The organism is Frankia sp. CcI49 (assembly GCF_001983215.1).
Classification (GTDB): Bacteria; Actinomycetota; Actinomycetes; order Frankiales; family Frankiaceae; genus Parafrankia; species Parafrankia irregularis.
In genome coordinates, this window is record NZ_MOWP01000037.1 from 115,343 (window position 1) to 173,013 (window position 57,671).

Annotated in this window: 46 protein-coding genes and 1 tRNA gene (2 of these 47 running past the window's edge); 21 read left to right on the plus strand and 26 right to left on the minus strand. The window is 72.7% G+C overall.

The genetic code is table 11. The features are described from left to right. On the plus strand, window positions 1-1,622 hold the 3' portion of the coding sequence (locus tag CcI49_RS32410; RefSeq protein ID WP_347280160.1) for an ABC transporter ATP-binding protein. It extends 241 nt beyond the left edge of the window; only the last 1,622 of its 1,863 coding nucleotides appear in the window; the start codon falls outside the window, past its left edge; its stop codon occupies window positions 1,620-1,622. Between the two features lie 46 nt (window positions 1,623-1,668). Here the strand turns inward: CcI49_RS32410 and CcI49_RS32415 are convergent. Continuing rightward, window positions 1,669-1,742: transfer RNA gene (locus tag CcI49_RS32415), tRNA-Met, on the minus strand. A gap of 272 nt (window positions 1,743-2,014) precedes the next feature. Then, window positions 2,015-5,017 carry a UPF0182 family protein gene (locus CcI49_RS32420; RefSeq protein ID WP_054565144.1) on the minus strand — a complete coding sequence of 1,001 codons (3,003 nt, stop codon included), beginning with the start codon at window positions 5,015-5,017 and terminating at the stop codon, window positions 2,015-2,017. A 90-nt stretch (window positions 5,018-5,107) separates the two neighbouring features. On the opposite strand from CcI49_RS32420, the gene CcI49_RS32425 reads away from it, so the two are divergent. Next, window positions 5,108-5,614: a PPA1309 family protein gene (locus tag CcI49_RS32425; protein ID WP_054565145.1), complete on the plus strand. Its 507-nt coding sequence runs from the start codon at window positions 5,108-5,110 to the stop codon at window positions 5,612-5,614. Window positions 5,615-5,765: 151 nt separating this feature from the next. Here CcI49_RS32425 and CcI49_RS32430 read toward each other — a convergent pair whose 3' ends face one another. The 3 genes from CcI49_RS32430 to CcI49_RS32440 form a co-directional block, all read right to left on the minus strand. Continuing rightward, entirely contained in the window at window positions 5,766-6,815 is a 1,050-nt protein-coding gene (locus CcI49_RS32430; RefSeq protein ID WP_054565146.1) for a PDZ domain-containing protein, read from the minus strand. Between the two features lie 253 nt (window positions 6,816-7,068). After that, entirely contained in the window at window positions 7,069-7,365 is a 297-nt protein-coding gene (locus CcI49_RS32435) for a hypothetical protein (protein WP_054565147.1), read from the minus strand. Window positions 7,366-7,424: 59 nt separating this feature from the next. Beyond that, window positions 7,425-7,895: a molybdenum cofactor biosynthesis protein MoaE gene (locus CcI49_RS32440; protein ID WP_054565148.1), complete on the minus strand. Its 471-nt coding sequence runs from the start codon at window positions 7,893-7,895 to the stop codon at window positions 7,425-7,427. 99 nt (window positions 7,896-7,994) lie between these two features. Here CcI49_RS32440 and CcI49_RS32445 point away from each other — a divergent pair, with 99 nt between their 5' ends. The 3 genes from CcI49_RS32445 (at window position 7,995) to CcI49_RS32455 (ending at window position 13,280) form a co-directional block, all read left to right on the plus strand. Further along, window positions 7,995-9,353 carry a zinc-dependent metalloprotease gene (locus CcI49_RS32445; RefSeq protein WP_054565149.1) on the plus strand — a complete coding sequence of 453 codons (1,359 nt, stop codon included), beginning with the start codon at window positions 7,995-7,997 and terminating at the stop codon, window positions 9,351-9,353. A gap of 1,121 nt (window positions 9,354-10,474) precedes the next feature. Further along, window positions 10,475-11,665: a ThiF family adenylyltransferase gene (locus CcI49_RS32450; protein ID WP_076833040.1), complete on the plus strand. Its 1,191-nt coding sequence runs from the start codon at window positions 10,475-10,477 to the stop codon at window positions 11,663-11,665. A gap of 55 nt (window positions 11,666-11,720) precedes the next feature. Then, window positions 11,721-13,280, plus strand: a complete 1,560-nt coding sequence (locus CcI49_RS32455; protein WP_076833043.1) for an AarF/ABC1/UbiB kinase family protein — start codon at window positions 11,721-11,723, stop codon at window positions 13,278-13,280. A 117-nt stretch (window positions 13,281-13,397) separates the two neighbouring features. Here CcI49_RS32455 and CcI49_RS32460 read toward each other — a convergent pair whose 3' ends face one another. Further along, window positions 13,398-13,691: a WhiB family transcriptional regulator gene (locus CcI49_RS32460; RefSeq protein ID WP_035954849.1), complete on the minus strand. Its 294-nt coding sequence runs from the start codon at window positions 13,689-13,691 to the stop codon at window positions 13,398-13,400. 690 nt (window positions 13,692-14,381) lie between these two features. Beyond that, complete coding sequence (locus CcI49_RS32465) at window positions 14,382-16,652, minus strand: ATP-dependent DNA helicase UvrD2 (RefSeq protein ID WP_054565152.1); 2,271 nt, start codon at window positions 16,650-16,652, stop codon at window positions 14,382-14,384. 327 nt (window positions 16,653-16,979) lie between these two features. Here CcI49_RS32465 and CcI49_RS32470 point away from each other — a divergent pair, with 327 nt between their 5' ends. Both CcI49_RS32470 and CcI49_RS43800 read left to right on the plus strand, forming a co-directional pair. Further along, window positions 16,980-17,219 carry a mycoredoxin gene (locus CcI49_RS32470; RefSeq protein ID WP_006544268.1) on the plus strand — a complete coding sequence of 80 codons (240 nt, stop codon included), beginning with the start codon at window positions 16,980-16,982 and terminating at the stop codon, window positions 17,217-17,219. A 311-nt stretch (window positions 17,220-17,530) separates the two neighbouring features. Continuing rightward, window positions 17,531-18,820: an ANTAR domain-containing protein gene (locus tag CcI49_RS43800; protein WP_241840367.1), complete on the plus strand. Its 1,290-nt coding sequence runs from the start codon at window positions 17,531-17,533 to the stop codon at window positions 18,818-18,820. Window positions 18,821-18,844: 24 nt separating this feature from the next. Here the strand turns inward: CcI49_RS43800 and CcI49_RS32480 are convergent, their stop codons facing one another. From CcI49_RS32480 to CcI49_RS32490, 3 genes are all read right to left on the minus strand, one after another. Continuing rightward, a complete protein-coding gene (locus CcI49_RS32480) occupies window positions 18,845-20,260 on the minus strand; it encodes a pitrilysin family protein (protein WP_076833047.1) in 1,416 nt (471 codons plus the stop codon). A 20-nt stretch (window positions 20,261-20,280) separates the two neighbouring features. Further along, complete coding sequence (locus CcI49_RS32485; protein WP_054565155.1) at window positions 20,281-21,579, minus strand: pitrilysin family protein; 1,299 nt, start codon at window positions 21,577-21,579, stop codon at window positions 20,281-20,283. Window positions 21,580-21,870: 291 nt separating this feature from the next. After that, the gene (locus CcI49_RS32490; protein ID WP_054565156.1) at window positions 21,871-22,134 is read right to left on the minus strand and encodes a hypothetical protein; all 264 of its coding nucleotides are present in this window, start codon (window positions 22,132-22,134) and stop codon (window positions 21,871-21,873) included. Between the two features lie 161 nt (window positions 22,135-22,295). On the opposite strand from CcI49_RS32490, the gene CcI49_RS32495 reads away from it, so the two are divergent. Both CcI49_RS32495 and CcI49_RS32500 read left to right on the plus strand, forming a co-directional pair. After that, window positions 22,296-23,543: a PucR family transcriptional regulator gene (locus tag CcI49_RS32495; protein ID WP_054565157.1), complete on the plus strand. Its 1,248-nt coding sequence runs from the start codon at window positions 22,296-22,298 to the stop codon at window positions 23,541-23,543. Window positions 23,544-23,600: 57 nt separating this feature from the next. Next, window positions 23,601-24,380 carry an endonuclease/exonuclease/phosphatase family protein gene (locus tag CcI49_RS32500; RefSeq protein WP_054565476.1) on the plus strand — a complete coding sequence of 260 codons (780 nt, stop codon included), beginning with the start codon at window positions 23,601-23,603 and terminating at the stop codon, window positions 24,378-24,380. Between the two features lie 10 nt (window positions 24,381-24,390). Here CcI49_RS32500 and CcI49_RS32505 read toward each other — a convergent pair whose 3' ends face one another. Then, window positions 24,391-27,822: an ATP-dependent DNA helicase gene (locus CcI49_RS32505; RefSeq protein WP_076833052.1), complete on the minus strand. Its 3,432-nt coding sequence runs from the start codon at window positions 27,820-27,822 to the stop codon at window positions 24,391-24,393. Further along, window positions 27,819-31,313, minus strand: coding sequence for an ATP-dependent DNA helicase (locus tag CcI49_RS32510; RefSeq protein ID WP_076833056.1), 3,495 nt, complete (start codon window positions 31,311-31,313; stop codon window positions 27,819-27,821). The genes CcI49_RS32505 and CcI49_RS32510 overlap by 4 nt, the downstream gene beginning before the upstream one ends. Window positions 31,314-31,500: 187 nt before the next feature. On the opposite strand from CcI49_RS32510, the gene CcI49_RS32515 reads away from it, so the two are divergent. Next, the gene (locus tag CcI49_RS32515; RefSeq protein WP_083473080.1) at window positions 31,501-32,436 is read left to right on the plus strand and encodes an SDR family NAD(P)-dependent oxidoreductase; all 936 of its coding nucleotides are present in this window, start codon (window positions 31,501-31,503) and stop codon (window positions 32,434-32,436) included. Here CcI49_RS32515 and CcI49_RS32520 read toward each other — a convergent pair. The 3 genes from CcI49_RS32520 to CcI49_RS32530 form a co-directional block, all read right to left on the minus strand. Next, complete coding sequence (locus CcI49_RS32520; protein ID WP_054565159.1) at window positions 32,403-32,798, minus strand: MGMT family protein; 396 nt, start codon at window positions 32,796-32,798, stop codon at window positions 32,403-32,405. The genes CcI49_RS32515 and CcI49_RS32520 overlap by 34 nt on opposite strands. A gap of 112 nt (window positions 32,799-32,910) precedes the next feature. After that, complete coding sequence (gene moeZ, locus CcI49_RS32525; protein ID WP_054565160.1) at window positions 32,911-34,083, minus strand: adenylyltransferase/sulfurtransferase MoeZ; 1,173 nt, start codon at window positions 34,081-34,083, stop codon at window positions 32,911-32,913. A gap of 369 nt (window positions 34,084-34,452) precedes the next feature. After that, window positions 34,453-35,514: a Ku protein gene (locus tag CcI49_RS32530; protein WP_076833098.1), complete on the minus strand. Its 1,062-nt coding sequence runs from the start codon at window positions 35,512-35,514 to the stop codon at window positions 34,453-34,455. 262 nt (window positions 35,515-35,776) lie between these two features. Between CcI49_RS32530 and CcI49_RS32535 the strand changes: the two genes are divergently transcribed. The 3 genes from CcI49_RS32535 (at window position 35,777) to CcI49_RS32545 (ending at window position 37,298) form a co-directional block, all read left to right on the plus strand. After that, window positions 35,777-35,977: a hypothetical protein gene (locus CcI49_RS32535; protein ID WP_054565162.1), complete on the plus strand. Its 201-nt coding sequence runs from the start codon at window positions 35,777-35,779 to the stop codon at window positions 35,975-35,977. 154 nt (window positions 35,978-36,131) lie between these two features. Continuing rightward, the gene (locus tag CcI49_RS32540) at window positions 36,132-36,833 is read left to right on the plus strand and encodes a TetR/AcrR family transcriptional regulator (protein WP_054565163.1); all 702 of its coding nucleotides are present in this window, start codon (window positions 36,132-36,134) and stop codon (window positions 36,831-36,833) included. Between the two features lie 237 nt (window positions 36,834-37,070). After that, on the plus strand, window positions 37,071-37,298 hold the full coding sequence (locus CcI49_RS32545; RefSeq protein WP_006543213.1) for a DUF3107 domain-containing protein: 228 nt from the start codon (window positions 37,071-37,073) through the stop codon (window positions 37,296-37,298). Between the two features lie 227 nt (window positions 37,299-37,525). On the opposite strand, the gene CcI49_RS32550 is transcribed toward CcI49_RS32545, so the two are convergent. Next, window positions 37,526-38,149 carry a ferritin-like fold-containing protein gene (locus CcI49_RS32550; RefSeq protein WP_347280162.1) on the minus strand — a complete coding sequence of 208 codons (624 nt, stop codon included), beginning with the start codon at window positions 38,147-38,149 and terminating at the stop codon, window positions 37,526-37,528. Window positions 38,150-38,989: 840 nt separating this feature from the next. Here CcI49_RS32550 and CcI49_RS32555 point away from each other — a divergent pair. After that, complete coding sequence (locus CcI49_RS32555; protein ID WP_347280161.1) at window positions 38,990-40,723, plus strand: DEAD/DEAH box helicase; 1,734 nt, start codon at window positions 38,990-38,992, stop codon at window positions 40,721-40,723. Window positions 40,724-40,945: 222 nt separating this feature from the next. On the opposite strand, the gene CcI49_RS32560 is transcribed toward CcI49_RS32555, so the two are convergent. Then, window positions 40,946-41,386, minus strand: coding sequence for a hypothetical protein (locus CcI49_RS32560; protein ID WP_076833059.1), 441 nt, complete (start codon window positions 41,384-41,386; stop codon window positions 40,946-40,948). Then, on the minus strand, window positions 41,383-42,372 hold the full coding sequence (locus CcI49_RS32565; protein WP_076833063.1) for a ParA family protein: 990 nt from the start codon (window positions 42,370-42,372) through the stop codon (window positions 41,383-41,385). The genes CcI49_RS32560 and CcI49_RS32565 overlap by 4 nt, the downstream gene beginning before the upstream one ends. A 351-nt stretch (window positions 42,373-42,723) precedes the next feature. Here CcI49_RS32565 and CcI49_RS32570 point away from each other — a divergent pair, with 351 nt between their 5' ends. Both CcI49_RS32570 and CcI49_RS32575 read left to right on the plus strand, forming a co-directional pair. Then, window positions 42,724-44,049 (plus strand): hemolysin family protein, encoded by a 1,326-nt coding sequence (locus CcI49_RS32570; RefSeq protein WP_054565166.1) that lies wholly within the window; start codon window positions 42,724-42,726, stop codon window positions 44,047-44,049. Between the two features lie 67 nt (window positions 44,050-44,116). Further along, on the plus strand, window positions 44,117-45,202 hold the full coding sequence (locus tag CcI49_RS32575) for a hemolysin family protein (protein ID WP_054565167.1): 1,086 nt from the start codon (window positions 44,117-44,119) through the stop codon (window positions 45,200-45,202). A gap of 319 nt (window positions 45,203-45,521) precedes the next feature. On the opposite strand, the gene CcI49_RS32580 is transcribed toward CcI49_RS32575, so the two are convergent. Next, on the minus strand, window positions 45,522-45,926 hold the full coding sequence (locus tag CcI49_RS32580; protein WP_054565168.1) for an antibiotic biosynthesis monooxygenase: 405 nt from the start codon (window positions 45,924-45,926) through the stop codon (window positions 45,522-45,524). Between the two features lie 141 nt (window positions 45,927-46,067). Here CcI49_RS32580 and CcI49_RS32585 point away from each other — a divergent pair, with 141 nt between their 5' ends. Further along, the gene (locus tag CcI49_RS32585) at window positions 46,068-46,880 is read left to right on the plus strand and encodes a hypothetical protein (RefSeq protein ID WP_241840368.1); all 813 of its coding nucleotides are present in this window, start codon (window positions 46,068-46,070) and stop codon (window positions 46,878-46,880) included. 210 nt (window positions 46,881-47,090) lie between these two features. On the opposite strand, the gene CcI49_RS41115 is transcribed toward CcI49_RS32585, so the two are convergent. Next, complete coding sequence (locus CcI49_RS41115; protein WP_076833070.1) at window positions 47,091-47,588, minus strand: hypothetical protein; 498 nt, start codon at window positions 47,586-47,588, stop codon at window positions 47,091-47,093. A 397-nt stretch (window positions 47,589-47,985) separates the two neighbouring features. Between CcI49_RS41115 and CcI49_RS32595 the strand changes: the two genes are divergently transcribed. Next, the gene (locus CcI49_RS32595; protein WP_054565170.1) at window positions 47,986-48,858 is read left to right on the plus strand and encodes a helix-turn-helix transcriptional regulator; all 873 of its coding nucleotides are present in this window, start codon (window positions 47,986-47,988) and stop codon (window positions 48,856-48,858) included. Then, complete coding sequence (locus CcI49_RS32600; protein ID WP_006543224.1) at window positions 48,855-49,076, plus strand: DUF397 domain-containing protein; 222 nt, start codon at window positions 48,855-48,857, stop codon at window positions 49,074-49,076. Before CcI49_RS32595 ends, CcI49_RS32600 begins: the two co-directional genes overlap by 4 nt. A gap of 149 nt (window positions 49,077-49,225) precedes the next feature. Here the strand turns inward: CcI49_RS32600 and CcI49_RS32605 are convergent, their stop codons facing one another. Further along, window positions 49,226-49,453, minus strand: coding sequence for a DUF397 domain-containing protein (locus CcI49_RS32605; protein WP_054565171.1), 228 nt, complete (start codon window positions 49,451-49,453; stop codon window positions 49,226-49,228). A gap of 172 nt (window positions 49,454-49,625) precedes the next feature. Then, a complete protein-coding gene (locus tag CcI49_RS32610) occupies window positions 49,626-50,456 on the minus strand; it encodes a PD-(D/E)XK nuclease family protein (protein WP_076833072.1) in 831 nt (276 codons plus the stop codon). Between the two features lie 342 nt (window positions 50,457-50,798). Between CcI49_RS32610 and CcI49_RS32615 the strand changes: the two genes are divergently transcribed. Beyond that, a complete protein-coding gene (locus CcI49_RS32615) occupies window positions 50,799-51,134 on the plus strand; it encodes a chorismate mutase (protein WP_054565173.1) in 336 nt (111 codons plus the stop codon). Between the two features lie 280 nt (window positions 51,135-51,414). Here CcI49_RS32615 and CcI49_RS32620 read toward each other — a convergent pair whose 3' ends face one another. The 3 genes from CcI49_RS32620 to CcI49_RS32630 all read right to left on the minus strand — a co-directional run bounded on the left by CcI49_RS32620 (window position 51,415) and on the right by CcI49_RS32630 (window position 55,238). Further along, window positions 51,415-52,131 carry a DUF1003 domain-containing protein gene (locus tag CcI49_RS32620; RefSeq protein WP_076833076.1) on the minus strand — a complete coding sequence of 239 codons (717 nt, stop codon included), beginning with the start codon at window positions 52,129-52,131 and terminating at the stop codon, window positions 51,415-51,417. Beyond that, a complete protein-coding gene (locus CcI49_RS32625; RefSeq protein ID WP_054565175.1) occupies window positions 52,128-53,507 on the minus strand; it encodes a CBS domain-containing protein in 1,380 nt (459 codons plus the stop codon). Before CcI49_RS32625 ends, CcI49_RS32620 begins: the two co-directional genes overlap by 4 nt. A 243-nt stretch (window positions 53,508-53,750) precedes the next feature. Continuing rightward, a complete protein-coding gene (locus CcI49_RS32630; RefSeq protein ID WP_083749854.1) occupies window positions 53,751-55,238 on the minus strand; it encodes a TerD family protein in 1,488 nt (495 codons plus the stop codon). Between the two features lie 80 nt (window positions 55,239-55,318). Here CcI49_RS32630 and CcI49_RS32635 point away from each other — a divergent pair, with 80 nt between their 5' ends. Then, window positions 55,319-56,002 carry a suppressor of fused domain protein gene (locus tag CcI49_RS32635; RefSeq protein ID WP_083749855.1) on the plus strand — a complete coding sequence of 228 codons (684 nt, stop codon included), beginning with the start codon at window positions 55,319-55,321 and terminating at the stop codon, window positions 56,000-56,002. 19 nt (window positions 56,003-56,021) lie between these two features. Here CcI49_RS32635 and CcI49_RS32640 read toward each other — a convergent pair whose 3' ends face one another. Next, window positions 56,022-57,671, minus strand: partial view of an aldehyde dehydrogenase family protein gene (locus CcI49_RS32640; RefSeq protein ID WP_241840369.1) — the 3' portion only. 15 nt of this gene lie beyond the right edge of the window; the window shows 1,650 of its 1,665 coding nt (coding positions 16-1,665); its start codon lies beyond the right edge, outside the window; it ends in the stop codon at window positions 56,022-56,024.

The window sequence follows — 57,671 nt, forward strand, 5'->3', positions numbered from 1 at the left end:
CGTATCCCTATTTCGTCGGCACGTTCACCGGCAAGATCAGCAGCTATGTCACGACGCTCGGCCGGGAGTACCGCCAGTTCCTGGACGCGGTGTACTGGCAGTACTGCGAGGAGATCGTCCGGGTCCCGGTACTCGTCGCGATCATGTTCACCGTCAACCTCCCCACCGGCTGTGTGTTCGCCGGCGGCCTACTGTTGATGATCTTCCTCGGCCGGGCGATGGTGGCGCAGGTCGCGGCCCGCGAGCGGACGTCCGCCGACACCTCCTCCGACCTCGAGGGCCATGTCATCGACGTCATCGCGAACTTCGTCGCGGTGAAGTCGTTCGGGCGGGAACGCGCCGAGCACCACGGGGTGCGCACCAGACGGCGCGGGGTCGCCCGGGCCGCGGCGTCCTCCTACCGGTGGAACCTCGTCTACTTCGCGTCGATGAGTGTTGTGGTCCGGTATGTGCTCTGGCCTGCGACGGTGCTTTTCAACCTGCACCTGTACCTCGACGGCGAGCTGACCCTCGGCCAGTTCGCGACCTTCCTGGCCGCGCTGATGGCGTTCTCCGACTACATCTGGGCGACGGTCTGGATCGTCTCCCAGATGAACCTGCAGTTCGCCCGGGTCGAGGAGGCCTACCGGTACCTCTTCGGCGACCGCGACATCGTCCGCGAGCGCCGCGAGGATCACGAGGACCCCGCCGGCCGCGCCGGCCGCGAAGACAAGGAAGACAAGGAAGACCTGGAAGACCTGGAAGACCTGGAAGACCTGGGAGACCTGGGAGACCACAAGCACCGGGAAGACCACGACGAGCCACAGCGGCCGGCGGCGCCGGTCGCCACCTACACCCGCGTGCTGCGCCTCGACAACCTGTGCTTCGCCTACCCGGACGACCCCGACCGGCCGGTCCTGCGGGGCATCACCCTCGACATCGCCCGCAACGAGAAGATCGGGGTGGTCGGCCAGAGCGGCAGCGGCAAGTCGACCCTGCTGAAGCTGCTGCTCGGCTACTACCCGCTGCCGACCGGCACCCTGCTCCTGGACGGATCACCGATCGACGACCGCCAGCTCGCCCGGCTCATCTCCTACGTGCCGCAGGACGTCACCCTGTTCCACCGCTCGATCCGGGAGAACATCATCTACGGCACCGCCGCCACGGCGAGCCCCGACGAGGTGATGGCGGCGGCGCGTCGGGCCCACGCCCACGAGTTCATCATCGCCACCAGGGAGGGGTACGAGACCCTGGTGGGCGAACGGGGCATCCGGCTGTCCACCGGGCAGCGACAGCGCATCGCCCTGGCCCGGGCGTTCCTGAACCCGGCGCCGATCCTCGTGCTCGACGAGGCGACCAGCGCGCTGGACAGCGAGAGCGAGCGGCTCGTCCAGGACGCGCTGGAGGACCTGTGGGCCACCCGGACGGTGATCGCCATCGCCCATCGGCTGTCGACCCTGCTGACGATGGACCGGATCGTGGTCCTGGACGGCGGGCGGATCGCGGAGCAGGGCACCCACGACGAGCTGCTGGCGGCGGGCGGGCTGTACAACCACCTGTGGTGCCGGCAGAGCGGCGGGCTGATCGGTTCTCTATCACCTACAGAACCAGTTAGGCAAAACCGGCAAACAACCCACAAATGAAATCTCCCCTCAGAGAACTTTCTCTCTGAGGGGAGATTTCGCTTTGTAGCGGGGGCAGGATTTGAACCTGCGACCTCTGGGTTATGAGCCCAGCGAGCTACCGAGCTGCTCCACCCCGCGTCGGTGTGTCTTTACTATACAGGGACGCTGAGGCCGGATGTCAAATCGGTGGCCCCACCAGTTTTTCCGCCTGCAGCAGAGGAGACTCGGCGCTCCGTACTCCCCCTGTACTCCCCCTGTGTCCGCGGGCCCCGGGCGGTCAGCCGCGGTCGCCGACCCGGACCGCAGCCGGACCGCAGCCGGACGGATCGTCGGCGTGACCACGACGGCGACGGGCTCCACCGACGTCGCCGTGGCCGCGGGGGCCACGGCGACCGAGGGGCCGCGGGGCCCTAGCCGGGCGAGGGTGAGGGCGACACCGCGGCTGGCGGCGACGACGCGGCACCCGCGCCTGGCGAGGCGCTCGCTCCCGGCGTGGCCGCCCCGCCCGTCGCCCCCGCCGACGGTGCCGACGTGGGCGGGGCGGTGGTCGGCGAGGCCACTGCCCGCAGCCGGTCGAGCGCGGCCTGCAGGTCCTGCTGGGCCTTGCCGTAGGCGGCGAAGTCCGGCGGGCTCTTCGCCAGCGCGTCCTCACCGGCCTGGTAGGCGCGTTCGGCGGCGGCGACGGCGCTCGCCAGATCACCGCCGCCGGGCGTGGTCGTCGTGGTTCCCGGCCCGGCCCCGGAACCCGTTCCGGACTCCCCGGTCGTCGGCGGCGCAGCCGAGGTGCCCGCACCCGCGGCAGCGTCGCCGGCACCGGCGCCGAAGAGGTCGTTCAGCGCGTCGGCCAGCGTCGAGCCGAAGCCGATGCCGTCACCGAAGGCCGCCGCCACGCCCTGCAGGGTCGGGTAGCCGGTCGAGCCCCGGGCCTGCACGTAGTAGGGCTCCACATACAGCAGGCCGTTCGCCACCGGCAGCGTCAGCAGGTTGCCTTCGATCGTCTGCGAGCCCTGGCCGCGCCAGAGGGTCAGCTTGCTGGCGACGTCGGCATTGGCCTCGATGGCGTCATGCACCTGCACCGGCCCGTTGATGGTGGCGCCCCGTGGTAGTTGCAGCAACGTGAACTGCCCGTAGTTGTCCGGGTCCATCGACACCGCCATATACGCGGCGAGCTTGGACGACCGGGCCGAGATCAACGGCGAGGTCAGGTTGTACGACGGCTCGGCCCGGCCGGGGAGCTGGCTGTAGACGTAGAACGGCGGCTGCGGCTTGCCGGTGTCGTCCGGGGACTTCGACACCTCCCAGAAGTCCTCCTGGGAGTAGAAGTCCCGCGCGTTGTCCACGTGGTAGGAGCCGATCAGGTCCCGCTGGACCTTGAACAGGTCCTCCGGGTAGCGCAGGTGCTCCTTGAGGGAGTCGGAGATCTCGCTCTTCGGGCGCACCGTGTCGGGGAAGGCCTTCATCCAGGTCCGCAGCACCGGGTCCTGCTCGTCCCAGGCGTACAGGGTGACCGTCCCGTTGTAGGCGTCCACCGTCGCCTTCACCGAGTTCCGGATGTAGTTCACCTTGTTTTCCGGCTGCTGGGTGCGGTTGCGGCTCTGCGCGGTCACCGAGTCGGCCGTCACGTCGCCGAAGGTCACCCGGGCCGAGTAGGGGTAGGCGTCGGACGTCGTGTAGCCGTCGAGGATCCAGGTGACCCGCCCGTCGACGACCGCCGGGTAGGGGTCGCCGTCGAGGGTGAGCCAGGGTGCCACCTTGCTGACCCGGTCCCGCGGGTTGCGCTCGTAGAGGATGCGCGAGTCGCTGGTGATGTCGCTGGAGAGAACGATGTTCGGCTCCCCGAAGCGGAGCGCGAACAGCGCGCGCCGGAAGCTGGAACCGATCGAGACGCCGCCGTCGCCGTCGTAGCTGGTCGTGAGCTGGGTGTCCCCCGGGCCCGGGCCGTCGATCTCCTGCTGGCGGGTGCCGACGATCGAGTATTCCGGCGACATCTCGCCGAAGTAGATCCGGCTCTCCTTGACGCCGAGGTCGCCGGTCTCCGGCAGGTTGGCCTGGTTGAAGGCGGGGCGCCCGTCGTTGGCGGTGTTGGACGGCGCCGTCACGAAGCCCCGGCCATGGGTGTACGTCAGATGCTCGTTGATCCAGTTGCGCTGGTCGTCGCTCAGGCCGTCCTGGTTGAGCTCACGAACCGACACGACGTAGTCCTGGGTCGTGGTCTTCCCGTCCTCCGTCGTCGTGTAGCGGTCGACGTCGAGCGTCTGCGGGAAGCCGTAGTAGCCGCGCATCTGCTGGAGCTGCTGGAAGGTGGGTGACATCTTGCTCGGATCCAGCAGCCGGATGTTCGGCACCGTTCCGGTGTCGGCGGCGATCTCCTTCGCCGTCGCCTTCGTACTGGCCGGGTAGGAGGCCGGTTCGACGTCCTGGATGCCGTAGGCGGATCTGGTCGCGCCGATGTTGCGGGTGATGTACGGCTCCTCGCGGGAGGCCTCGTTCGGCTTGACCTGGAACTGCTGCACGATCGCCGGGTAGATCCCGCCGATGACCACCGAGGAGAGCACGAGGATGCCGGCGCCGAGCAGAGGAAGCGTCCAGCCCCGCTGGAAGATGTTGTAGATGAACAGCACGGCGCAGGCCAGCGAGATGAACAGCAGGATCAGCTTCGCCGGCAGCACCGCGTGAACGTCGGTGTAGGACGCACCGGTGGCCACACCGCGGGACGAGAACACCAGGCCGAACCGGTCCAGGTAGTAGGCCCACGCCTTGAGCAGGGCGAGCAGCCCGAGCAGCACCGAGATGTGCGCCTTCGCCGCCGGGGCGACCCGGTCCCGGGGGGACTGCAGCCGAATGCCACCGAACAGGTAGTGCGTCAGCACCGCGACCAGCAGCGAAAGCAGCACCGCGGTGAGGAGGAAGGCGAGCAGGAAACGCTGGAACGGATAGGTGAACGTGTAGTAGCTGATGTCCCGGTGGAACTGCGCGTCGACCTCGCCGAACGGCTCGCGGTTGATCCACAGCAGCCAGGTTCGCCACCGGCTGGACGCGGACAGCCCGGCGAGGAGGCCGAACACCGCCGAGACCGCCAGCAGAACGGGGAGCATGTACGGCTCGATCGCCACCCGGTAGCGCTCAAGGCTCTGCTGCTCGGCCGACAGGTCACTCGGCGGACGCAACCTGTAGGCGAGTACTATGTTCGTTCCCACGGCAATGGCCATCACCGCGCCGAAGAGCCCGAACAGAAGTATTCGCGTGAATACCACGGTTTTGAAGACGTTACTGAAGTCCACCGAACGGTAGAACAGAAGGTCGGTGTAGAGGCGGGTCGAAACACCGGCCACGATGATCAGGACCAGGACGACCAGTACCGGCACGAGCACGCGCATCCGTGTCAGTGGCGGCCTGCGACTGGTTCCTGCCACGAGCTCCTCCGTCCGTTCCTGGCACTGCTGCCCGGCCTACCAGGGCAACCTACGCCAGCCGTGTTCGGCTAGATCCGAGAGGATGGGTCGGTGACCACTCCGAGCATCACCGAGTTGACCTCCGTCGTCCTGGAGGTCGAACGACACGTCGCCGAGCTGGGGTGGGACCAGCCGAGCCAGGTCTACGCACTCGCGGACACTTCCGAGCTGCTCATGCGTGAACCTGGCCTGGCCCCCCATATCGGCGACGCTCCACCAGGTTCACTAACGCCGGTGGAGCAGGAACCGCTCCCCCAGGGGCGGCTTGACGAAGTCCTGGCTGGCATCGGCTGGCCGCCGGAGGTCCTCGGCTGCGTCCTCGTCACCGAGCTCGTCGTGCTGCCGCCGAGCGCGGAGGCCGAGGTTCCCTACGACGAGCGCGACATCGAGCACTGGGCCGCCAACCACCCGGAGCGCCAAGACGTCCGCCTGGCGGTCGGTGTCACCAGAGCGGGGATGCACGCCTCCTGCCTGCGGGTACGCGGGGACGACGAGCTGGTCATCGACCCCGATCTGGCAGACAACCTCGTCGACGGGCTGCTGGACACCTTCCGGTAGACGACGCGCGCGGGGGCGCGGCCGGAGGGGGCAGCAGGGCGGGTTCGCGCGGCGTTCCCGCCCATCTGCCGGCTCCTCGCGCCCGCCCGCCAGCCTGCCCTCGGCCACTCGGCCACTCGGCCACTCGGTTTCCCGTCCGCCGGCGTCCCGCCTACTGCTCGGCCGGGCAGGAGGCCACCGCGGTCGAGTCGGGGTCCTTCTGCAGGGTCTTCAGCGCGTCGAGCGCGTCGGACAGGCTTGCCACCTGGACGAGCCGCAGGTCCGGCTTCATCCGGACCGCGTCCACACAGTTCTCCTTCGGCACCAGGAAGACGGAGGCTCCTGCCTGCTCGGCACCGAGGATCTTCTGCTGGATGCCGCCGATGGCGCCGACCTCACCGGTGCTCTCGATAGTGCCGGTACCCGCGATCGTCTTCCCGCCGGTCAGCTCGCCCGGCGTGAGCAGGTCCACGATGCCGAGCGCGAACATCAGGCCCGCGCTGGGACCGCCGATGTCGGAGATCCGGATGCGCACCGTGAACGGGTAGGAGAGCTTCAGGTTCGTCGTCACGCCGATCATCGGGCGCGTGGCGTCGTCGGTGGCGGGCCTCGTCGTGATCTTCGCGGTCGCCGTCCGGCCGTCCCGGCGGTAGGTCACCTCGACGACGTCGCCGGGCTTGCTCCGGCCGACCAGCGCCTTCAGGCTCTCCTGGTCGGTGACCTTCTCTCCACCGACAGCGGTGATGACGTCTCCGGAACGGAGCAGGCCGGAGGCCGGCGAGCCGGACGGCACGTCGTTCACCACGACCTCCCGCCCGGTCGGCTTGATGCCGAGCTCACTGAGCGCCGCCGCGGTGGCCTGGTCCTGGGAGTCGAGCATCGCCTGGGTGTTCTCCTGGCGGATCTCCTCCTGGCTGGTACCCGGCGGGCGCACCAGCTCGCTCGGAACGACCGCGCGGTCGGAGGAGACCCAGTCCTGCAGCGCTCCCAGCAGGTTGAGGCGAGGGGTCTCCTCGACGGTCGTCAGGTCGAGGCTCCCCGAGGTCGGGTAGGTCTCCCGGCCGTCGATCTCGATCAACGGAGCGCCGTCGACCTTGCCGAGCGTGTCCGTCACCGGCCCCGGCGCGAAGGTCACGTACGGGACCGGCAGCCACAGGCCGACCACCGCGAGGATCAGCGTCAGCACCGACGCAACGAAGAGTGTCTGCGTGCGTCGGCCCATTCCCGCAGTCTACGTAGATCGCCGGCACCGGTTCGAAATCCGGTCTCCGACCGCCAGGCCACGCCCTCGAGACGGCCGTTCCCGCGGCCCGGCCAGCCGCACCCGCAGGTAGGCCCTTACCCCGGCCGACGGGGACACCCGCGGAGACAGGCACGGGGACACCCGCGGAGACAGGCGAGGGGCGGTCACCCCCGCACACACGGGTGTGACCGCCCCTCAACCACGACGCGCAGAGCCGGCAACCTGCCCGAGCTCAGGCAGTTCCTCCTGTTTCGCCCTCGGCGACGGCCCCGACAGCCTCGGCCGGGCCACGATCCGCGGGACGCGCGGCGGGGACCGGAACCGTGACGGGCAGAGTGGTTACCGAGGACGACCCAGAGGTGGTGGAGATCTCGTGGGCAGCCGGGATGGGACGGGCGAGGGCCGCCAGGCTGCGGCGGTAGCCCTCGATGGTGATCATGGCTTCGGAGGTGCGATCAGGTCGGCTGCGCAGCGTGAACCAGGCCAGAGCCAGGAGCACCGCGACTGGTGGGATCAGCAAGAACCACATGGCGGCCTCGACGTCGAGACGGGGAAGGTAGATGACCTACATCTATCCTAGGTGCCCACTCAGCAGGCGCCCACCCATTCGGACGAGCCGTCCGCGAATCCCTGCCGCTTCCAGATCGGCACCTGTTCCTTCACATCGTCGATGAGGCGCCGGCAGGCGCTGAGGGCCTCCGCCCGGTGCGCGGCGCCCGCCGCGACGACAACGGCGATGTCCCCGATCTCGAGGCGGCCCGTCCGGTGCAGCACCGCGATCGCCCGAACTCCGAGGTCAGCGCCCACCTCGGCGGCGACCCGAGCGAGCTCCCGGGCCGCGGTGGGATGTGCGCTGTACTCCAGGTCACCCACCGAGCGGCCGTGGTCGTGATCTCGCACCGTGCCGATGAACAGCCCGATTCCGCCCACCTCCGGCAGCCGCACCGCGGCGAGACATTCATCCACAGACAGTGGGTTTTCCCGCATCTCGGCGAGAACCACGACGCCGGATGACGCACCGTCGACAACGGGAACTGGATCCGAGAAGGTAACATCCACCCCCCGACGGTAACGTCCCACCGGCTCCGTTTCACCGGGCGGCGGGAAAACGCACTACCGTGGGTTCATGTCCCCACGGAACGTCCACGGGTCCCCGCGATGAGCGGCGGCCTCCCCTTCGGCTTCGGCCCGACGCCGGGCGGTGACCCGAACCGCCCCTCCGGCAGCGGCGCCCCGTTCTTCGCCGAGCTCGAACGCCTTCTTTCGTGGCAGGGCGGTCCGGTCAACTGGGAGCTCGCACGCCAGGTCGCGGTGCGGACCCTGGGCAGCACCGACCGGGCTGTGCGCCCCGCCGAGGTCGGCGAGGTGGAGAACGCTCTGCGTATCGCCGACGTGTGGCTCGACCCGGTGACCACGCTTCCCTCCGGCGCCACCACGGCCGCCGCATGGTCGCGCGAGAAGTGGATCGAGGCAACCATGCCGGTCTGGCAGACGCTGTGCGACCCGGTCGCGAGCAAGGTCGTCGAGGCCATGCGCACCGGGATCTCGTCCGGCCTGAGCCAGCTCGGCGGCGGCGACCTGCCACCCGAGCTCGCGGGCGCGCTGCCGCCCGGCGTCGACCTCGGCCGGCTGATGGGTGCCGGCGGGCCGGTCATGCAGATGATGAACCAGGTTGGCGGAATGCTCTTCGGGGCCCAGGTGGGCCAGGCCATCGGCTCGCTGGCCACCGAGGTGGTCAGCTCCACCGAGGTCGGCCTGCCACTCGGCCCGGCGGGCACGGCGGCGCTGCTGCCGGCGAACGTGGCGGCCTTCGGGCAGGGCCTCGGCGTGTCGGACGAGGAGGTCCGCATCTACCTCGCGCTGCGCGAGGCGGCCTCGAACCGGCTGTACGCGCACGTCCCGTGGCTGCGCTCGCACGTGCTCGGCGCCGTCGAGGAGTACGCGCGCGGTATCGCCGTCGACCCTGAAGCCGTCGGCCGGGTGATGCGGATGATCGACCCGACCACGCTGATGAACCCCGAACGGCTCACCGAGGCACTCGGTGAGGACGTCTTCGCCGACGCCGACACGCCGGAGCAGAAGGCGGCGCTGGCGCGGCTGGAGCTCATCCTCGCGCTCATCGAGGGCTGGGTGGACCACATTGCGGACACCGCCGCGCGGGAGCACCTGCCCTCCGCGGCGAAGCTGCGCGAGATGGTCCGCAGGCGGCGGGCCGAGGGTGGCCCCGGCGAGCAGATCTTCGCCACCCTGGTCGGGCTTTCGCTGCGGCCCCGCCGGCTGCGCGAGGCCGCAGCGCTCTGGGAGGCACTGGGCGAGGCTCGCGGCCACGACGGGCGGGATGCCGTCTGGGCCCACCCGGACCTGCTGCCGAGCGCCGCCGACCTCACCGACCCCGCCGCTTTCGTCGCCGGCACCACGCCCGGGTCCGAGGTCGACATCATGGCCGAAATCGAGAAACTCAACGGAGGATCTCCGGAGGATGGCACACCGCCAACCTCCGACGACGCCGGATCCTGACCCGCCCACCGGACGCCGTGAGCCGCCACGAGGCCACACGAATTGACCTGCATGGCGAATCGGTCGTAGCTTGACGTCGCGGGCCCTCGGGCATGCGGGGCGCCTCCGGAAGGGGAAGCCGGAGGCTCCACGTTCACCCCGGGGGCCCGTTTACGTTCCACGGAGATCTCCTTCGCGTTCAGCCGAAACGCCGTTCGCGCCCGACGGAGTTCCCGTTTCCGCTCCCGTCCGCGGTCGCGCGCCGCGGCCTGTGGGCATCGCCGGGAAAATCCGCTGTTCGGGCCACCGCTACCGCCGAGCAAGACCTGCGGATCCTGGTCTCCACCACTTGTCACGGAATCCCGAGAAGCGGCGCATCCGGGACCGCCGACATTGCCCTGGCGGTCCGTGGCCACCCGCCGCACGCCGACCCACCGGGGATCCCGCGCCGCCACACAGCGCCAGCAACTCGCATCAACAGGGAAAAGGGACATAGCGCCACTTGGTAATCCGCAAGAAGTGAGGATCTCGGTTGCTGCAGGCGCCAGAATCCTCACTTCTTACTCAGCAGCGGCGACGGCAGCGGAAGCCCGGGGCTCGAGATTCCGCGGACGGCGGGGCCGCGGGCGCCTTCGACGAGGACTCCGCGACCGGTCGGGCCGAACGGGCACCCACCATCCGCATGGTCCTCCCAGACTCCGTCACCAACACGCTCCGGGCCGCGGGCTACCGCCACAGTCCCGAAGGGCACGCACCTCGCCCATGTGTCGGCCACCGCCCGCGCCTGACCTCCACGGCGGCCTGGCGCGGCACACCCGCCACGCCGACCAGCCTGCCTGGTCCGACACCTCCAGACCAGACGCGATCATGCAAATGCCCTGGCCACACGCCTGAATGGACGTATGGAAAGGGTCGGGGATGCCGCTGGTCCGGATCGGTGATGGAAAAGGCGCAATTTCTACCAGCATTGAACGCTTATCCGAATCACCCTTTCGGGGCCACGGCCCGCCGGGCGGATCCAAACAAAAACGGTCTGTCCACAACCGCGGCGGACAGGCACTCGGAGCGCGTTCCTCATGTCATCGTGAACGGGTCCCACCAGCCGCCGGCCCGAGCTCGCCGGCTGACGCAAGGAGGATCCCGTGCGCCCGGTCCTCAAAGCCGGTCTCCGTCGGCTCTGGCGAGACAGCACCACCCTGCAGATCGGCGTCGATCCCCAGCGCGCCGTCATTCTCACCGATGTCGGGCCGGCCGACCTGTCCGCGCTGAACACGTTGGGATCGCCGGGCCCGGAGCTGGGGCCGGGCGGCGGCGAGGCCCGCGATCCGACCGCCCGCACGATGATCGAGATACTCGCGCAGGCCGGGCTGATCGACGACGCCGCCGACAGCGGGCCGGCGCCCGTCAGCGATGGTGACCACGACCGGTTCGACCCGGACCTGGCCGCGCTCTCGCTGTCGAGCTTCGGCGTGAGGGTGCCCCGGTCGGCGCTGCACCGACGACGCCGGGCCCGGGTGTGCGTGCGGGGTGCCGGGCGGATCGGAGCACAGATCGCGACCCTGCTCGCGGCCGCGGGAGTCGGCCAGATCCTGGTGGACGATCCCGGTGCCACGTCGGCGGCCGACGTCGCGCCCGGTGGGCTGCGGCTCGACGACATCGGCCGACCCCGCTCACTGGCGGCTGATACGGCGGTGCGGCGGGCCACCAGCCGGCGGGATCCGCCATGCCGCCAGCCGACAGGCCGGCCGATGCGCTCCGCGAAGGTCGAGCCGCTCCGCCCCGATCTGGTTCTCCTGGCCCCGGTGGGGCTTCCGGTCGTCCATCCCGACGAGTGCCTGCGTCTGGAGCGGGCCGGCGTCCCTCATCTGCTGGCGGGTGTCCGCGAGACGACGGGGATCATCGGGCCTCTGATCGTGCCGGGCGTCACCTCCTGCCTGCACTGTCAGCACCTGCACCGCGACGCCCGCGACTCCGACTGGCTCATCCTCGCGATGCAGATGATCCGCCCGCCCGAGCACGGCGCAGACCCCTGCGAGATCTCGCTGGCGACCCTGGTCGCCGCGATCACCGCCATGCAGGCGCTCGACTTCCTCGACCTGACCACGGCAGCCAGCGACCGCCCCCGCCAGCTGCCCACAGCCGCCGACGGCACTCTGGAGATCGCCCGAACCGATCTGCGGATCCGGCGCCGCAGCTGGCCACTCCATCCCGAGTGCCCCTGCCGCACCGCACGCGACGCGGCCGGGTCACCACCACAGGAACAAACCATCTCGCCCGAAGTACTCGAGACCGCCATCGACCGCCAGCAGCTCGCCACGGGCAGCACGCGGTGAGGGCGTCTATCGCGAGGTTGACACAACAGCCCGCGGGAAAGGGCACGATGGAGCGGTGTCCGACATCCCGCGGCGGGCGGTCGTCCGCACCGCCAAGCTCGCGACCCTCCCGATCGGCATGGCCGGCCGGGCGACCCTCGGCGTCGGAAAACGCCTGGGGGGCAGACCCGCCGAAGCTGTGGCCAGCGAGCTGCAGCAGCGTACGGCCGGGCAGATCTTCCGCGTCCTCGGGGAGCTCAAGGGCGGGGCCATGAAGCTGGGCCAGGCGCTGTCCGTCTTCGAGGCGGCGCTGCCGGAGGAGGTCGCCGGTCCCTACCGGGCGGCCCTCACCAAACTCCAGGAGGCCGCGCCGCCGCTGCCCGCGGCAACCGTGCACGGGGTCCTGAGCGCAGAGCTCGGCCCCGACTGGCGGTCGTTGTTCACCAGCTTCGACGACACACCAGCCGCCGCGGCCAGCATCGGGCAGGTGCACCGCGCGGTGTGGGCGGCGGACGGAACCGACGTCGCCGTGAAGATCCAGTATCCGGGGGCCGGGGACGCGCTGCTGTCCGATCTCAACCAGCTCGGTCGCGCCGCCCGCCTGTTCGGGGCGATCACACCGGGCCTGGACATCAAGCCACTGGTCGCCGAGCTGAAGGCACGTATCACCGAAGAGCTTGACTACCGGCTCGAAGCCGCCTGGCAGCGGGCGTTCGCGCAGGCCTACGCGGGYGATTCGGACATCGTCATCCCCCGCCCCATCGCCGGCGCCGACCGGGTTCTGGTCAGCGAATGGATCGACGGTGTGCCGCTGTCCACCGTGATCGAACGGGGCACACCCGAGGAACGGGACCGGGCCGGGCTGTTGCTCGTGCGTTTTCTCTACTCGTGTCCCGGCCGAGCCGGGCTGCTCCACGCCGACCCACACCCGGGGAACTTCCGGTTGCTTCCCGACGGGCGCCTGGGAGTCCTCGACTTCGGAGCGGTCAACCGCCTGCCCGACGGGCTGCCCGAGCCCATCGGCCGACTGGCCCGGATGGCCCTCGCCGGCAATGCGGAGGCCGTCGCCGAAGGGCTGCTCGTCGAGGGTTTCATCCCGGCCAGTGCCAGCATTCCCGCCGACGACCTGCTGGGCTATCTGGCCCCCATGCTCGCCCCGATCGCGGCGGAGGAGTTCACCTTCTCCCGGGAATGGCTGCGTGGTGAGGCCCTGCGGCTCGGGGACTGGCGGTCCTCGGCGGCCCAGCTCGGCCGCCAGCTCAACCTGCCGCCGCCCTATCTGCTGATCCACCGGGTCACCCTCGGTGCAATCGGCATTCTTTGCCAGCTCGGCAGCACCGGTCCGTTCCGGGCCGAGATGGAGCGCTGGCAGCCGGGCTTCGCACCGCCGCGCACCGCGGCGGCCCGGCACGCCGCGGCTGCCAACCGTCCAGGTCGCCGCCTGCCCAGGCTCGACGTCGAGGACGAGGCGGGTGTCATCCGGGCCCGGCCCGGCCCGGTCGTGCTCGCCCCGGCACAGCGTGGAAGCCGCTCGCGGAGCCGGATCCGCCCACCCGAGCAGGCCGGGTCCGTCGAGCCGAGCCGGCCCCCGCGGCAGCGCCGACCGGCCCGTGAGCCCCAGGCCAACCGCGACTGATCGACACCGACCAGGCCATCAGCACGAAGCGCCGCAATGCCTTGGGGCGGGGCACCGGAGATCCGGTGCCCCGCCCCAAGGTCACTATGTAGCCGTAGCCGCAAGGCCCTTGCTCGGTCAGGCCGCGACGTTCTTGCGCGGCCTCCCCCGAGGACGCTTGCGCGGGACCACGCGGCCGGTCACGACGAGTTCGCCGCCCCAGACACCCCACGGTTCCGCCCGGTCGATCGCGGCGGACAGGCAGGCATGGCGCACGGGGCAGTCCACGCAGACGGACTTGGCGGACTCGACGTCCGCCGGGGATTCGGCGAAGAAAAGCTCGGGGTCCACGTCCCAGCAGGGCAGGACGAGACGCTCCCGCTCGATCCGGGAATCGATCGAGGGGTCGAACACCGGGGTCACCTCCGACATTGGCGGTTCAGTTCCGATCGGTTGCTCGGTCTTGCGTCCATCGACGACGGTCAGGATCAGACCTCCGGAGTGGTAGCTGGCACGCGATTCGACCGGGAGAAACAGAAAGGCCGCGGATCCTGTCGGATCCGCGGCCTCGGAAGTCACTCCGGTTCGGCGCTAGGCCGGGAGTGGATCCGGGACAGGGCCCGACTGATCGAGAAAACGCGTGGCGGCTGTGCCGGCCTGACGTGCTGCTGCGGCGGCGGCTTGATGATCCGAACGACCATTCGTGACGACGGCACCCGTCAGGGCACCCTGAGCCGAGACACGGCTCACCACGAAATCGCCGCCGAGGACACCGCGACCGGCGCAGCGGGAGCCTTTCGGCTCCCGGGCACCGGGCCACGTGACCGTGTCAGCAAGCCGGGCAGCAGGCGTATAGAGGACGCCGGCGATGGGCGGTCGCATACGCGTGCGCACGGAAGCCATGATGATCATTCTCATCGTGACCTCCTTCGCGACTCCGCCGAACCCGACCGGACCGGCTCCTACCCGCAGCGCACTGATCGCGCTCCGGTGTTCACGGACAACGGTAGGAGCAGTCACCGGCGCTGACAACCTATTTTTGGAGTGATCTCACAGACTCGTTCTGCCACAGCAAGGATCGAAGCCACCCCGGCGTGTCACCGTTGGCACCGGTATCAGCACTCAGTGCCGCGATTCGCGTGACGCGGTGTCGGCGACCAGCGCGAGGACGTCCTCGCCGTACCGGTCGAGCTTGCTCTGCCCGATGCCGGGCAGCGCCACGAGATCCGCGGCGGTCGCGGGGCGACGCTGGGCGATCAGCCGCAGTGTCGCGTCGGTCAGCACGACGAAGGCAGGCGCTCCCTGCTCCTTCGCCCGCCGCGCCCGCCACGCGCACAACCGCTCGAACAGCTCCGCGTCCACCTGCCCCGGACACGTCTCGCAGCGTCCGATCCGGGCCCGCGCACCGGCCAGCGACCGCCCGCAGACATGGCACTGCACACTCTGCCGACCGCGCGGGCGCCCGGTGCCGCCGCCAACGGACTCCCCGCCCCGCCGCTCCCCCGCGGCCGCGGATCCGTGTCCGGCCCCGCGGCCGGAGCCGGATCCGGCCGCATCACCGGACGCGCGGGTCGCCGCCGTCCGGGAGGAGCCCCGGGTGCCGCCCGCGGTGGCCGCCGCCCGGCGCAGGTCGTCCAGGAACCGTGACGGCCGCCGGGAGCGGCGGGCCCCCTCGGCCCGCGCCAGCGACCACGACAGGGCCAGGTGGACCCGCGCCCGGGTGATGCCCACGTAGAGCAGCCGGCGTTCCTCCGCGATCTGCTCGTCGGACTGCGCGTGCACGATGGGCAGCGTTCCCTCGACCAGGCCGACGAGGAACACCGCGTCCCATTCGAGCCCCTTGGCGGCGTGCAGGGAGGCGAGCGTGACGCCCTGCACCGTCGGGGTGTGCTGGTGTGCGGCGCGTTCGGCCAGGTCCGCGACGAACGCCTCCAGATCGGCGTCGGGGCGGGCGGCCTCAAGGTCGACGGCGAGCCGGTGCAGTGCCGCCAGGTTCTCCCACCGCTCGCGGTCCGCGCCACGCCCCGCGGGAGCGGCGCCCGGCTGCCAGCCCAACGCCCCCAGCCCGTCGGCGACCGCGTCACCGAGCCCGCCGGGGCGGTCCGGCTCCGCCGAACGGACCGCCGCGCGCAGCATCCGCACGGCCGCGGTGACCTCGGGCCGCTCGAAGAACTTCTCACCGCCGCGCAGCAGGTAGGGGATGTCGGCCCGCGCCAGCGCCGTCTCGTACGCCTCGGACTGCGCGTTGATCCGATAGAGCACCGCGATGTCGCTGGCCGCCACACCCGTGGCCAGCAGCCCGCGGATACGCCTGGCGACGCCCGTCGCCTCCTCGGGCTCGCTGTCGGCCTCCAGCCAGGTGGGCGCCGGGCCCGCCGGGCGCATGGCGACGAGCCGCCCCCGGGGCCCGGCCGGCGCCGCAGCCGATCCGGCCAACCCGGTCGACGCCGCCGACCCGGCTGACGCCGCCGACCCGGCTGACGCGGCTGCCGGAGGAGCACCGTCCAGCAGGCCGTTCGCCAGCGCCACCACCTGCGGGGTGGAGCGGTAGTCCCGGACCAGCCGCACGACCGTGGCGGTCGGGAAACGCCGCGGGAAATCCAGCAGGTGGCGCGCGCTGGCCCCGGTGAACGAGTAGATGGTCTGGTGCTCGTCGCCGACGACGCACAGGCTGTCGCGATCGCCCAGCCAGGCATCGAGAACCCGCTGCTGGAGCGGGTTGACGTCCTGGTACTCGTCCACGACGAAGTGGCGGTAGCGGGAGCGCAGCTCGGCCGCGACCCAGCTGTGCTCCTCGATCACGGCCGCGGTCAGCAGCAGGAGGTCGTCGAAGTCGAGGACACCGGCCTCGCCTTTGACGTCCTCGTAGGCCTCGTAGAGGCGGGCCACGACGTCGGGCGCGTACGAGCCCTCCCGCCCGTGCTCGGCGGCGGCGTGGACGTAGTCGGCGGGCGCGATCATCATCGACTTCGCCCATTCGACCTCGGCGGCCAGATCGCGCAGCTCGGCGCGGTCCGGGCGCAGCCGGGCCCGGTTCGCCGCGCGGACGAGCAGCGGAACGCGGCTCTTCTCCAGCCTCGGCAGTGCCACCCCGGCGACCTTCGGCCAGAAGTAGCTCAGGTGCCGCAGCGCGGCCGCGTGGAAGGTGCGGGCCTGGACGCCGTCGGCTCCCATCAGCCGCAGCCGCCCACGCAGCTCGGCCGCGGCCCGGTTCGTGAAGGTCACCGCGAGGATCTGCCCCGCGCCGACCTCCCGCTGCGTCACCAGGTGCGCGATCCGGTGTGTGATGGTCCGGGTCTTGCCCGTGCCGGCGCCCGCGAGAATGCAGACCGGGCCGATCGGCGCGAGCACGGCGGCGAGCTGTTCAGGGTCGAGACCCGCGCCCGGCTCCACACCCGGGTTCGGCTCCGCACCAGCGCCGGCACCCGGTTCCGCGCCGGCACCCGGCTCCGGGCCCGCGCTCGGCTCCGGGCCCGCGCTCGGCTCCGCCTCGGTGGCCTTCTTCCCTCCGGGCCTGCGCGCAGGCGTCGGGGGGCGCGTGGGCGCTGACGCCCCGCGACGGTTCGGGCGAGTGGCTGATCCTGACATCAACCGACACGGTAGTCGCGGCTCGGCCCGACACGCCGGACCGGGAAGCAATGCCGCCACGACCGGGTTATGCGGTTGGTCGGCGATCGGACGACAAAACCTTTACCGGACGGATGCGACGGAGGCCTCGCTGTGATCACGATGTACACCACTCCCTGGTGTGGCTACTGCGTTCGACTGAAGGGCCAGCTCGACCGCGCGGGTGTGGAGTACGTGACGATCGACATCGAGCAGGACCCGACAGCCGAGCAACTCGTCCGCAATGCGAACAACGGCAACGCGACCGTGCCGACCGTGGTCTTCACCGATGGGACGGTGATGACCAACCCGTCCCTCCGCCAGGTCACCGAGAAAGTCGCTTCTGCCGCATAACGGATACGCAGGGCGACAACACTGCGGGAGTTCACGCCTTCCCGACGCGCACACGGCCGGCTCTTGGGACGGTGTCCGTCACTGCCCGTGAACTTTGTGGGAGAGTTCGGCCTGTGTCGTCAGCACCTTCAGGACTCCCGTGGAGCACGGTCGACGCCGCGCTGAGAGCCACGCACGCACTCCACCAGATGGAGCAGGCGTGCCTCATCGCGGTGTCGGGGACCCAGGCCGTCTACCTACGGGTGAGTGGGCCGATCCCCGAGCTGGTTGCCGGGCTGAGAGTTCCGCGTGCCCGGTGTCTACCTGCCCGAATGCTGGATGGGGCCGCCGCCGCGGGGTCCCGGGCCGACCAGGACCCGGCCCTGGCCGACACCGTCGAGGTGGAGCGGTTCGGCGTCCACAGCCACGTCTCGATGCCTCTCGTCGGGCCGGACGGCGCGGTGCTCGGCATCATCACCGGCCTCGACCGGTCATCGATCGCCATCTCGCCGGAATCACTCGGAGTACTGCGGGCAATCGCGGACAGTCTGGGAGCGTCAGACGCGCTACGGGACCAACTGACCCGCGAGGCCCGCTTCGAGGTTGCTGCCAGTAACGGCTCCGAGGGTGCCCAGCCCAGCGTGAGTGCCCAGCCCGGCACAAGCGCCGTGCCTGCGGCTGTCACCGCGCCCGGAAACGGCGAAGCGTCCGGAACGGGCGACACACGAGGAACCGGCGATGTTCCCGGAGGCGGCCAGCCGCCGACGGCACCCGGCGAGGCCGGGCCCGGGCAGGGCGCCCAGCCAGGCCCCGGTACGGGCCGGGACGGACCACATCCCGGGCACCCTGAGCCGTCGCCGGAATCAGCGGCGGGCAACGGGCCCCGGGTGACCCCCGAGGTTCTCGCCCGCGCCCCGCGCCCCGGCCCCGCCGCCCGGCCGGGCGCCCCGCGACCCGCGCCGCCGAAGTCGGGGCCGCCACGCCCGGGCGTGGCTCGCGGCCCGGGCGGAACGGCCGGCCCGGGCAGCAGGACTGGATCCGGCGCCTCGGACATGCGGCTGCGGCGGGCATCGGCCGGCTGGATCGTGGAAGGCCCGGGACCCGAGGTCCGGCCAGTAGGCGATCTCGTCTCCGCGATGGTCCTGGCCGACCTGCTCGCCGAGGATCTCAGCCCGCCGGGCCGGCCCCGACGGGCCGACCGCGATCTCAGCGAGACCGAGCAGCTGCGCCTGTCAGTGATCCAGCTCGAGCACGCGCTGGCCTCCCGGGTCATCGTCGAGCAGGCGATCGGGGTGCTGGCCGAGCGCAACCACATCAAGCCCAGGGATGCCTTCGAGCGGCTGCGACGCACCGCCCGAGGCATGGGCAGACGGGTGCACGACCTGGCCCGGCAGGTGGTCGAGTCGGTGGGCGACCCGCGGATCACCCTGCCGGGCGAGCTCGGCCGCGGCGGTGCCACCGGGTCTGGTCCCGGTCCCGGGCCGACGCCCGGCAGCCCGGGCAGCCCCGGAGCCGGTCCCGCCCCTGGCTCCGGTGCCGGACCCGGCCCTGGCAGCCCGAGCGGTTCCGGTGGCGGTCCGCCCCGCCCCAGCCCGCCCCGCGCCGCGCCCAGCCGCCGCTGACCTCACCGGCCCTGCCCCCGCGGGTCAGGCGGACTCGACGACGCCAAGCTCGACGTCGCCGAGCACCCGCACCGCTTCGGTGATCTTCGACGCGTCGCCCACGAGAACGGTCACCAGCCCGGTCGGCGCCAGCAGCTCCGCCGAGACGGCCTGGACCGCCTCCGCGGTGACCTCGGTCAGCGCCTGTGGATGGTCCCGCAGGTACTCCACGCCGACGCCCGCACCCGACAGCCCGGACAGCGTCCCGGCGAGCCCGGCCGCGGTGGCGCCCGACAGCGCGAGCGTGCCGATGAGGTACTGACGGGCGGCGTCCAGCTCCTCCGCGGTGGGTGGCAGCAGCGCCATCCGGCCGAGCTCGTAGTAGATCTCCAGCAGCGCCGGCCCGGTCACGTCGGTGGAGACCTCCGCGCCGACGGTGAACCGGGAGCCCGCCTGGTAGTGCTCGACCGAGCTGCGCGGCGAGTAGGTGTACCCCTTGTCCTCACGGATGTTGGAGACGAGCCGCGAGCTGAAGTAGCCACCGAAGATCGTGCTGGCGAGCCGCAGCGCCGGATGCGCCTGCGCGGCGCGGTTCAGCGCCCGCCCGCCGAGCCGGATGTTCGTCTGCACCGCACCCGGCCGGTCGACGATCACGATTCGGCCCGGCGTCGGCACCGGCGCGGGCGGGTGCCCCGCGGCGGCGGTGCCCTGCCACGCTCCGAGGGTCGCCTCGACGGCGTCCAGCGCCTGCTGGGGATCGACGTCCCCCACGATGGTGAGGATCGCGCCGCCGGGGCAGACCCCGGTGGCGTGCAGGGACCGCACGCGCTCGACACCGACCTCGGCGAGCAGCGCCGGCGGGTTGATGGCGCTGCCGTAGACGTGGTCGCCGAACATCCGGCGCAGCAGCGCCTCGCGAGCGATCACCGACGGCTGGCTGAACGCGGTCGTCGTCTCCTCGACGACCCGCTCACGCTCGCCGTCGAACTCGTCCTCCGGGTAGCTCGCCGAGGTCAGGACGTCGGCGATCAGCGCGAGCAGCGGCTCCAGGCTGGTGGCGAGCGCGGAGCTGACGATGGCCAGCCGGTCGGCGTCGACACCGGCCCGCAGCGAGCCGCCCAGGGCCTGCACCGCCGTCGCCAGCCCGACCCGGTCGTACCGGCCCGAACCGGTGAGGATGGTCTCCGCCAGCAGCTCGGCCTCGGCCTGGTAGGCCGCGCCCGCGCCGGCGAACGGAATCCGCAGCCGCAGCTCCACCAGCGGGACGCTCGCCCGGGCGACCACGTCGACCCGCAGGCCGTTGGCCAGGGTGCGCCCGACGACGGCCGGCAGCTCGTTCTGCACGGTGGGCGCGACCGCGGGGATCACCGAGCCGGCAGCGGATCCGGCGGCGCTCTCGCCGGTCACGGCCTCGCCGGTCTGGGGCTGGTCGTCCGTCCCGGTCTGGGCGGTCGTTGTCACCGTGCCTCCTTGTGCCGCGCTCACGCGGCGCCTGCCCGCAGCTCCAGCACCGCGCGGCCCTGCGCCCGCAGCGCGCCGGCGGCGGCCGCGACAGCCTCGCCGGTGACCTCCGCGAGCAGCCCGGGCAGCTCGTTGAGCAGTTCGGGACGACCGCGGTGCAGCTCGAAGGTGGCGATCTTCAGGGCGCGACCGAGCGCGTCGTCGGACTCCCGCAGGATGCCGGCGGCGACCTGGGCCCGCACCCGCTCGAGCTCGCCGGGCTCAAGCCCGTTCTCGGCGATGCGGTCGAGCTCCTCGTCGACGGCGGCGAGCACCCCGTCGGCGCTGGAGTCGCCGGCGTGGCGGGCCTCCAGCGTGAGCAGCAGCGGGTCCCGCTGGTCGAACGGGTCCCCGAAGGTGCCGACGTAGGTGCTGATCGCCGTCACCGAACGGTCCTTCTGGACGAGCCGCCGTTCCAGCCGGCTCGCGTCGCCCGTCGTGAGCACGTCGGTCAGCAGGTGGGTCGCGAGGAACGCCGGCAGGTCCTGGTCGGGATCGGGCACCCGGTAGCCGACCGCGAGCGCCGGCCGAGGCGCCAGCCGGTCGGTGAGCACCTCGCGGCGCTCCTCGGCCCGCACGGGCTCGGCGAAGCTGCGCCGCGGCGGCACCGCCCGGGCCGGGATCACCCCGAAGTACCGCTCGACGAGCTCCAGGGCCCGGTCGGGGTCGAACTCGCCGACGATGGTCAGGATCGCGTTGCCCGGCGCGTAGAACTTCTCCCAGAAGTCCGCGGCGTCGTCGAGGCTCGCGGCCTCCAGCTCCGAGAAGTCGCCGTACCCGTTGTGGGCGTTGGGGAAGGTGTCGAACGCGACCGGGGGAAGCGTGATCCAGGGGAACCCGCCGTAGGGCCGGTTCAGCACGTTGACCCGGATCTCCTCCTGGACCACGGCGATCTGGTTGTCCAGGTTCTCCCGGGTGATCCTCGGCGCGCGCATCCGGTCCGCCTCGAGGAACAGCGCCCGCTCCAGCGCGCCCGAGGGCAGCAGCTCGAAGTAGTCCGTGTGGTCGGGGTGCGTCGAGCCGTTGAAGATGCCCCCGGCGGCCTGCACGTACTTGGGATGCTCAGCCTTGCCCACGTGCTCGCTGCCCTGGAACATCAGGTGCTCGAACAGGTGGGCGAACCCGGTGCGGCCCTCCGGCTCCGAGCGGAAGCCGACGTCGTAGTGGACCGCGACGGCCACCACGGGGGCGGTGCGGTCCGGGGCGAGCAGGACCCGCAGCCCGTTGGCGAGCGTCACCCGCCGCAACGGGTAGGAGGGGGACGGCAGGGCGGCCCTCACCGCGCTGGGCGGGGGCGGACCGGCGGTCGAAGGCGAGGACACATCGCCACGCTACTGCCCGCGCCGGTTAGGCGGCCACGTTCGGCAGCATCACCTCACCGCACCGTCCCCGGGCGGAGACGAGAAGACTACGAAAGGACGATTCGCGGCAGGTACGGGACGACCACGCCGTGRCATGGCCACGCCGTGACATCGCCAGGCTGTGCCATCGCCGTGCTGTGACGTCGCCGTGCTGTGACGTCGCTGCTCCGTGGCACGGCCGCTCACCCGGCTGCCCACCCGGCCGCGCCGTCAGCGCGGGTGCCGGGCCCCTGCCGCCGAGACCAGGAAGACGAGCAGCGCGGCGATGGCCACCTGCAGCACCAGTGTGAGCAGCCAGCCCGCGTCGACACCGGAGGCGACCACCAGGCCCAGCGCGGCGCCGAGCAGGCCGATGAGCACCGTCATCAGGCAGCCGATCGGCGCCCGGCGGCGCGCCGGGACCACGAGCCGGCCGAGCAGGCCGATCACACAGCCAGTGATCAGTGCACTGATGATGCCGGTCGGTGTCTCCACGACGTCATTCTCGCTCCCGCGACGCGCCCGCCACACCCCGCCGCCGCCCCTTACACCACCCCCGTGCCGACCGACCCTCCCCACAGGCCGGACGTCCCGGCAGGCGGGCTTCCCGGCGGGCCGGCCAGCCGGGGCCGCGGGACGCAGGCGAGACTGTCCGAGTGGGAAAGTTTCCGCCCGGGCTGAGTGAATCCCTCGCCCATGGGCTGGAACAGCTGGGCGAGGAGATCATCGCGGCGATCGCAGCCGAGGTCCCCGCCTACGCCCGTCCGCTGGAAGGCTCGTTCGGGCGGGGCGTGCGCCGCGGCGTCGAGGAGGCCCTCGCCCGGTTCCTCGCGCTCGTCGAGGCCGGGCCGGGCGCCGCCGGTGACCTGGCCACCAGCCGGGACGTCTACGTCCGGCTGGGGCGCGGCGAGGTGCGCGCCGGGCGTTCCCTGGACAACCTGCTCAGCGCCTATCGGGTCGGTGCCCGGATCTCCTGGCGCCGGCTCGGGGAGGCCGCCCGCCACGCCGGCCTCGACGCCGGCGGCCTCGTGGCGCTCGCCGAGATGATGTTCGCCTACATCGACGGGATCTCGGCCGCGTCCGCGGACGGCTACGCGCTCGCCCAGTTCGAGGTCGCCGGCGAGCGCGAGCGCCTGTGGGACCGGCTGGGCGAGATGCTGCTCTCCGGCACGGACGCGGCGACCATCGAGCACGCCGCCAGCACCGGCGCGGTCCGGCTGCCCGAGCGGATGGCGGCCGTTCTGGTTCCCGAGGGGCCCGACGAGCAGCTGCCCTCACGACTGTCCACCGGCTGCCCGCGGACCAGCCACGGGTCCGACTTCTGGCTGTTCCTGGGAGACGCCCAGGAACCGTCCCGGCGGCTGTGGCTGGCCGAGCGGCTCGCCGGGGCCGGGGCGGTGGTCGGACCGTGCGTCGCCTGGCAGCAGATCACGACCAGCGTGGAGCGGGCCAGCTTCGCCCGGGCGGCACTGCTCGCCGGGCGGCTGCCCGCCGCGGCCGGGCCGGAGCCGCTGTTCACCGACGACCACCTCGCCGACCTGGTGCTGGCCCGCGACCCGGGCCTGCTCGATGATCTGGCCCGGCGCCGACTCGGGCCACTCGCCGCGCTCCCCGAACGCACCCGCTCCCGCCTCGCGGAGACCCTCCTGTGCTGGCTGGCCCTGCACGGCCAGCGCCGGCTGGTGGCCGAACGGCTGCATATTCACCCGCAGACCGTCCGCTACCGGGTGGGACAGCTGCGGGAGCTGTTCGGTACCACCCTGGACGACCCCGAGGCACGGTTCGAGCTGGAGCTGCTCCTGCGGGCGACCATCGGGCTGCGGCCGGGCGGCCCCGCGGAGCCACCCGGCTCCGAGAACACCCCCGGCACCGGGCCCGGCCCGGGGATCAGTCCCGGTCCCTGACGGGTGTCCCGCCGGTTCGGGGCGGCTGACACCGGCGAGCGCGCTACGGTCGGTGTTGTGCGGGTCGGGTCCTTCAACGCGATGCACGGGCTGTCCCTCGCGGACGGCCGGGTGGAGGCGGAGCGCTTCACCACCGCGGTCGCGGACCTGGACTGCGACGTGCTGGGCCTGCAGGAGATGGACCTCGCACAGCCACGGTCCGGCGGCGGTGACCAGGCCGCCACCGCGGCGACGGCGCTGGGGGCCTCCGACGGCGGCTGGCGGTTCGCCCCCACCGTCTACGGAACCCCCGGGCACCGCTGGCGCCCCGCGGACGGCCGGCGTGCCGAGAACGAGCCCGCCTACGGCATCGCGCTGGTCAGCCGCCTGCCGGTGCGCCGCTGGTGGGTGGTTCCGCTGGGCCGGTCGCCGGTCCGCTCCCCGGTCCTGGTTCCGGGGACGTCCCGGCGGGTGCGGATGATCCTGCTCGACGACGAGCCACGGGTGGCGCTGGCCGCCGTCGTCGAGACCGCGAGCGGACCGCTCACCGTGGTGACCACCCATCTCTCCTTCGCGCCGGGCTGGAACGCCTGGCAGCTGCGCAGGCTGGTCGGGCGGCTGCGCGAGGTCGACGGACCCGTCCTGATGCTCGGTGACCTGAACCTGCCGGGCCGGCTGCCGACCTGGTTCACCGGCTGGCGCCGCCTCGCCGCCCACCGCACCTACCCGGCGCACGCGCCCCGGGTGCAGCTCGACCACATCCTGGCCCGCGGCCCGGTCGGTACCGTCGCCGCCAGCGAGGCGCGCCGCACCGCGGTCTCCGACCACCTCGCCCTGCTGGTCGACATCCGCCGCTGACCGCGGGCCGCTACTTACCGGGCTGCCTGAGTCTGCCTGCCACGGCGGCAGCGGGCTCGGTGGCAGCGGGATTCGCCAGGATCGCGACGATCTCGTCCTCGGACAGCAGCGGCGGACGGACCACCTGCCCGGAGGCGACGTAGAAGTAGGCCGCGTCGACGTCGGGCACCGCCACCCCGCGGACCTTCGCCCAGGCGACCCGGTAGACGGCGAGCTGGACCGGATCGGCCGGCTCCGAGCCCGTCTTCCAGTCGACGACCTCCCAGCGGCCGCCGCCGAGGTCGTAGACGGCGTCGATGCGGCCGCGCACCGCCCGCCCGCCGATCATCACCTCGAACGGCTCCTCCAGGGCGAACGGGCGGCGGGAGCCGTACGGGCCCGCCAGGAACGCGTCCTGCAGCGCGGCCAGATCCGGGCCGCTCAGACGCTGGCCGGCCATCGCCTCGGCACCGGCCGCGTCCACCACGTCGTCGAGGTCGATCAGCGGCCGCTGCTCGAACAGCTCCTCCACCCAGGTGTGGAACCGGGTGCCTCGGCGGGCCTGCGGCACCGGGCGCCGCGGCAGCGGACGGGCCAGCTCACGGGCGAACTCGGCCGGATCGGCACGCAGCCGCACGATGTCGGACGCGGTCAGGCTGGTCGGCATCGCCACGTCCCGGAAGGGCGCCCGGGCCGAGCGTTCCTCGGCCAGCAGCAGCGCCGCCTCACGGTCCAGCTCGGCGAGCAGCGCCCGTTCCCGGGCGGTCATCCCGGCCAGCTCGTCGACGGGTGGCGCCTGCCCGGCACCCAGCAGGGCGAACGCCTGCTCGACAGCCGCCGCGGCCTCCCGCCGCCGCGCGTAGGCGACCGGCTCGTAGGGCATCGGCCAGCTGAACTCCGCCGGCACGGCCAGGTCGGGGTTACGGCCCGGAGCCGGTTCCGGCGCCCAGACGGCCACCTGTCCGTGGCCCGCGGCGGCGTGCTCACGCAGCTCGGTGAGGAACACCGAGGGGCCACGCCGGGTGCGTTGGGTCGGCCCCCACCAGTGCCCGCTGCCCAGCAGCACCGACTTCGCCCGGGTGAACGCGACGTAGGCCAGTCGCCGCTCCTCCCGTTCCTGGTAGGCCCGGCAGTCGTCGGTGAAGGTCGCGAGCTCCGCCTTCGAGTCGCTGACGGCATAGGTGGGCAGCTCGGCCGCATCGCCGCGCAGCGGTGTGGGCAGCACACCGGTCGACGTCGTCCACCGGTCCCGCACGGTCAGGTCGGGAAAGACCCCCCGGCTCAGGTCCGGAACGGCCACGACCTCCCATTCGAGGCCCTTCGCCCGGTGCACGGTCATCAGCGCGACCGCGTCCGCGCCGCTCGGACCGGTGATGTCCAGGCCGCGCTCGTGCTCCCTGGCCGCCCGCAGGTAGGCGAGGAAGGAGGCGAGCGAGTTCGGCCCGTCCGGGTCGTCGAAGTCGGCGGCGGCGTCGAGGAAGGCCGCCAGGTTCTCCCGCCGGCGGGCCGCGACCGCCTTCGGGCTTGCGGAGATCTCCACATCGAGCCCGATGGTGGCGATCACCCGGTGCAGCAGGTCGAGCAGCCCGTCCCCGACGTGGACGCGCAGCGCGGCCAGCTCCGCACCGAGCTCGATCACCCGCTCCCGGCCGGCCGCGGAGATCTCCGGCCCCGGATCGGTGAGGGCGTCCGCGAGCGCGACGACATCGCAGGGGTCGATGCCGGCGACCGCCTCGGCCAGCGGGTCCGCGGCCGCCGGCCCGGCCCCGGCGTCCCCGCCGGCCGCGGCAGCCGCGGCCCCGTCCCTGGCGGCGTCGGCGGACAGCAGCTGCCGCGCCCGCCGGCCGAGCGCCGCCAGGTCCCGTGGACCGAGGCGCAGCCGCGGGCCGGTGAGCAGCCGCACCAGCGCCGCGTTCGCGATCGGGGACTCCAGCACCTCCAGGACGGTGACGACGTCCGCGATCTCAGGAAGATCCAGCAGCCCGGCCAGGCCGACCACCTCGACCGGCAGCCCGGCGGTGGTCAGCGCCGTGTGCAGGGCCCGGACGTCGGACCGGGCCCGCACCAGCACCGCCATGCTGCCGGGCCGCTCCCCCGCGGCGACCAGCTCCGCCAGCCGTTCGGCGACCCACGCGACCTCCTGCGCCCAGGTCTCGTGCAGCGCCACCAGGGTGCGCCCGGCGGCGACGACGTCCGCCCGGGGCCGCAGCTCGACGACATGGTGGCGGGCCCGCAGCGGCGCGGCCACGTCGTTGGCCAGCGCAAGCAGCCGGCCGCCGCTGCGCTGGTTCACCGACAGCCGGTACCGGGCGGCCGGCGTGCCGTCGGCGCGGGGGAAGTGCTCGGGGAAGTTGTCGAGGTTCGCGACCGAGGCACCCCGCCAGCCGTAGATCGCCTGGCAGGGGTCGCCGACCGCGGTGACGGGATGCCCGGCGCCGAACAGCCCGGCCAGCATCGTCCGCTGCGCGACGGAGGTGTCCTGGTACTCGTCGAGCAGCACCACCCCGGCCCGGCCGCGTTCGGCGACCGCCACCTCCGGGTACCGACCGGCCAGCCGGGCGGCGAAGGTGACCTGGTCACCGAAGTCGAGGACGTCGCGGGCCCGCCGGGCCACCCGGTAGTCGGCGACGAGCGCGGCGAGCTCGCGCCGGCCCCGCGCGGTCGCCGCGATCCGGCGCAGTTCCTTGCGCAGCGTCTTCGTGCCCGAACGGCGGGCCGCGTCCGCCAGCGCGGCGAGGGCCTGGTCGAACAGCCTGGCGTCGAACGCCATCAGGTCGTCCGCCGCGACGAGATGCTCGCTCATCTCGCCGTCCAGCGCGACGAGGTCCGCCACCAGGGCGGAAATCGATCGGGTGAGCGCCTCGACTCGGCCGCCGTGCGTGCGCACGACCCGGGCCGCGAGCTGGTACCGCGCGGCGGCGACGAGAATCCTCGTGTCCGGTTCGAGGCCGAGCCGCAGTGCGTGCTCGCCGACCAGCCGACCGGCGTAGGCGTGGTACGTGCTGATCGTCGGCTCGTCCGCGGCGCCGGCACCGGAACCGGGTCGGTCGCCATCGCCGTCTCCCGGCTGGCCCTCGCTCTGGCCCGAGCCCGGGCCCCGGCCGGCGTCGGCAGCCCGGCGCAGCGCCAGCCGGACCCGCCCGGCCAGCTCCGCCGCCGCCTTGTTGGTGAAGGTGAGGCCGAGCACCCGCCCCGGCTCCACCTGGCGGGTGGCCACCAGCCACACCACCCGGGCGGCCATGACGGACGTCTTGCCCGAACCGGCACCGGCGATCACCACCGCGGGCTCCAGCGGCGCGGTCGCGGCGGCGAGCTGCTCGTCGGTGTACGGGACACCGAGCAGGTCACGGAGTTCCTCGGGCTCCAGCCGGGGGCCACGGGGCTCGTCGTCGCCACCGGCGCCGGCCGCCGGGCCGAAGCCGGGCAGCGCCTGCTGCGGGCCGGAGCCGGCGAGGCTGGTCAATCGATCACCTGTTCCCCCTCCGGCCGGGCCGGGCAGGATCGACGAAACGAACACATCGTGCACGCATCGCCCGGTGTCGGCCGGAACGACTCGCTGGTGATTGTCCGGACCGCGTCCTCCATCAGATCGTCGATCCACACCCGCCCATCGGTGGGCAGCGCCTCCTGGGCCTGCACCTCGGGTGGCGCCGGCTGCTCGTCCGGCAGCCGGGGGCCGAGGCTCTCGCCACCGGCGTCACGCCGCAGATGAACCAGCTCGGCACCGCCCGGAACCGCCGGCGGGCGGGAGCCGGCCGCGGAATCCGGGTCGGACACGGAACCGAAGTCAGGTGCGGAACCGGAGTCAGGTGCGGAGCCCGGGTCAGGCACGGAGCCCGGGTCAGGCGCCGCGCGGGAACCGGCCGCGGCCTCGTCCAGGACCCGGTCCAGCGCGCCCTCGCGCACGGCGAGCTGGTAGCTGCCGAGCTGGGCATGGGTCTGCAGATCGCGCCGGCTCGGCGCCGCGCGCCCGGTCTTGAAGTCGACGACGTGCACCCGGCCGTCGTCGTCGAGCTCGACCCGGTCGATGAAGCCGCGCAGCCGGACGACCCGGCCGGCGACCTCGATGTCACACGCGAAGCGCACCTCGGAGGCCACAACCTCACGCCGCCGAGCGGCGTGCCAGTCCAGGAACCGGCGCAGCGCCTCGCGCGCCGCCGACCGTTCCTGCTCGGAGCGCCAGCGCGAGTCGAACTCCAGCTGGCGCCACACGAGGTCGAGCCGGGCGTCGAGGGCGTCCATCCGGGCGGGGGTGCGCCCGCTCGACACCTCGTCGGCGAGCGCGTGCACGACCTTGCCGAAGCCCTGCGCCGCCGACGCCGGCTCGGCGGCCTGCGCCTCGTGTTCGAGGAACCAGCGCAGGCCGCAGGTGGCCAGGCCGGACAGCGACGAGCCCGACAGCGCGATCGGGCCGTCCGGCGCGACGACCGGCACCGACGAGCTGGTGACGTCCACCAGGCCCCACCAGCGGTTCGGATGGGCCGCGGGCACCAGCGCCCGGCCGGCACCGTCGCCGGCCGCCGCGAGCGCCGCGAGCCGGACCGCGGCCGCCGAGCGCATCGCCGCCGAGGCGTCCGGGTCGACGGTCAACCGCCGCAGCGCGGCGACCAGCCCGACCAGGGTGAGCGGCCGCACCGAGCGGGATCGCACCTTCTCCACCTGGACGCCCAGCTCGTCGAGGAACCTGCTGGGCTGCTCCCCGTCGTCGTCGGCGCCGTCCACCGCGGTGACCACGAGACGCCGCCGCGCCCGGGTGAGCGCCACGTAGAACAGCCGCCGCTCGTCGGCGAGCAGCTCGTCGCGGGTGCGGGGCGGCCGGATCCCATCTCCGCCCCGGTGTGGTGCGTCCAACTGTTCGGCGCCGAGCAGGCTGTGCCGCTGGCGCAGATCGGGCCAGACGCCGTCCTGCACCCCGCAGACGACGACGACCTGCCATTCCAGTCCTTTGGAGCGGTGCGCGGTGAGCAGCCGGACGGTGGCCGGGCGACCGGCCCTGGTCTCGGTGTCCGGGGCGATCTGCTGGTGGGTGAGCTCGCTGACCACCGATGCCACGCCGAACCCGGGCCCGCGGCGCTCGCCGAGGCGTTCGACCGCGTCGAAGAGCGCGACGACCGCGTCGAGGTCACGGTCCGCCGACCGGCCGGCGGCCCCGCCCGCGGCGGAGGCCCGTTCCAGCCTGGGTCCCCAGCCGCTCGCCGACCAGAGCGTCCACAGCGCGTCCTCGGGGGCGCCGCCGCGGCGCAGCTCCGCCCGCACCGTCCGCAGCAGCTGCCCGAGCCGGTGGACCGGCGCCGCCAGCTCGTCCGGGACCATCAGAAGCATCCGCTGCGGATCGGCGACCGCGGCCCGCAACAGTTCGGCGGACGAGGCGGGCGTTCCCGGCATCCGGGCCGCACCCACGGGCTCATCCCCGTCGTCAGGCGACGGGACGTCCTCCTGGGCCGGTGCGTCGTCGCCTGATCCGTCGTCGGCTGCCGCGTCGTCGGCTGCCGCGTCGTCGGCCGGTACGTCGTCCTGGGCCGGGCCGTCGGGCCGGTCCGGTGAGACCGCCGTGGCCGCGTCGAGGGCCCGCAGCTCACGGCCGAGCGCGCGCAGGCCGGCCGGGTCGGCCCCGCCCAGCGGTGAGGTGAGCAGCGCGCGCGCCGTCTCCGGGGTGAGGTGGCGGGATGGGTCGTCCGCGCACCGCAGCGCCGTCAGCAGCAGCTCGGCGGCCGGCTCCCGCGCCACGGGCAGCTCGCCACCGCCGACACTCACCGGGACCCCGGACGCCGTCAGTACCCGGCGCAGCACGCCGAGGCCCGCCGTCGAGCGGACCAGGACAGCCATGTCGGCCCAGCCGACCCCGTTCTCCAGGTGCTCGCGGCGCAGCAGGTCGGCGATGGCCTCGGCCTCGGCACCGGCCGTCGGATACGTGCGGACCGAGACCTGGCCGGGCCCCGCCACGCCGTCCGCCGGGACGAGATCCCGATGCGCGCGGACATACCGGACGGGCAGACCGGCCGACGGGAGCCGGGCCGCCACCCGCCGGCTCGCGGCGAGCGGGGCCGGGGCCATCCGGCGGCACCGGCGCAGCGCGGTGACCGGTGCCGGTGATCCGTCCCGGCTCGGGAAGCGGGCCGGGAAGTCGAGCAGGCCCCGCACCTGGGCCCCGCGGAACGCGTAGATCGCCTGGTCGGGGTCGCCGAAGACCACCAGGTCCCCGCCGCCACCGGCGACCGCGGCGAGCAGCCGCTCCTGCGCCGGGTCGGTGTCCTGGTACTCGTCGACGAAGACCGCCTGGTAGCGCTGGCGCAGGCTCGCGAGCACCGGCTGTTGCGCGGTGAGGTTGGCCGCGCTGTGCACGAGGTCGGCGTAGTCGATCGCGCCCTCGGCGCCGAGGGCGTCGAGATAGTCGCCGTAGAACTCGGCGACGGCCTTCCAGTCGGTGCGCCCGACCCGCCGGGCGATCCGGGCCAGTGCCGGCGGGTCGACGCCGATCTCCCTGGCCCGGGCCATCAGCATCCGGACCTCCTCGGCGAAACCGCGGGTGCCCAGCGCCCCGGCCAGGGCATCGGGCCAGGCCGGACGGCCGAGCTCACGGGACCCTTCGAGCAGGTCGCGCAGGCGGGCGTCCTGCTCCGGGCCGGACAGCAGCCGCGGCCCCCCGGACGCGGTGTCTGCCCCGTACACCCTCAGCAGCGCCAGGCACCAGGCGTGGAACGTCCACGCCGCCGGGCCGACGGCCCCCGCCCCGAGCCGAACGGCGAGCCGCTCGCGCAGGTGACGGGCCGCCCGCCGGCTGAACGTGAGGACCAGCAGCGACGCGGGATCAGCGCCCGCCTCAACCCGCCGGGCCACCGCCTCGACGAGCGTTGTGGTCTTTCCCGTGCCCGGCCCGGCCAGGACCAGAAGTGGGCCTCCGGCGTGTCCGACCACCTCGGCCTGCGCAGCATCCAACACGATGGGTGACACCATCGGTGCGGGCGGTGCCACCAGGCGAAACGGTCGCCGCAGCGGCTGGCGGGCGGTAGACGGAACACGGACCACACAGCACAGCTCATCACGACAGCCCGTCAAGATCGTCAACGCCTGGCGTAGGCGATCGACGCTGCGCCGCACGGAGTCTCGTAGGACCGACGCAGGACCCTTGGAGCAGCACAAGATGAACACGAATTGCACCAAAGGTGTCGGTATGGGTGCAGCACACGGACAGTCCGTGGCACCGTCAGTCGTTATGAGCAATACCAGGATCCAGCCTGATCAAGGCGTCCGTTCCGGGCCCGGCGCCCTGCCCGTGGACGACCCCGAGCCGGAATCCGCACCAGGTCCCAGGCCGGGAACCGGACCTGCTCCGGGCACGGAGCGCGGAGATCTGGCCGGCCGGGTCGCATTCGTCACCGGCGCGGGATCCGGCATCGGCGCCGCCTGCGCGCGCCGGCTCTCCGCCGCCGGCGCCTACGTGGTCCTCGCCGACCGGGACGGCGACGCGGCGAAGGAGGTCGCCGCGCAGATCGAGGCGGCCGGCGGCGACACGCTGGTGACCGTCGTCGACGTCACCGACCCCGAGGCGGTGGCGGGAGCCGTGCAGACCGCGTTCGAGCTGCAGGGGCGGCTGGACCTGGCGGTCAACAACGCCGGGGTGGTGACCGACCGGGCGCCGCTGGAGGACGTCCCGCTGGCCGACTGGGACAAGGTGATCGCCGTGAACCTGTCCGGAGTCTTCTACAGCATGCGGGCGGAGATCCCGGCGATGCTCGCCAGCGGCGGCGGCTCGATCGTGAACATGGCGTCCGTCCTGGGCACCGTCGGCCTGCCCGGCACACCCGCGTACGTCGCCGCGAAGCACGGCGTGATCGGCCTGACCAAGGCCGCCGCGCTGGACAACGCGACCCGGGGCATCCGCGTCAACGCGGTGGCTCCGGGCTTCATCGACACCGCGATGGTCCGCGGGCAGCGCGGCGCGCGTTTCTTCCAGCCGACCAACCGGCTGGGCACCGCCGACGAGGTGGCCGAGGTCGTGAACTTCCTGCTCTCGGACCGGGCCTCACTGGTGACCGGCAGCGTCTACTCCGCCGACGGCGGGTTCACCGCCCGCTGAGACCCGGTCCTGCCGAGATCCGGTCCCGCCGAGGATCCGTCCCAGCGGGCCGACCGCAGATCGACGCGGTCACCGGCGGGCCGCAGCGGGGTGCCGTCCGCGCGCAGCCGGCGCAGGGCCTCCACCGGCGCGGCCGGGTTCGGCTCCCCGGAGGACCTGATCACCCGATGCCACGGGACGTCCTCCTCGCCGCCGTGGCGCGCGAGCACCGCGCCGACGGTCCGCCCGCTGCCGGCGCCGACGTACTCCGCGATGTCGCCGTAGGTCATCACCTTGCCGACGGGGATGCTGGCGACCACGTCGAGCACCGCGACGGCATAGGGGGTCAGGCCGGGCCCGCCCAGAAGCCTGTGTTCGGGCACCGGCCCGGCCTCCCGATCGAATGTGTCACGAGCTGCTCAGGAGCGGCGACGGCATCGCGCCGGGACCGACGTCGTCGGGGCCTGCACCCCGACGACGTCCGGCGCCGCTGCGCTAGTAGACGGGCAGCGTCTTGTCCACCTGGGTCGCCCAGGCGGTCACCCCGCCCTGGACGTGCACCGCGGACGAGAAACCGGCGGCCTTGAGGGTCGCCAGTGCCTCGGCGGAGCGCACCCCGCTCTTGCAGTAGACGACGACCCGCCGGTCCTGCGGCAGCTCCGCCAGGTGCGCCGGCAGGTCACCCTTGGGGATCAGCCGCGCGCCGGGGATCCGCACGATCTCCCACTCCGCGGGCTCCCGGACGTCGACGAGCTCGATCGGCTCCCCGCCGTCCAGGATGCCCTTGAGCTCGGCCGCGGTGATCGTCGAGCCGGAGGCGGCCTGCTGGGCCTCCTCCGAGACGACGCCGCAGAACGCCTCGTAGTCGATGAGCTCCGTGATGGAGGGGTTCTTTCCGCACAGCGGGCACTCCGGGTCCTTGCGGACCTTGATGGAGCGGTAGGTCATCTCCAGGGCGTCGTAGACCATCAGCCGGCCGACGAGCGGCTCGCCGATCCCGGTCAGCAGCTTGATGGCCTCCGTGGTCTGGATCGACCCGATCGACGCGCACAGCACGCCGAGCACACCGCCCTCCGCGCACGACGGCACCATGCCGGGCGGCGGCGGCTCCGGGTAGAGGCAGCGGTAGCAGGGGCCGTGCTCGGCCCAGAAGACACTCGCCTGGCCGTCGAACCGGTAGATGGAACCCCAGACGTACGGCTTGCCGAGCAGCACGCAGGCGTCGTTGACCAGGTAGCGGGTCGCGAAGTTGTCCGTGCCGTCGACGATCAGGTCGTACTGGCTGAAGATCTCCTTGACGTTGGAGGTGTCCAGCCTGGTCTCGTGGATCACGACGTTCACGTACGGGTTGATCTCACGAACGGCGTCCCGCGCGGACTCGGCCTTGCTCCGGCCGACGTCGGACTGCCCATGGATGATCTGCCGCTGCAGGTTCGACTCGTCCACGACGTCGAACTCCACAATGCCCAACGTGCCGACACCGGCCGCAGCCAGGTACATCAGTGTCGGCGAGCCCAGGCCACCCGCGCCCACGGCGAGCACCCGGGCGTTCCTGAGCCGCTTCTGCCCGTCCATCGCGACGTCCGGAATGATCAGATGCCGCGAGTACCTGCGGACCTCGTCGACGGTCAGCCCCTCGGCGGGGGAGACCAGGGGCGGTAGTGACACGTTGCTCCTCGCCTTCTCAGTGGGCCTTTCCATCTCACGTCCCAGGGCCGGGGAAGCCGAGAGCCCGAGTCGGCGATGGAAAACGCCCAGTGTTCCCACCCGACGATGCCACAGCCGCCGGTGCCGGCAGCCGCGATCGACGGTTCGCGTGCCCTCCCGCACGACCACGCCCGCAGGCGGGTCGCCCGGAATTCTCCACCATGGTGCAGCGCATCCCCCGGCTCCGCTGTTCCCGACGTCGCACATCACCGGGAAGTGGCTCGCGCGACAGCGGACCGGCCCGCGGCAAGGCACACACCAGGCGGAACGGGACGGCCGAACGGACGGCCGAACGGACGGCCGAGGGCGCGGGACACCCAGCGGGGGCGGTCAGGCGGAACGGCGCGTCGGCCCGCGGTCGGTGTCCTCCTGGGCAGCGTCGCGGGTGCGCCGCCGTGTTCCCACGGTGGCCTTCGCGCCCGTCGTGGTCTTGGCGCCCGTCGTGGTCTTCCCGGTTCCCTCCGTCACCTTCGTGACCTTCGCCGTCTTCGCGGTTCCCGTTGTGGCCTTCCCACCGGTCGGGCTCTTCGTGCCCGCCTTCGCGCCCGGGCTCTTCTGTGCCCCACGTGCCCGCGCCGCCGCCCCGTCGAGCGCACCGGATTCGGCGCCGTCCCCGCGCCCCTCCCGGGCCGCCTCGATGCTCGCCCGCAACGCCGCCATGAGGTCACCCGCGGGTGCCCCCGCGGCCTCGCCGGTGGCGGGGGCGACGACCTCCCGCCCGGCGATCTTGGCATCGATCACGGCCTGCAGGGCCTCGCGGTAGCCGTCGGAGAACTTCGTCGGGTCGAAATCCGCGGCCAGGGTCTCGATCAACGAGCCCGCCATGGCCAGCTCCTGCGAACGGACGTCGACCTCCTCGGCCAGGAAGTCGAAGTCCGGTTCGCGCACCTCGTCCGGCCAGAGCATCGTCTCCAGGACGAACACCTCGTCGCGGACCCGCAGGGTGGCGAGCTGCTCACGCTGGCGCAGCGCGACCTTCACCAGCGCGACCCGCCCGGAGCCGGCAAGCGCGTCCCGCAGCAGCACGTAGGGCTTCAGACCCGGGCGGTCCGGCTCCAGGTAGTAGCTCTTCGCGAAGTAGATCGGATCGACCTGGTCGAGAGGCACGAACTCCAGCACATCGATCGAGCGGGACGTCGTCAGCGGCAGGCTCGCGAAGTCCTCGTCGGTGAGCACCACCGTCTCACCGTCGGGCAGCTCGTAGCCCTTGGCGATGTCCGCGTAGGGAACCTCCTCGCCATCGCTCTCGGCCACCCGGCGATACCGGATTCGCACCCCGTCCGAGCGTCTGACCTGGTGGAACGAAACATCCCGCTCCTGGGTCGCCGAATAGAGCCGGACCGGGATCGACACCAGACCGAAGGAGATCGCACCCTTCCAGATCGAACGCATGTTCACTCCCCAACTCGAGTCAACACAATGGTGTGCCACTGGAAGACCACCGGAAAGTCGATCCGGGTCGCGTGCGGACCAGTCCAACCAGCGCCGAGTCGGGTGCGTCGATGGCGGGTATCGGTGCCAGGCGGCCGGAATGCCGCACCGGAGGTGACGAGCGGCCCCGGCAGGCGGCGAGCAGCGAGCCACCCGGCGGAGCCGAGCCACCTCCGGCGGCAGCGGCAAGCGATGCAGCGGCAAGCGATGAGGGGAGCGCCTGATGAGTTCACCGACCGAGCAGCTTCTGGAGGTCCCGGACGCCGATGCCGCCGAGCAGTCCCGCGAGCTACGCCCAGCGGATGGCGCGGACACTCCGACGGCCGACGGGCCCCGGGTGACCCGCCCCGCCGAGGCCGACGAGTTCGACACCGTCGAGCAGAACCTCGTCGTCGACCAGGACGACGAGGAGGAATACCGCTAGGCCGGTCGAGCCGGTCGAGCCGGTCATCCAGGGCCGAGGGCGCCAACGCGGGTACTGTTGGCGAGATGTCGACGTGGCTGGGCACCGACGGCCACCGTGTAGTCGGCGAACGGTGTGGTCGACCAACGTCGGTGATCAGTCAGGAGGTGCGCGGGTGACAGCCGAGCCTGCGGCGCCACAGTCGCGTCCGGGTCGCACCCCCCGGCTTCCCCGAAGCGCGCGCCGGTTCCAGCTCCTGGGCGCGGCCCGGGAGGTGTTCGTCGCCCACGGGTACCACGCCGCGGCGATGGATGAGATCGCCGAGCGGGCCGGGGTCAGCAAGCCCGTCCTCTACCAGCATTTTCCCGGCAAGCTCGACCTTTACCTGGCACTGGTCGACGAGCACACGGAACGGCTGGTCTCGGCGGTGCGCGCCGCGCTGGCCTCTACGACTGACAACCACGTGCGCGTCGAGCGGTCCGTCCGGGCCTATTTCGACTTCGTCAACGACCCCAGCGGTGCGCACCAGCTCGTCCTGGAGTCGGACCTGCGCAGCGAGCCCGCCGTCCGGCAGCGGGTGGAGGACAGCTTCGCGCAGTGCGTGCGCGCGATCGCGGCGACCATCGTCGTGGACACCGGCCTCACCCAGGACGAGGCCGATCTGCTGGCGGTCGGGCTGGTCGGCCAGGCCGAGTCGGGCGCACGCTGGTGGCTGCAGCGCGGCGCCACGATCCCCAAGGAACGCGCCGTGGAGCAGCTGGTGGAGCTGGCCTGGCGGGGAATCGCCGGCTACCCTCGCCAGACGCCCTACGGCGAGGCGGGCGAGACCCCGGTCGAGACCACGCCGGTCGAGGTCGAGGCGGCCGAGCCGGCCTGATCGCGCGGGATGCGCCGACCACACGGGACGCTCCGACCACACGATGATCCTGCGCGCCGCGGCGACCGGCCGCGTTCGGCGTGTGCCCGGAGCCGGCGTGTGCCCGGAGCGAACAGCGGGCCACCAAGCCCGCCCGGCGGCCCGTAGGCCATAGTGTGGGCGCTGATCGTCCCGTCGGCGGCGCTCGCCGTCACGGAGAACGCCCCCAGCCAAACTCGACCACGCGGAGGTCATCGAGTGGAGGTCAAGATCGGGATCAAGCACGTCGCCCGCGAGCTGGTACTGGAGAGCACCCAGTCACCAGAGGCGGTCGCGTCGCTGATCAGCGAGGCGGTCGGTGGCAAGACCGGACTTCTCACCCTCGTGGACGAGAAGGGGCGCCGGGTCGTCGTCCCGGTGGACGCGCTCGCCTACGTCGAGATCGCGGAGTCCGAGGCCCGCCGGGTCGGTTTCGGCACCAGCTGACAAGCTGAACGGGTGCCGGCTGGCCCGCTGGAGAAGCGGGCACCAGCCGGCACCGGCACCGTGTGGTCAGAGGTTCGGGTGGTCCCGAGGACAGGGCCCCCGCCCAGCCCGCACCGCGCGTTCGAAGGTCGAAGAGTTGAGGATGTTGGTCGTTCTGGCGACCAACATCCTCAGATCCTGCCCGGCAGCGGCCGGAAGCCGGCGCGCTTCCGCCGGAAGCCGGCGCTTCAGGCGGAGAGGCCGAGGGCGGCCATGCGCTGGCGGTGTGCTGCCATGATGCGGTTGAAGATCTCGGCGATCTCCTCCAGATCTCCCACACCGGCGAGCAGGCCGGTGAGCGCGTCCCGGTCGGCCGCGACCCGCTGCGCCTGGGTCAGTGCCTCCCCGACCAGGCGACGGGCCCACAGCGCGAGCCGGCCCGCCATCACCGGGTTGCTGGCGATGGCGGCACGTACCCGTTCGACGGCGAAGGCCGCATGGCCGGTGTCGGCGAGCACGCTCAGGACCAGCGACCGTGGCTCGGGCTCGAGCCGACCGGCGATCTCCCGGTAGAAATCGGCGGCGATGTTGTCCCCGACGTAGGCCTTTACGAGGCTCTCCAGCCAGTCCGACGGCGCGGTGAGGTTGTGGAACGCCGTCAGCGCGGACACGAACGGTGCCATCGCCTGCTCGAGGTCCACCCCGAGCCGATGGAGCTCGTTCCCGATGGCCTCGAAATGCGCGAACTCGGCCGCCGCCATCCGACCGAGCTCGATCTTGTCGGCCAGCGTCGGAGCCATGCGGGCGTCCGTCGCCATCCGCTCGAACGCGGTCAGCTCACCGAAGGCGAGCAGGCCCAGCAGGTCGACCAGAGCAGGGTCCGCGCCTCCCGGCGCGACCGGCTCGCCGGCGGGCCCAGGCGAGTCGGCGGTAGGAGTTCCGAGGTGGGTCTGCGAAGTCTGGGCCACGGCGTGATTCTGGCACTTCCCGGCGATCGCGCCGGTGCGCACGTGCGGGCTGGACGTCCCGCGTGACGGGCGAGCACCACGTGCGCCAACATGCGCCCACGTGCCCGCATGTGCCCCGGCCACGTGACCGCGGCCCGGCGGGCCGGTGGGTCGGTGGGCCGCCCTCACGTCCCCTCGGCCAGGTTGACCTGCCAAACCGACCGTAATGTCGCATTTCGATCGTCATGAGCTGATGTGTCGTTGGCATGAAGGTGGGATGTCGGCAGGCCGACGACAGAAGTCCCGCGAGGTGTCGGGCACGTTGCCGAGCAGGGGGTGGCGACAGCGGAACCGGTGCCGCGTGGCGTCTGTGGGCACGAATTCCGACGACGGCCAGCGCCGCCACGCACAGATCAGCGAACAGACAGAACGAGAACATTGCAATATCACACCCACGCAGGGCGGGACCCGGGTTATCCTTGGCTCAGCCGGTGGTCATCACACCACCCAGCCATCAGGCCGCTGTTCGACTGACGCCGCCCCGGGAATCGGGCCGCTGGCGCCGCGCGGCATATCGCGAGCGGGTTCAGCGTAGGACACCGCTCAGAGCAGACCAGGAGCGTCCCGCTGTCCGTCACAAACACACCATCGTCCGACATCGAAGCCACCAGCAACACCGAGCCCACCGGTAACACCGAGCCCACAGCCAGCACAGAGCTCGCCACCAGCACAGAGCCCACCAGCGAAGCCGCAGCAGCCGCCGCCGTGGGTGACGTCCCCGCGCAGGAGCGACCCGAGGCCCCGTTGTTCGCCGAGATCGGCGTCCGGCCCGAGACCGTCGCCGCGCTCGCGGAGGTCGGCATCGTCCGGCCGTTCGCGATCCAGGAACTCACGCTCCCGCTGGCGCTCGCCCGCACCGACATCATCGGCCAGGCGCGGACCGGAACAGGCAAGACCCTCGCCTTCGGCATCCCCGTCGTCCAGGTCGTGCAGGCCCAGGACGAAGGCGCCGACGGCCACCCGCAGGCCCTCGTCGTCGTCCCGACCCGCGAGCTGTGCGTCCAGGTCACGGCGGACATCGCCCGCGCCGGCCTCGGCCGCGGGCTGCGCGTGCTGTCGGTCTACGGCGGCCGCGCCTACGAGCCCCAGCTCAGCGCCCTGCGCGCCGGCGTGGACATCGTCGTCGGCACACCGGGCCGGCTGCTCGACCTCGCCCGTCAGAAGGCGCTCGACCTCTCCCAGGTGCGCACCCTCATCCTCGACGAGGCCGACGAGATGCTCGACCTCGGCTTCCTGCCGGACGTCGAGCGCATCATCGCGTTCCTCCCCGAGCAGCGGCACACGATGCTGTTCTCCGCGACGATGCCCGGGCCGGTGATCGGGCTGGCCCGCCGGTTCATGAGCCGGCCGGTGCACGTCCGCGCCGAGCAGCCGGACGAGGGCCGCACCGTACCGAACACCCAGCAGCACGTCTTCCGCGCCCACGCGCTGGACAAGATGGAGGTCCTCGCCCGGGTCCTGCAGGCGACGGACCGGGGCCTGGCCATGGTGTTCGTCCGTACCCGGCGCACCGCGGACAAGGTCGCCGACGACCTGGCCCGCCGGGGCTTCGCCGCGGCGGCCGTCCACGGCGACCTCGGCCAGGGCCAGCGTGAGCAGGCCCTGCGCGCGTTCCGCGGCGGCAAGGTCGACGTGCTGGTCGCCACCGATGTGGCGGCCCGCGGGATCGACGTCGGTGGCGTCACCCACGTGGTGAACTACCAGTGCCCCGAGGACGAGAACGTCTACCTGCACCGGATCGGCCGGACCGGCCGCGCCGGCGGCAGCGGCGTCGCGATCACCTTCGTGGACTGGGACGACCTGCCCCGGTGGACGTTGGTCAACAAGGCACTCGCACTGCCGTTCCAGGAGCCGCTGGAGACCTACTCCACCTCGCCGCACCTTTTCGAGCTGCTGGCCATCCCGGCCGACGTGAAGGGTTCGCTGCCGCACTCCGCGCGCACCCGGGCAGGGCTGGCCGCGGAGGAGGTCGAGGATCTCGGCGGCGGCGGCCGGCGCGGTACCCGCCAGCGCACCCGTGAGCGTGACCAGGAGGAGAAGGCCGTTCGCCCGGCGCGTACCCGGGTGCGGCAGCGCACCCGCGGTGCGGGCGCGGCCGCGGCCGCCACCGGGCTGACCGTCGCCGGCGAGGCCGACGCCGTCGAGGGCACCGATCCGGCCCCCGTGAGCGACGTCGACGTCGACACCAACGGTGCCGGGCTCGCCGGTCGGGCGGCGACCGTCACCGCGGTCCGGGTCCTGGGCGGCGACAGCGAGGACGGTGCCGGCGAGCTGACCGCCACCGACTCCACCGACGAGCCCGCGCGGCGGCGTCGGCGACGCCGTGGTGGCCGGGGCCGCGGCACCGGCAGCGTTCGCGACGCCGGGGCCGAGTCGGGCGGCGACGGCGACGAGGACTCCGCCGCGGAAACCCACGCCCGCCGCGCCGAGTCAGCCTGAGGCGGGTCGCGTCAGCCTCAGGAAGGTCGAATCGGTCTGTCGAAATCGGTGTCGAAATCGGTCTGTCGGAGCGTCTGAGGCAGGTCGAGACGGGCCAGGGTCGAGACGGGTCAGGGTCGAGACGGGCCAGGGTCGAGACGGGCCAGGGTCGAGACGGGTCAGGGTCGAGACGGGCCAGGGTCGAGACGGGCCAGGGTCGAGACGGGTCAGGGTCGAGACGGGTCAGGGTCGGGTGCGCAGCGCCAGCCTGACCCAGCTCGGCCGCCCGCAGGCCGGGCAGCGCAGCAGCGACGGATGCCGGCGCGGGAGCGGAAGGTGCACGCTCGGCGTCAGCACCCACAGCGCCCGCCGCAGGCTGACCGTGCTCGTCCGGCCGCAGCGGGAGCAGTCGACCGTGAGAACGGCGCTGCGGTTCCCCGGCGGACGCACCCCGCTGTAGAGGGCCCGCTTGCCCTGCGCGTCCCGGCCGGTCGACGCTCCGGATGTGCTCACGCCGGCGACCTGGACCGACCTGGGGGCACCGGGGCTCGCGGGCGTCCCGGGTGGCCCGGGTGGCCCGGTGGCGCGCTCCCGGTTCGTGGGACGTCCCGTGTTCTCGTCCGGGCCGCCTGTTCCGGTGCGGGGACGCAACCGGTCGAAGCCCGCCGACGCGTTCGAGCTCACACCGCTCCTGACACCGCGGCACCGGGCATCACGGCTGCCGGCGTCACGACTGCCGGCATCACAGCTTCCGAGGGCACTGCCTGAACCGATGCGGGCGTCGCCAGCCGCGGCGCGCTTCGCGGCGCACCGCCCGCTTCGCCTTCGCCGCCCGCACGTCCACGCGACGCCCCTCGCCCGGTGGCCTGGGTACCGGCGGACGGCTTCGCGGCCCCATCGGTCCCCCCACCCCCACCCCCACCCGCGATCTCACGGGCGTGTGCGCGATAGGCCTCGGCGCCCTTCGAACGGCCGGCGGTGGTGAGGATCGACCGCCCCAGGCCCGGCGCCTCGGCGAACCGCACCGACCGGGCGATCGGCGGATCCAGGATCGTGACCTGATAGCGGGTCTCCACGTCGAGGACGACCGCCCGGCTGTGCGCGGTGCGCCCGTCGAACAGGGTGGGCAGCACCCCGCGGACCCGCAGCCGCGGGTTGGTGAGCCGCTGGACGTCCGCGACGGTGTCGAGGAGCTGGCCCACGCCGCGGTGGGAGAGCGTCTCGCACTGCAGCGGGATGACGACCTCGTCCGCGGCGGTCAGCCCGTTGATGGTGAGGACCCCGAGCGAGGGCGGGCAGTCCACCAGCACGAAGTCGTACTCGGCGGCGATCTCCCCCAGTGCCAGCCGCAGCGCATGCTCGCGCCCGGTCCGGGAGAGCAGGATGGCCTCGCAGCCGGCCAGCTCGATGGTGGCCGGCAGCAGGTCGCTTCCGTCCGGGGTCGAGCGGATGACGATGCCCGGTGGCAGCCTCCCGAGCAGCACGTCGTGGACGGAAAGCTCCAGCGTGTCCGGGTCGAGGCCGAGGGAGAACGTCAGGCAGGCCTGCGGGTCGAGGTCCACCAGCAGGACGCGCCGCCCCAGCTCGCTCAACGCGGCGCCGAGGCTGGCGACCGAGGTCGTCTTCGCGACGCCACCCTTCTGGTTGGCTACAGCAAGGACCCGGGCCACATCGATCAGTGTGACAACTGAAACCGACTGATCACAACACTATCTGTGACTGAATCTCTCGCGTACATCAGCTGGCGGGACAAACCAGCCCAGGCCGGGCGCACCGGCGGGCGCCCGGCCTGACATGTCGGGCGTACCACGCCGCGGCCCGTGTTGCCGGCATCCCGGACGGGCAGGACCGTTCCCGGCACCGCCGAGCACCGGAGCTGACCTGCAGGCAYCGAGACACCGGACCTGACGGCACCCGGCACCATGCACCACACGGCACGCACCACACGGCACGCACCCCACAGGCACCACGCGACACGCAGGCACCACGCGGCACACGGCCGACCCGAGGGAGCGACCAGCATGCTTGAGGCCGCCGGCTACCTGTTCGTGGCCGTGCTCCTGATCGCCGGCAACGCCCTGTTCGTCGCGGCCGAGTTCGCGCTGGTCGCCGTCGAGCCGCATCAGCTCCAGCAGGCCGTCGACGCGGGTGAGCGCCGGGACCGTACCGTGCTGCACGCCGTGCGATCGCTGTCGTTCCAGCTCTCCGGCGCACAGCTGGGTATCACCGTGACCTCGCTGGCCGTGGGCTACCTCGCCGAGCCCGCGATCGCGACCCTGCTGCGGCCGCCGCTGGCCGCGATCGGGATCGGCCCGTCGCCGCGCGGGGTGACGGCGATCGTGCTGGCGCTGGTCCTGGCGACCGTGACGCAGATGGTCTTCGGCGAGCTGGTGCCGAAGAACTGGGCCATCTCCGAGCCGGTGCGGGTCGCCCGCGCCGTCGCGCCGGCTCAGGTGCTGTTCTCGCGGGTGTTCCGGCCACTGATCAGTGTCCTCAACGGCGCCGCGAACGCCCTGGTCCGGGCGGTCGGCGTCGAGCCCCAGGACGAGCTTCGCGCCGGGCGCTCGTCCGCCGAGCTCGACTCGATCGTGACATCGTCGGCCGAGCATGGCACCCTGCCCACCACCACCGCCGCGTTGCTGAGCCGGTCGCTGCGCTTCGGTGACCGCCACGCGTCGGACGTCATGACCCCACGGGTGCGGGCCGTGCTGGTCGACGTGGACACCTCCCTGACGGATCTGCTGGCGCTGGCCGAGCGGACCGGCCTGTCCCGCTTCCCCGTGCTGCGGGCCGCGCCACCGGCCGCCCCGGCCGCCGATGAGGTGGTCGGCATCGTGCACGTGAAGGACGCGTTCCGGGCACCACCCCCCGAACGGGGGATGCGCCGGGTGGCGGAGTTCATGAGCGACCCGCTGCTGGTTCCCGCCTCGCTGCACTGCGAGGTGCTGCTGCACCGCCTGCGCCGCCATGGTCTGCAGCTCGCCGTCGTGATCGACGAGTACGGCGGGCTGGACGGCATCGTGACGATGGAGGATCTCGTCGAGGAGCTCGTCGGCGAGGTCGCCGACGAGTACGACCGACCAGCCGCACCGGACGTCGTCGCGCTCGGCCCGGGGCAGTGGCTGCTCTCCGGCCTGCTCCGCCTGGACGAGGTCCGGGAGCACACCGGAGTCGACCTGCCCAGCGGGCCGTACGAAACCGTCGGCGGTCTCATGCTGGCCCGGCTCGGACGTCTCGGGCAGCAGCACGACGTCGTCCGGGTCGACGGACACGAGCTTGTCGTGGTGTCGATCGACGGCCGCCGGATCAACCGGATCCGCCTCGTCGCGGCGGCGGACGACCGATGAGCCTTCTGCATCTCACGGGGCACGGTCAGGACCGCCACAGGTCCGAGTCGACGACGGAGAAGGCTCGATGAACCTTCTCGCCTTTCCGGCCGGTCTGCTGCTGCTGGCCGGGAACGCCTTCTTCGTCGGCGCCGAGTTCGCGTTGATCTCGGCGCGGCGCGACCGCGTCGAGCCGACGGCCCAGCGCGGCGACCGACGCTCGCAGGCCGTCCTGGCCCATCTGGAGCATCTCTCCCCGCTGCTGGCGGCCACCCAGCTGGGCATCACGGTGTGCTCGCTGGCGCTGGGCGCGGTCACCGAACCCGCCGTCGCCCACCTGCTGGCCTCGGGCCTGGACGCGGCCGGAGTCCCCCACGACGCCCAGCACGTGATCGCGTTCGTGATCGCCCTGGGCATCGTGGCGTCGCTGCACATGGTGCTCGGCGAGATGGTGCCGAAGAACCTCGCCATCGCCGGCCCAGAACGAGCCGCCCGCTGGCTGGGCCCGCCGCTGTTCGCCTTCGCCCGCCTGGTCCGGCCGTTCATCCTGTTCCTGAACGCGTTCGCGAACACGGTCCTGCGGCTGCTGCGGGTCACCCCGTCGGACGAGCTGACGTCCGCCTACACACCCTCGGAGCTCGGGGCGCTGATCGGCCAGTCGCGGCAGGAAGGGCTGCTGCACAAGGGCGAGCACGAACTGCTGACCCACGCGCTGGAGCTGTCGGTACGCACGGCGCGCACGGTGCTGGTCCCGAGCGCGGACATCGTCACCGTGCCCTGGACGGTGACGGCCACCGAGCTGGAGAGGTTCGTCGCCGAGACCGGCTTCTCCCGGTTCCCCGTCCGCGCCCCGGCGGCCGGGCCCGGCCGGGAACAGGGCACGACCGCGGAACTGGCCGGGTTCCTGCATGCGAAGGACGTCCTGGGGATCCCCGAGGACGCCCGGGACGAGCCGCTCGTGCCGCGGCGGCTTCGGCCCATGGTGCGGATTCCCGTGGACCTGCGCCTCGACGAGGTGCTCCGCCTCATGCAGCGGACGAAGAGCCACCTGGGCCGCGCGGTGGACGCGGCGGGCAGCACCCTCGGCGTCGTCGCCATGGAGGACGTCGTGGAGGAGTTCGTCGGCGAGGTGGAGGACGCGAGCCACCGCGGTGCCGCCGACAGCCGGTCCTGAGGCATCGGTCCCCGGGCCCCACGCCCCTGGCGGTCCGTGTCCACCCGTCCGGTCGCCTGGCAATCCGCAAAAGCGAAGGATTCTGGTCGTTCTGACGACCAGAATCCTTCACTCTTCGGAGTCGCCCCACCGGGCCGCGATCAAGATCCTCAGTTTTTGCCCGGCAGCGAAGCCAACCCGGCGTTCAGGATTCTGTTGCACGCTCCGAGCACCGAGCACCGAGCCAAGTTCGAACACCCCAGGCAGAGGGCTGCCCGCGCCGCCCGTCGCCCGCCACGCGCACAGGACTGACGGCGCGGGCCGCGCCACGAGGACGTGGTCAGCCGGCGGCCGGCGCCGCGCTCTGGACGACCTCAAAAGACCACAGAGTCGCACCGGAGGCGGCTGGCCCACCGTGACCACCCGGTGCGCCGGCCGGCGCACCCGCGGGCGCACCGGAGGGGGCGCCCCCGGGATGGCCGTGGGCTGGCGGCGCGGTCTGCGCGCCGGCGGCCCGGTGCCCCTCGCTGAAGGCCATCGAGGACTGCCACTTCTGGAAGTCATCCTCGCTGCGCCACCGGGTGTAGACCAGGTAGGTGTCGGTCCCCTCCAGCGGCCGCAGAAGCTCGAACCACTCGAACCCGTCCGCCTTCTCGACCATCCCGGCCCGGCCGGCGAACCTCGCTTCGAGGGTCTCCCGCATCGCCGGGGGAACCGTCAGCACATTGATCTTCACGACACTCATGCCCGCAACGGTAATGCGGGACGTCCCGGAGTGACGTCGCCATCCCCACCGGTGGCTCATGCCGTACAGTCGGCCGGCGTGTCCCGTCTTCCCCGTCTGGCCGTGGTCCTCGGCGTCGGCGCCGCAGCTGACGATCCGGCGGTGTATGGGGCCGCCGGCGCGGCCGCGCTCATCGCCCTCACCGAAGGCGGGCTGGAACCGATCATGGTGCTCGCCGCCAGTGGCGGCGCCGGCGACCTGGCAGCCCGCGCGGCCGAGCGGTCGCTGGCCGGGTTCGGGCTGGTCGACCGGCTCACCCGCCTGCCCGGCCCGCTCGCCGTGGGCCCCGTGCCCGCCGATGGTGGCCCGCGCCGCTCGTTCACGCTGTCAGGCACCGGCCCGCAGCACGACGGGGACGGCGCGACGGCCCTCGCGCACCAGGACGCGGTCGTGTTCGTCAGCACGCCCGACCTGCTCGGCAGGACCGGCCTGGCCGGCGTGTCCGACCTGGCCGGCGCTTCTGACCTGGCCGGCGCTTCTGACCTGGCCGGCGCTTCTGACCTGGCCGGCGCGCCCGGCGCCGCGGCGGCGACCACGGGTGAGAGCGCACCACCGGTGGCCTGGCGCGACGATCCGTCGTCGCCGGCGGCCCCGGGTCGATGGGGCGAGAGCCACTTCTTCGGCGAGGTCTTCCACATCGAGCTCGAAGGCCTGTTCAAGGTCTCCGCCGACCCGGACCTGGCCGGCCCGCAGGGCCGGTGGATCGGCGAGTACCTGCGCGGGCGCTACCTGCTCCCGGCGCGCTCGGACATGGTGCGCGATCCGGCGCGGTTCGGCGGGCGGCTCCGGGCGGCCGCCATCGGCCGGGCACCCGGCCGCCGCTATCTGACCGCGCTGACCCGCGAGGTACGACGGGGCCACGCTCGCGCTGCCAGCGCGGGCTACCCTCTGCCTCTCCGGGCCCACTCCCACTGAGCCGCTCCCCCTCACGGGAGCGTGTGGCAAGCCCGAGCTTCGTGCCGCTGCCGCTGCCGCTGCCGGGCAGGATCTGAGGATCCTGGTCGCCAACACGACCGGAATCCTCAGATCTTCGGGCTGCCGCTTCGAGCTGCCACTTCGGGCTGCCGGCTCCGCACACCGGTCCGCCGCGGCGGACACGTTGCGCCGGCCCCGGGAGCGGGACTCTCAGCGCCCGCCACCACCGCCGGGAAAGGGGCGGCCTGGCTGGCCCGCGGCGGCCCGAGTGCTCCACGCTCCCGGCGATGCCGCGGTACCCGATGCCGCGGTGGCGGGCGGTGCGCCGGCCACCACGGCTGACGACTCGACCCCTGGGACGTAGGTGGGCGGCTCGTGATCGTTCTGGCGTCGCCCCACGACCAGCTGGCACAGGCCCGGCTCGACGGTCCAGGTCCGGCGGTCGAGCTGGTCCTCGATCCGGATCGGCAGCCGGGCGAGCGGCTCGGCCGCGCGCCGATGGCCCCAGGCGTGTGCGGCCTCCCAGGTCTCGAAGATGCCCACGAACTGGCCGTCACCGTCGAAGACCTGGAAGCGGCTTTCCTCGCCGACACGCGGATCGGCGGCCGCCTGCCGAGGATCCGCCGGTTGGGCCGCCCCCGCGGCGGTGGACCCGTCGAAGGCCGGACCGCGCCAGCCTGCCGTACGGGCGGCCGAACCACCGTCCATCATGATCCCCCCCGCGCAGCCGTGACGGTCCATGACAGAGCCGCCCGCCGGCCACCATAAGCAATATATCGGACACATAGTGTCAGTCGAGAACCGTGAGCGACGCACGTGCATTCACGATGATTGTGCATCCATTGTTCCCACCCCCAGCCAACTTATGCTGAGATCATGACGCTCAGGCTACATTGGCATGCGAACGGTTATATTTCGTTAACCCTTTTAAATGACACGAACACCTGGTAGCCCCGTGACGGCAGAACTCGCTCTTCCGTTCGGTGTGCTCAGCGCGCGCTCCCCGCCGCTTTGAACCCGATTCGGCGCGCGGGCAGGCGTGGCATGCGCCGCGCGCTCCGCGATGACGCGCAAAGCATCAGCCAAACGGCCATAGAGAGGCACCATGTCCGAGCTCACCATCGGGGGAAGTCCGACAGTGCGCCGTCGGCGGCTCGGCGCCGAGCTTCGCCGACTCCGGGAACAGGCGGGGCTGTCGGCGGACGACGCCGCACGCCACCTCGAATGCTCCCCATCCAAGATCAGCCGGGTGGAGACCGGGCGGACCCCGGCCCGCGTCCGCGACGTCCGCGACCTGCTCGATCTCTACCTGGTGAACGACTCGTCCGAGCGGGGGATCCTGCTCGACCTGGTGCGCCAGTCGAAGGAACAGGGCTGGTGGCAGTCCTTCGGCGACGCGGTACCCGACTGGCTGGAGACGCTGATCGGCCTCGAGGGCGACGCAGACACGATCTGCACCTACGAATCGGTTCTCGTCCCCGGCCTGCTGCAGACCGAGGAGTACACCCGCGCGCTCGCCATGGACTTCGACGGTGAGGGCTCGCCCTCCGAGGCCGAGCGCACGGTGGCCCTCAAGCGGGAGCGGCAGAAGCGACGCGGCCAGACCGGGCGGCGCATCCACGCCCTCCTCGACGAGGCTGTCCTGCGCCGTCCGGTCGGCGGGCCGGAGGTCCTGCGCGGCCAGCTGGAGCACCTGCTGGCGGAGGCGTCCAGCGGGCGGGTCGTAATCGGGGTGATCCCCTTCCGCGCCGGCGGCTACCCGGCTCAGGGCTTTCCGTTCACCCTCTTCGAGTTCCCCGATACCAGAGACCAACCCGTGGTCTATCTGGAGGCTCTCTCCGGCGCGGTGTACCTGGAAAAGGCACACGAGGTTCGCCGCTATAAGGTCGCCTTCGACAAACTCAGAGCCTGCGCTCTCGGTCCCGACGAGGCAGGCGCCATGATCATGCGCATAGTTGAGAAGGTGAAAGTGGAGTGAACGCATACACAAGCGGTGCCGGCAAGGGTGGCGTCGAGTCCCTCGCTTGGCGGACGAGCAGCTACAGCCAGCCGCGTGGAAACTGCGTCGAATGGGCACCCGGTGCGGGCTCGGCGTTCGTACGGGACTCCAAGGACCGCGCCGGGGGCACGCTGGTGTTCTCGGAACGGTCCTGGTCGTCGTTCGTCAGCGCCATCCGCACCGGCGCGCTGAGCTGACGCCGGCGGCCTGAATGCTGATGTCAGCGGCCTGAGTCGGCCAGCCCGCCGCCCGGCTCGCTTCCGGTACCGTCCCGGGACCGCGAACGGCCGGGCGGCGGGCGTGCGGAGACCGCCCCGAGTACACCAGGACGTCAGACGTCAGGACGTCAGGACGTCAGGTCGAACTCGCCATCCGCGAGGCCGGCGAGGAAGTCATCCCACTCCGCGTCGGTGAACAGCAGGACCGTGCCGACAGGCTGGTCCGAGTCACGCATGGCCATGCCACCCGGGACCCTCGCCACCTCCACACGGTTGAGCTCGCCCTCCCCCGCCGCGGCGGAGCGCCACGACGCGCTGGCGAGATCCCGGTGGGTGTAGGAGAACTTGCGCGGCACTGGTACGGCCCCCCGACCTGGTCAGAGCGGATATGGGTTGCGGTCGCCAGGGCAGGCGGGCGACCCGCGCCGACCGGCGCAACCCTGAAGAATCACCACCCTAGAAGCCTTGACGCGGCCCGGCGCGCAGGTTGCACGGCGAGTCACCGCCGGCGACAACAAGCGGCCACAGTCATTCGGCCAGCCCCTCCCAGGGCTCCCGGTCGGGCGATACCGCGCGCCCCTGCGGGCAGTGCCGCCGGAAGTCACACCAGGAGCACAGCGGGCCCGGGCTCGGCGCGAACACGGCATCCGCATCGGCACCGGCGCGCAGCCGCTCGGTCGCCTCGGTGATGTCACTCGCGACGGACTCCGCGCGCTGCACATGCCGCTGGAGCGAGGCGTCGGTGTGCTCGGCGACGGCGACCGTTCCGCTGGGCAGATGGTGCAGCTCCACCCGGCGGCACGGGGTGCGCAGCATCCGCCCGGCGGCCAGGGCGTAGAGCGCCAGCGCGGACGACCCACGGGCGTCGGCCTCGGTGAGCGGGCGCCGGCCGGTCTTGTAGTCGACCACGACGAGCTCACCGTCCCGCTGGTCGAGACGGTCGACGCGGCCGTGGAAGGCCAGCTGCTCGGTGCGGGTGGCCACCTGACGCTCCACGGCCCGCGGCTCGGCGGCGGGGTCGAGCCCGGCGGTGTATCCCTCGACCATCGCCGCCGCGCGCTCCCGCCAGGCCGCCGACTGCTCCCGGTCACGGAAACCGTCGGTGACCCAGGCCATGCGCAGCAGCCCGCCGGCGCGTTCCGGAGTCCGCGCCGGCAGCGGGACGTCCCACCAGCGGTGCAACGCGTTGTGCACACTGACGCCGACGGAGGTGTGCGCCCACGGCGGGCCCTTGGGCGGCGCCGGGCGATCCAGGTAGGTCATCCGGTATCGGCGCGGGCAGTCCTCGAACGCAGCCAGCCGGGACGGCGTGCAGGAGAACAGCCGGCGGGGCATCCCGGCCAGCTCCATCTGGTCCATCTGCCGATCATGCCACCGGGGGTCACGAGCCCGGCTTCACATCCGTACCTTCTGGACTGCGCGGACCACGCCTGGCATGCTCGGTCCATGCAGTTCGGTGGGCCTCAGACGCGCGCGCTGGAGAGCACAGCTCTGTCAGCGGCGATCGGGGCACCACAGGCCAGGATCGGGCGGCCGGGTGTCGGCCGGGTCGGTCTTCGTCCACCGCGAAGGTTTTATGGGGGCCGGGTTCGGTCCCCGCTCTGCCGCTGATCGCACGCGGCTCCGCTCAGACCACAGCCCGGCAACACCCGGGTCCTTCGTGGCGCGGGCCGCGCCGAGCCCTACCGAAGGGCCCCACCCGTGACGAACGTCGTCGACGCCGCAAGCTCCGCCACGACCTCACCGGCCGCCGAGGCTTCCGAGTCAGCCACGCCCGCCACCTCCGCGCCGACCATCGCCTCCATCGACGAGGGTCGTCAGCTGATCGATGACATCGACATCAGGATCCGCGCCCTCGTGGCAACCCGCAAGGATCTGTCCGCCCAGGTCCAGGCGCTGCGTGCGGCAGCCGGCGGCCCGCGGGTCGAGCACGGGCGGGAGAACGCGATCATCACGGCCTGGGCGGACGAGCTTGGCCCGCGGGGCGCCGAGATCGCGCTGGCTGTACTGACCCTCTGCCGCGGCAACCTGCCGTAGGCCCGCCAATATTGATCTAGGTCGCCGCACGCCTCGTCAATACGGACAAAACGGGCGTGGAGTGCCCGGCAGTCCGCGTGAAGCAAGGATTTTGACCATCGGAGCGCCCGTCACAGAGTCCCAGGCCTCGGGCTTCCACTGCCGCCGCCGCTTCCGAGCAAGGAGTGAGGATTCTGGCGCCTGCAGCAACCAGAATCCTCACTTCTTGCGGATTACCAAGTGACTCCGCGCCCTTTTGTCGCTATTGGTGTGAACTGCGGACGCTGCGCGGCGGCGCGGGTCAGCTGCTTTCCCGCGGGTCAGGCGAAGCGGCGGGCTCCCCCGGGCCGCCCGCCGCGCCGGATCCACCGGTGCCGCCGGATCCACCAGTGCCGCCGGAGCTGGACGTCCGGGCCGGGCCTGCCGGCCTGCCAGCCCCGTTCTTCCCTCCGGCCCCGTTGTACGCGCTGGGCACGCTCTCGCGCTGGCGACGGCGCTCCCGCTTGTCCTTACGGGACTTCTCCGCCCGGGAGCCCCCGCCGTCCAGGTCGGCGAGCAGCGCCCTCAGCTCGGACCGCAGGAAGTCCCGGCTGGCCAGGTCGCCGATGGAGATCCGCATGGCGGCGAGCTCCCGGGCCAGGTAGCCGGTGTCATCCTGCAGGCGCACCGACGCCTCCCGGTCCTGCGCGAGGTTCGCGCGGTCCCGGTCGTCCTGGCGGTTCTGCGCCAGCAGGATCAGCGGCGCCGCGTATGCGGCCTGCAGGGACAGTGCCAGCGTCAGGAAGATGAACGGGTAGTTGTCGAAGCGCACCGAGGCCGGGGCCACGATGTTGTAGACCACCCACATCACGATCACCACGGTCTGCACCGCGATGAAGCGGGCGGTGCCCAGGAACCGGGCGATCCGCTCGGCGACGCGGCCGAAGGCATCCGGCTCATAGCTGGGCCGGACCTTCACCCGCCGCGACGCGTGCGGCTGGTCGAGCCGCCCCGCCCGCCTGCGCAGCAGCCCGATCATGTGGCCGCCGGCGCGCTACCCACCTCGCCGCGCCCACCCGGCTCCGGATCACCGGCCGGCGGAACACCCAGCAAGCCCGGTGACGCCCCGTCCGTCTCGTCCGCGCCGAGCTGGTGCTCGCGCCAGTCCGACGGCAGCAGGTGGTCCAGCACGTCGTCCACGGTCACCACCCCCACCAACCGTCCCGCGTCATCGAGGACGGGCGCCGCGACCAGGTTGTACGAAGCCAGATGGCGTGTCACCTCGGGCAGCGGCGTATCGGGACGCAACGGGGTGATGTCGACGTCGATGACGCCGCCGACCAGGGTGCTGGGCGGCTCCCGCAACAGCCGCTGGAAGTGGGCGAGGCCCAGGTAGCGCCCGGTCGGTGTCTCATAGGGCGGACGGACCACGTACACCTGGGCAGCCAGCGCCGGTGACAGCTCGGGGGCGCGCACGCGCGCCAGCGCCTCGGCGACCGTCGCGTTCGGGGCGAGGACCACCGGTTCGCTCGTCATCATGCCGCCCGCGGTGTCGTCCGCGTAGACGAGCAGGCGGCGCACCGGAGCCGCCTCCTCGGGCTCCATCAGGCGCAGCAGCCGTTCGGCCTCATCGGTCGGTAGCTCGCCGAGCAGGTCGGCGGCGTCGTCGGGGCCCATCGCCTCCAGCACGTCGGCGGCACGCTCGGCGGCGAGACCGCCCAACAGCTCCACCTGCTCGTCCTCCGGGAGCTCCTCGAGGACATCCGCGAGCCGCTCGTCGTCCAGGGCCGCCGCCACCTCGGCCCGCCGCTTGCTCGACAGATGGTGCAGCAGCGACGCGAGGTCCGCGGGGCGCAGCTTCTCGAACGCGGCGAGCAGGTTCGCCGCGCCCTGGCCCTCCTCCGGCAGGGAGAAGCCGGTCACCTCGTCCCAGCTGACAGTGCGGACCTCGCCGCGGCGACCCCGGCCGACCCGGACCGCGACCTGGTCGAGGATCCAGTCGCCCGTGCGGGTCGGCTCGATGGCGGCGTCGACGACGGTCACCTCGCGCCCCTGGTCGGCGGCGCCGCCCGCGGACCGGTCCGCGGGCGGCGGGAGCAGGGTCACCCGGCGGTCGAGCAGCTCGGCGAGCACGCGGGTCTCGTTCGGGCGCTGCGCGAAGCGACGCCAGCTCAGCCGGGCCGACGACAGCACCACGGCGCCGGACTCGACCCCGGTGACCCGCGAGATCGGCACGAAGATCGGCCGGCGCTGCACCTCGACGGCAAGACCGAGCACCCGCGGGGGCTCATGGCCCAGCCGGAGGGTGACGATCACATCGTGGACCCGGCCCACCTGGTCCCCGTTCGGGTCGAGCACCAGCAGGCCGGCGAGACGTCGGCAGTAGACCCGGGACGGACCCGGCCGGGCGGTCATCGGTGGCCTCTGGCCGGGGGGCTGGCAGGGACAGACACAGCGGTCACGGGCGGAGGCTACCCGCGTGTCGGGGCGTCGCAACCCGCGGGCCGCGAGACCACGCGCGACACACCACTGGTCGCCTCACCCGTTCGGCGTTCGGTAACCGCCGGACACCAGGCGCCACCGACCGCTCGGCGCTGCCGACCGCTCCAAGGCGCCAACCGCTCAGAGGCGCCAACCGGCCAGCAGGGCCGGCGCCGCTCAGAGGTACTGGCGCGCCGGGCCGACCATGGCGCGGACAGTGCGCCCGTCATGGAACTCGCCGATCGCCGTCATCGCCCAGGTGGGCGCGCCCGGCTCCCGCTGCAGCCGGCACATCACCAGACCGGTCGCCGGCTTCGACTCCGAAAGGTCGAAGCGGACCAGCTCCTGGCCTGTCTGATCGTCGATCAGCCGGCAGAACGCGTTACGGATGTCGGTGAACGACTGCCCCTGGAAGCTGTTCACCGTGAAGATCAACGTGATCACGTTGGGCGGCAGGGCCGCGAGGTCGACCATGATGGTCTCGTCGTCGCCCTCGCCCTGACCGGTCAGGTTGTCCCCCGAATGGCGGACCGCCCCACGGGCGCCCTTCTTCGACATGAACCAGACCTTGTCCACGTCCTTGCCGCGATCATCGAACAGGATGCACGAGGCGTCGAGGTCGATGGACTTGCCGAACTGGGCGGGATCCCAGCCGAGCCCCATCCGGACCCGGACCAGCGGGGGCGCACCGGTCTTGACCAGCGACACGCTCTGCCCCTTGCGCAGCGAGACGCGCCCCTTGTCGAGGTTGATCTTCCCTGCGCCGGCGGCCGCACCGGCGACCGGGGCCGGCCCGCCCTGCGGCGGGCCCCACTGCTGACCCCCCGCGGGTGGCGGCGGCGGACCCCACTGCTGGCCCGGCGGCGGAGGCGGCGGGCCCCACTGCTGCTGGCCGGGCGGGGGACCCCACTGCTGGCCCCCGGGAGGCGGCGGCGGAGGCGGACCCCACTGCTGGCCCGGCGGCGGGCCCCACGGCTGACCGGGTGGCGGCTGCTGGCCGGGTGGCGGCCCAGGCGGCGGGCCCCACGGCGCTCCCCCGGGCGACGACGGCACGACCTGGGTCGGGGCGTCCCACTGCGACGGGCCCGCGGGCGGCGCGGGAGGTGCCGGCGGCGGAGGAGGCGGCGCCTGTGAGGCGGCGGGCGCCGCGGAACCGGTGTTGYCGGTTCCCGGGTCGTCGACCGTGATGCCGAAGTCGGTGGCGATCCCGGCCAGCCCGGAGGCGTACCCCTGCCCGACCGCCCGGACCTTCCAGGCACCGGAACGGCGGTACAGCTCGACGAGCACCAGCGCCGTCTCGGTGCTCAGCCCGGCCGGGTCGAAGCGCGCGATCTCCTGGCCGCCCCGGTCCCGGACCACGACCGTCAGACCGCGGACGGCGGCGAACGTCTGCGGCCCTGATCCGTCCAGGCTGCCTGTGACGACCACCTTGTCGATGTCGGCCGGCACGGCGGTGAGCGTGAACTCCAGCGCGGACGGCGGTGCGAGGCGGACCCCGGGACCGGCCGGCTGGTTGAAGAAGACGAAATCCGCGTCGCCGCGCACCTTGCCGGACGCCGTGAGCAGCAGCGCGGCGATGTCCAGCGGGGTGGACGACGAGATCTCGACCCGCAGGTCCGTCGCCGGCAGCGCGGCGTTCGCACCCTTGCCGAGCACCTGTGCCATCTGACTCTCCGATCCGCCGTCACACCAGGCCCGCCGTGGAAACGAACAGGTGCGGCGTCGTGATCCTACGATCGACCGCTATGAGCGCAACCGACGATCCGATGCATGACAACCTCGCCTGGGCGGGGCAGCCGCTCGGCGGTGACGACGTCCTGCGGCGGGTCGAGGGCCACCTGACCGGATGGTTCGGCCCGGACAGCGGCCGGGCCAGCCTCACCTTTCTCGGCACGGACCCCATCGAGGTCCTTCGGTTCGGCCCGGACTCCGACGGCGTCGTCCGCTACGTGACGCTGGGGATGGCGCGGGAGCCCATGACGCCCGCGGACGCGACCGTTCGGGACCCCGCCGGCCCGCGGGCCGAGCTCGTTCTCTCGCTGCGCGGACGCCGGGACAGCGCCGCCCGTGCCCTGGCGGTTCTCGCGTCCGTCCCGGTGGTGGAGGGCCGGCCCGTCGTCGCCGGCAGCGGGCTCGATCTGGGTGAGCCGCTGTGGGAGGGCGGGCGGTTCACCGCGGTCCTGGTCGGCGAGCCGGGCGGGTTGGTTCCCGACGTCGAGCTCGGGCGTGGCGGCCCGGCTGGCGGCGACGGTGAGCCGCCTGAGACAGCCGGCGGGCCCGCGCCGGTGCGTTTCCTTCCGCTGCTGCCGATGACCGCCAACGAGGCGGCCTACAAGCGTGTGCACGGCGCCACCGCGATGTGCCAGCGCTGGTTGGACGCCGGTACCGACCTGCGCGACCCCGACCGCGCCGAGGTCGACCTGAGCTGACCGTCGCGCCGCCCGAGGCTCAGAGCTCGACGCCGGCCAGGACCATCACCCGTTCGACCGTCAGATCCGCCATCGCGGCGCCGACGCCCTCCCGCCCCAGGCCCGAGCCCTTCACGCCGCCGTAGGGCATCTGGTCGGCGCGGTAGGACGGCACGTCACCGATGATCACGCCGCCGACCTCCAGCGCGCGGTGGGCCCGGAAGGCCGTCCCGAGATCGCGGGTGAACACGCCGGCCTGCAGGCCATAGGAGCTGTCGTTGACGCGGGCCAGGCCATCGTCCAGGCCGTCGACGGGCTCGAGCACCAGCACCGGCCCGAACACCTCCTCGCTGGCCACCGTCGCGTCGCGCGGCACGCCGGTCAGCACGGTCGGCGCGAAGGCCGTGCCCTCCGACCCGCCGCCGCAGAGCACGGTCGCACCGCGGGCCACCGCCTCCCGCACCCAGGCCCCCACCCGCGCCGCGGCGGCGCCGTCGATCAGGGGCCCGACGTCGGTCGCCGGGTCGGTGGGGTCCCCTCCGCGCAGCTCGAGGACGGCGGCGACGATCTCCTCCCGGGCCCGGCCGTAGAGCGTCCGGTCGACGAACACCCGCTGCACGGCGATGCACGACTGGCCGGCCTGGTAGTTCGAGAACAGCGCGATCCGCCGCGCGGCATGGCGCAGGTCCGCCGGGTCGGAGTAGTCCGCGGCGACCAGCACCGCCGCGTTCCCGCCGAGCTCGAGGACGACGTGCTTGCGCGGGACGGCGTCCCGGATCGACCAGCCGACCCGGGCCGATCCGGTGAAGGACACGACCGGCAGCCGCGGGTCGGCGACCAGGGCGGGCATCTGGTCGTCGGTGACGGGCAGGACCGACCAGGCGCCCTCCGGCAGGTCGGTGCCGGCGAGCAGCTCACCGAGCAGCAGCGCGGACAGCGGGGTGCGCGGCGCAGGCTTGACGATGATCGGCGCGCCGGCGGCGATCGCCGGCGCCACCTTGTGCGCGACGAGGTGCAGCGGAAAGCTGAACGGCGCGATCCCCAGCACCGGGCCGATGGGGAAGCGCCGGGTCAGCGCGATACGTCCCTCACCGGTCGGATCGGTGTCGAGCCGGTCCACCTCGCCGGCGAACCGCCGGGCCTCCTCCGCACCCCAGCGGAAGGTCGACGAGGCCCGCGCGACCTCCGCCCGCGCCCAGGTGATCGGCTTGCCGGACTCGCTGGTGATCAGGTTGGCGATCTCGTCGCCGCGCCGCGCGATCTCACGGGAGATGCTGGTCAGCGCGCCCGCGCGGACATGGGCGGGCAGGGCGGCGCAGGCTCGGGCGGCGGCTGCCGCGGCGGCCAGCGCGTCCTCGATGTCGGGGGCCTCCGGCCGGGCGACGGTCGCGACGAGCCGCCCGTCGTAGGGGCTGCGGACCTCGAACGTCGCGGTGGAGCGACGGCGACGCCCGGCGACCCAGAAGCCGGTGACCGACAGGCCCCCGCCACCGCCGCCACGGCCGCTGCCGCCACCGGCACCGCCGGCACCGCCAGCACCGCCGCCGCCCGCACCGCCGCTGCGGCCCCGTCCGGCGCGCCGCGAGCCTGGCCCGATGGCGGACGGGCCGACGATCCACGGCCCGCGCACGGCGCCACGGGCCCCATCACCGGGCCCGGGACGCCCCGGATACCCGGAACCGCCGTCCTC

Bases quoted from the DNA above. Each gene is read 5' to 3' on its own strand.
- CcI49_RS32575 (WP_054565167.1), top strand. From the start codon at position 44,117: ATGAACCTTCTCGCCTTTCCGGCCGGTCTGCTGCTGCTGGCCGGGAAC.
- CcI49_RS32535 (WP_054565162.1), top strand. From the start codon at position 35,777: ATGAGTTCACCGACCGAGCAGCTTCTGGAGGTCCCGGACGCCGATGCC.
- CcI49_RS32635 (WP_083749855.1), top strand. From the start codon at position 55,319: ATGAGCGCAACCGACGATCCGATGCATGACAACCTCGCCTGGGCGGGG.
- CcI49_RS32530 (WP_076833098.1), bottom strand. From the start codon at position 35,514: ATGCGTTCGATCTGGAAGGGTGCGATCTCCTTCGGTCTGGTGTCGATC.
- CcI49_RS32445 (WP_054565149.1), top strand. From the start codon at position 7,995: ATGAGCGGCGGCCTCCCCTTCGGCTTCGGCCCGACGCCGGGCGGTGAC.
- CcI49_RS32435 (WP_054565147.1), bottom strand. From the start codon at position 7,365: ATGTGGTTCTTGCTGATCCCACCAGTCGCGGTGCTCCTGGCTCTGGCC.
- CcI49_RS43800 (WP_241840367.1), top strand. From the start codon at position 17,531: ATGCTGGATGGGGCCGCCGCCGCGGGGTCCCGGGCCGACCAGGACCCG.
- CcI49_RS32620 (WP_076833076.1), bottom strand. From the start codon at position 52,131: ATGATCGGGCTGCTGCGCAGGCGGGCGGGGCGGCTCGACCAGCCGCAC.
- CcI49_RS32515 (WP_083473080.1), top strand. From the start codon at position 31,501: ATGAACACGAATTGCACCAAAGGTGTCGGTATGGGTGCAGCACACGGA.
- CcI49_RS32460 (WP_035954849.1), bottom strand. From the start codon at position 13,691: ATGTCGGAGGTGACCCCGGTGTTCGACCCCTCGATCGATTCCCGGATC.
- CcI49_RS32625 (WP_054565175.1), bottom strand. From the start codon at position 53,507: ATGACCGCCCGGCCGGGTCCGTCCCGGGTCTACTGCCGACGTCTCGCC.
- CcI49_RS32580 (WP_054565168.1), bottom strand. From the start codon at position 45,926: ATGAGTGTCGTGAAGATCAATGTGCTGACGGTTCCCCCGGCGATGCGG.
- CcI49_RS32610 (WP_076833072.1), bottom strand. From the start codon at position 50,456: ATGGACCAGATGGAGCTGGCCGGGATGCCCCGCCGGCTGTTCTCCTGC.
- CcI49_RS32570 (WP_054565166.1), top strand. From the start codon at position 42,724: ATGCTTGAGGCCGCCGGCTACCTGTTCGTGGCCGTGCTCCTGATCGCC.
- CcI49_RS32510 (WP_076833056.1), bottom strand. From the start codon at position 31,313: ATGGTGTCACCCATCGTGTTGGATGCTGCGCAGGCCGAGGTGGTCGGA.
- CcI49_RS41115 (WP_076833070.1), bottom strand. From the start codon at position 47,588: ATGGACGGTGGTTCGGCCGCCCGTACGGCAGGCTGGCGCGGTCCGGCC.
- CcI49_RS32595 (WP_054565170.1), top strand. From the start codon at position 47,986: ATGTCCGAGCTCACCATCGGGGGAAGTCCGACAGTGCGCCGTCGGCGG.
- CcI49_RS32430 (WP_054565146.1), bottom strand. From the start codon at position 6,815: ATGGGCCGACGCACGCAGACACTCTTCGTTGCGTCGGTGCTGACGCTG.